The sequence below is a fragment of the Streptomyces sp. CB02959 genome (genome assembly GCF_002803155.1).
In the GTDB taxonomy this organism is placed as follows: domain Bacteria; phylum Actinomycetota; class Actinomycetes; order Streptomycetales; family Streptomycetaceae; genus Streptomyces.
Window position 1 is genome coordinate 1 of sequence record NZ_NNBP01000034.1, and the last position, 57,671, is coordinate 57,671.

Consider the following 57,671-nt stretch of genomic DNA (forward strand, 5'->3'; position numbering starts at 1 on the left):
GACCAGCCGAAGTCAGTAACGTCCGCCCGACCGATACCGCTTTCCTCAGAACCTCGCAGGGGGCAAGATTCGCACAGCCGCTATACGGGTCGATTGTTGACACCCTCACCACTGCCTGGGAGGACTTCGAAGTCCCCGCGCACGCCCACGGCGGACAGGTCACCCTGAACCTCTACGACCACTTGGCGTCGTACCTACCGAAGCGACCCGGCGCCTACCTCCCCATCTCCTCCGACCGCTTCGGCCTGGAGGCCGGCGTCGACCGCCAGCTCGAGGACGCCGAAGACAGCCGAACCCGCCTCGGCTGGGGTCCGTTCGCCAAGATCTACCGGGAGAAGGACACCTCCGCGTTCAAGAAGCGCAAGGTCACCAAGCCCCACGGCACCATCGACTGGGTTGTCCTACGGCCCGAGTTCCGTCAGCTCCTCGCCGACCTCGCCCTCGGCGTGATCGACGGAGTCATCTTCTACGACCTCGACCGCCGCCCGCGGATCGACCTCTCCAACCGACGTATCCAGCGCGAGCAACACCCGCGCCCGCCTGATCATCGACGCGCTACGGACTCCCGCCGTGGTCAACCGCACCAACGCCTGACGATCCTCAGCACTCAAGGCAACCGGATACTTCTTCTGTGACGACATGGCACCCCCGCCCGGCCGAAGTGAAGCGACGAGGGGAGACTGCCCGACCGTCAACTCCACGAACCAGAGCCATACTTAGCCGCAACGATCTACTAGGCTGCATGTGCCGTATCACCCGTCCTCTCCCTCTCCCGCTCGGCCTATGTATTGGCGACCGTCAGATCCTGGCTGATCTCCTCAAGGGAGCGCTGTTTGGTCTCCGGGCATCCCCAGGCGAACACCAGCGCCGCCAGCAGCAGGGGAACCGCACCGATCAGCGCGGTGGTGGCGATGGAGGGGACGGTGGCAGCGGCGACGGTGAGGGCAAGGATGACGACGCCGCCTGCTTTGGTCATCGCGGCGGCCAGGCCGGTGCCTCGCGAGCGGAGCAGGGTCGGGTACACCTCGGCCGCGTAACCGGTCACCACGGCCGCCAGCGAACTGACCCCGGCCAGCGGCACCACCAGCAGTAGAGAGAGCAGCAGTTGCCGGTCGGCCAGTGCATCGCCGCCGACCACGAACCCCAGCAGGGGGACCACGGTGACCCCACTCACCGTGACGATGGTCTTGCGGCTTCCCCAGACTCCGTACATCCATGCCGTCAGCACGGTGAACGGCAGGCCCAGCAGGGCGGCATTGCGTACGACGTAGTTTGATTTACCCGTTGAGTAGCCGAGGTGTTGCAGGTTGGTCGGCACCCACTGCTGGAATCCGTAGGTCATCAGCCCGACGCCGATGCCGAGGATGGTGATCCCGACGGTTGATCCCAGCAGCGGACGGCGGAACAGCGTGCGGTAGCCGGCCTGCTTGAGAGGTAGGCGCGCCTCGGCCTCCTCCGGCTCGGTCTCCTGCACCGCGGCGCCATAGCGGGCCATGACGGCCTCGGCCTCCTCGGTCCGCCCACGGGCAAGCAGGAAGCGGGGCGACTCAGGGATCCAACGGTTCAGTGCGATGAAGATCAGCCCGGTCGGCAAGCCGATCAGCCACAGGATGCGCCAGCTGTACGTGGGGATCAGCCATCCTGCCAGCCAGCTCGTGATGACGTACGCCCCGGCGATGTTTCCGCCAATGAGCACCATCAGCCAGCCCCGGTGCCGGGCCGGGATGGTCTCGGCTATCAGAGCAAAGGTGATTGGCAGCATGCCGCCCGCGCCGATGCCCATGAGCAGGCACATCACCAGGTTCCAGGTGAAGCCGGGCATGGCGCCGCAGATGCTGGTGGCGACGAAGATCATCCCGGCGAAGATGAGTGAGGCGCGGCGCCCGATCCGGTCGCCGAGCACGCCCCAGATCCACGAGCCGATGACGGTTCCGGTGATGCCGGCCAGCGGCAACCATGAGACTGGGATGGTTCCTTGCGGATTGGCGGGCGACTTCAGCCCGTATTCCTCGGCGAAGCCCGGAGCCACAAAAGCCAGCGAGGTCGGCTTCATCACGTCGATCGTCACCGCGATCACCAGGACGATGACCAGTGCGATATGCGCGGGCCGAATCGGCGCATCGTCCATCGCCCGGACCTGGATGCGGCCCGATGAGCACTGGAGCTCCCTGCTGCGCCGGGGAACGAGCCCGTACAGCGAGGCGAGCAGCCCGCCGGCGATCAGCACCATGCCGGTGATCATCGCCGGGTCCGCCGGCATCCCGACGAGCTTGTAGCCCATGTCACTCGCGTGCAGGTACATCGGAAAATGCAGCAGCACCCCGGCGGTACAGGCCAGCGCGCCCGCCCAGAAGGCCACCGGATGTTCGAACTCTCGGCCGGTAGGTGCGCGACGCCCGGACTGTCTGCCCGTCGAACCGGCGAACGCCGAGCCCTTCTTCATCGGACCCCTGCCGGCAACATCTCGGCGACTATGGCACGCACCGGCTCGTGGTACTTCTCCGGGTCGGTCCATTTGTTGTACGCATGTTCCGGCAGGTGTGTCACCGAGACCAGCTCGCCCGCGCGGTAGCGGCGCACGACCGGATGCATATAGAGGGACTCATTCGCCGGATCGTCCTCCCACTCCCGGCCGGCTGCGATGTCGAACGGGTCGATCTCCGGGTATCCGGAGCCGTACTCCACATTGAAGATGAGGTAGTCCTGGCCCGCACCGAATTCGGGGCGGTGCGCGAGCTCGACGGGCACCTCTTCCCGCAGACGCGAGGTGCCGTCGTCATGCAGGACAAGGACGTCGCCGAGGAAACCGAACTGATTCCACAGTCCGGAGCTGCGGTTTATCCGCGCGAGCACGGCGTCCGCCACGGCGCTTGCGTCTGCCGGCAGGTCCTGGCCTGGCCAGGTAAGCCCCTCGTAGCGCTGCTCCAGGAAACGGTGCAACGCACGGGTGGAGTAGCGGAAGCCGTGCAGGACACTGCTCGTGTATTTCCTGCGGTCGAGTACTTGGGTGATGGTCCCGGCGAAGAACAGGTCGGGTACGGTTGTCGACTCCCACGCGGGAGTGATCTCCGCGAACCGGTCGTTGAGGGCGAGCCGCGGACGGGCACTGTCGGTGAAGATTGTCGTGTCCATCTTGAAGCCGGTGCACACGATGACCCGGTCGTAGACATGGGTCATAACCTTGGGCCGCCGGAGATAGCGCTGGGTGACATGGAATTCGGCACCATGCCGCTCGATCCGGTCGATCGTCGCGTCCATCACGAGGTTCTGGGACTTGAGTTGGTAGGTGTCGAGGAAGTTGTTGTTCACTGCCCGCAGATCACCCGCGAAGTGGGTGCGCCAGGCGAAGGTCAGCGGCTTGGGGCCGAGGACATGGATGATGGCGGCGTGCGCGATGAGGTTGTCGGCTGTCTCGAAGGCCGAATTTCCCTTGCCGATGATGAGGACGCGCTGGTCGTTGAACTCATGCGGGTCCACCGACACGTCGTTGTAGGACTCCGCCAGTTCGATTCCTGGGATGTCCGGCACATAGGGCAGGGCGAGCCCGGTCGCGACCACGACCCGCCTGGCCTGGAACGTCGTGCCGTCCTGCGTGGACACGTGGAAGTGGCCGTCGCGAGTGATCCCGGTGACGCGGATGCCGTACTGGATCCGGACCCCGGTCTGCGCCGCGAAGTCGGCGAAGTAGTCGACGAGCAGGTCCGCGTTCGGGAAGTATTCCTCGCTGTACCGGGTGAAGCGCAGCTCGGGGTCGTCACTGAGCAGTGAGTTCCAGTCCATACGCAGGTTGAGTTCGGAGTCACTCCAGCCCGTGTGCGGCTTGTTGATGGAGATCAACTGGCGGTGCCGGGGAAACCTCCGGAAGTAGGCTCCGGGCACGTCTTCGGCCTCAAGTACGAGGTAGTCGCGTCCGGTCTTCTCAAGGAAATACCCGAGTTGAAGACCAGCGGGTCCAGCGCCAATCACCAGGTAATCAATGGGTTCCGTCATCATTCGCTCTCCGTCTGCGCTCGTCGGGGAGTCGCCCAAGGCGCGATCCGACCCGAAGGGGGTCTAACGTCACGGCAATTGGGCTGAAGGTGACCACGCGACTACCTAGGGTCAATGACTCTTGATGTCTAGGCCAATTGACCTCTCGGTCACCGCATGGACAGGCGTGATGCCGCCAACAGGTGTTGCTGTTGACTCCGGAATGAATGTACTTGATATGGCGTCATGTGCGCAGAGGGGGGAACTCGGACTCTAAGCAAACCTCTGGACTACCTGCCGCTTTCGAGAGAAGTCCCGTAGGGTGTTTTTCGTGAGCCTCCACTTCCCTCTGGAGCCGGACCGCGCAACCATGGCAGAGATGGGCGGTCTCGTTCTGGATCACGTCATGAAGTTCATAACGGAACTGACGGATCGTCCGACAAGCAATCCCGTCGGGCCGGCGGCGACAGCCGACCTCGTAGCGGACTTTCTCGCAGCACCGCCGGAGCAGGCGGGCAACCTGGAGGAGCTGCTCGGCCGGCTCGGTCTTGCCGCGGATTGCGCGCTGGAGACCGCAGGTCCCGGCTACCTTGCCTATGTTCCAGGCGGTGGTCTCTACACCTCAGCGCTCGCCGAGTTCTACACCTTGGGCGTCAACCGCTACGGCAGCATGGCCTTCACCGCACCAGCGTTGGTTGCGCTGGAAGAGAGCGTGCTGCGGTGGATAGCCCAGGACGTCAGCGGCCTTCCGCCCGGGAGCAGCGGCCTGCTCACCACCGGCGGGTCCATGGCCAACTTCTCCGCCCTGGTGACCGCCCGCCACACCCATCTCGGTGAGGACTTCGGGGCCGGAACGGTCTATGTCACCCCGTTCGCAAATCACTCGCTGACAAAGGCGGCACGGCTGGCCGGAATCCGGGAGCGGAACATCCGCGTCGTGCCGTGCACCGACGACCTCCGGATGGATGTCGAGGCTGCGGCAGCCATGATCCGAAGTGATCGTGCCGCGGGACTGCGCCCCTTCCTGTTGATCGGTTCAGCCGGCACCACCCACACCGGCACCGTCGATCCGCTTTCTGCCATGGCAAGCCTGGCTCAGCAGGAGAGTCTCTGGTTCCACGTGGATGCGGCGTACGGCGGGTTCTTCGGACTCACCGAGCGCGGACGGCGGCGACTTGCGGGAATGGAACAGGCCGACTCGGTGGCCCTGGACCCCCACAAGACGCTGTTCCTGCCATTCGGTACGGGCGCCCTCGTCGTCCGGGATCCGGCCAGGCTCTTCGCTGCACACGAGGGAACGGGTGACTACCTCCAAGACGTTGGCTCTTCCGATGGCCTGCCAAATTACGCGCACCTGGGTCCTGAACTCACTCATGAGGTCCGCGGGCTGCGCGTATGGCTACCTCTGCACCTGCACGGTGTTTCTGCCTTCCGTTGTGCTTTGGACGAGAAGCTCGACCTCGCCGAGCAGGTTTACGACAAGCTGGCCTGCATCCCGTCAGTGGAACTGCCCTGGCGTCCGGATCTCAGTACGGTGGTATTCCGGATCCGGCCACGCGACAGCAGTGCCACCGCCGTGGCCGAGGCGGACGAGGCGACCCGCCGGCTGCTCGACCGCGTCAACGCAACAGGGCGTGTGCTGCTGTCCAGCACCGTGGTGGAGGGCCGCCAGACCATTCGGATGTGCATCGTCATCCACCGCACGCACAGCGACCGGGTGGCCGAGGCTGTTGAGCTGATCATTGCGGAAGCGCTCAAGAACTGACCAGCCGCTCAGCCCGGACCAGCACGCCGATCACGCCGATCACGCCGATCACGCCGATCACGCCGACGAACATGACCAACCGTCCGATCGACTGCAAGACGGATTCGTTGCGCAGCACGTACAGCGTGGACACCTCCATGACGACGGCGAGCGCACCGAGTGCGGCCAGCCAGAAGAAACCTCATTGAGCTCGCTTCAACTTGAAGTTGCAGGTCATGGGGCTGGCGTGTGTCACGGTGCGATCAAGTCCGTCAATGCCCGCATCCGCACGGCCGTTCGGGCTCGCGGCCGCTCCCGCCCGAAGCCGCCGCGTTGAAATGCGTCTACCTCGCGGTGATGAGCCTGGACCCGCCCGGAAAGGGCCGCAAGCGGTGGACCAGCCGATCGTTCGGCTGTCCGGGCAGTACCACGCGACAAGTCGGACAACTGAACGTTGATCAGGATTAGAGATCGAAAGGACCAAAGAGCATGTCGCGTATCGCCAGAACCCTCGTAGTTTCCGCAGCAACTGGGATGGCACTGATCGGCGCGGCCGGTATCGCCTTGGCTGACGCAGGGGCTGGCGGGGCTGCAACCAACTCCCCGGGCTACCTGTCCGGCAATGTACTCCAGGTGCCCATCAACGAGCCGATCACCATCTGTGGAAGCACTCTCAGCGCCCCCGGCCTCCTCAATCCTGCCTCCGGCAACACCTGCGCCAACAGCTAGCGCCCACGGCAACCGTCGGCTGCGCCGTCACCGACAGCGCTGTGGCGGCCGGTGCGTCAGCCCGCAGGGTGCCGGCCTCGACGGCCGCGGTGCTGGCCGTTACCGACAGCCCGTGACCGAGTGGGTGCCGAAGGGTCCACCTCCGCGCTGATTGCCAGGGGGCAAGGTGGCGCCGACGGGCACGACGCCGAGAAGCTGTGAAGCCATTTTGAAGCACTTCGGGACTCTGTCGCCCGATTCGGCCGACCTGCCGAAACCGGCTGGCTGCGGTGGAGAACGTCCAGGTGACGGTGATCGAATCAGAGCTCAACGTGAAATCGGGCGACAGAGTCCTTCGGGGTCCTGAACGACCCCGACGACTCCTACGGAGCAGCGCGTGCCGTTGGGCGGAGAGGAAGCGGGCGGTGGCCGCACCGATGCCGGAACTGGCACCGGTGACGACGATCAGGGGCTTGGACAGGTGATCCCTCGTGAGACGGGTGCAAGGAGTGTGCCGGTCTCCAGAAAACCACCCGGCAAAGGTGCCCAGCACTGGCAGCGGAGGGGGAGGGCGTACCCGGGGTCCGGTAGACCCCGCTTCCCGAGACAGGGACAACCTCGGCCAATCGCCGCGCCATTGCTGCCTGGGGAACGCCCTCTTCGAACCGTTCGGCTGCCTGCAACCGCAGCTTCTGCCGCTGCAGACGTCCCTCCGGAGTCAGTCCCGCCTCCTCCACCGCCACGGGACAGCACCACCGGACGGGCCGTCGACGACGAAAATGAGGCTCAGCAGTGACTATGGGCGGCCGAAGTGAGTGGGGTAGTAGCCGCTGCGCAGCGTGGCCGTCCGGACATTCACGCCCGGCTTTGGGGCCTCGACGTACGTGCCGCCACCCAGGTAGATCGCAACGTGGTTAATGCCTGACGCCCGACCGCTGTTGGACCAGAAGATCAGGTCACCGCGGCGCAGCTGACCCGGGGTGATCCGGGTCGTGGCGGCGTACTGGTCGGCGGCCACGCGGGGCAACTGGATGCCGGCTCGCCGGTACGCCTGCTGCACCAGCCCGGAGCAGTCGAAGCTGTTGGGCCCGTTACCTCCCCAGACGTATGGTTTGCCGACCTGGGCAAGCGCATAGCCAATGGCAGTCTCGTGGCGGCTGTTCCCCGCTGCACGCGGCGGGGCTGGGGCAGTGCCGCGTCCTGTGCCGGTGTCATTGCCGTGCCCCTTGGTACGGGCTTTGTAGATGCTGTGGTGGCTGGTCCATCGCCACTGGCCCTTGGTGTTCTTGAACCAGTATCGCGATCCGTCCCATCCTTGCCGGATCCCGGGGGTACTGCCGGCTTCCTTCGGTGGTGCCTGTTTGCTGGCGCTTCCGGTGCGGGCTTTGTAGATGCTGTAGTGGCTGGTCCATCGCCACTCGCCGCTGTTGTTCTTGAACCAGTATCTCGTACCGTCCCACCCTGACTTGCTGGGTGCGGACCGGGCGTTGGCGACTTCCGCACCAGGGCCAACGCTGACTACGCCAACTCCCGCGAGGCACGTGGCGGCTAGGAACGTCCGCCGTACGACGGGCCGTATCCCGTTGTTGCCGGCCTTGGGCAGCCGGCGAGGCGAGGCACTCGCGACGACGCAGTGAGCGCATCGACAGTCGGCAGTCACCGAGGCTGCCTGCTGGTCACTTCCCCGTCGAGCTTCCTCGAAGCGAATCAACGTCGAGTGGGCGGGTGTGGTCATGCGGATTACCTCTCCTCGTTCTCAGGCCGACCTGCTGAAGCGGGCACCGAACTCGTGGCCGCTTTGGTGGGACCAGCAATCGGGGGATATGACCCCGTCCAGGTGCCGAATGACGCACCCGTCCGGACAGCGGCGGTCGGTGCCAGGAAGGCGACCAGCAGGTGCTCCATCAGAGCGTTGCGGGCGGTGCTGTCCAACTCCTGCGCGGTGGTGTGTTCAAGGCGCTGCACGGCGAGGGTGGCGGTCTCGATGGCGTCGTCGAGGACCACGGTGCGCAAACTCGCTTCCAGATCTGCGAGTTGCCGGCGGCGCATGCTCTCGGCCACCTCGGGTGCGTAGTCGAGAGCCAGTGGCTGGACCGAGAAAACTTCCAGGCCGACCGGGGCGACCTGGGGCGCCAGCCAACGGGTCAGTTCGTCGCCGAACCAGTCGCCGTCGCGCAGCGCCGGACCGGGCACGCCGTTGCTGTCGCACGGCAAGGCGCTGGCAGTTCGGGTGAGGGCAGCGTGGACCTGCTCGCGCAGATAGCTCTCGTGGTCGGCCACGGTGAAGTGGGCGCGAGCGGTGTCCTTGACCCGCCAGACGAGCAGCAACTTCACCACGATGGGCAATCCGGTGCGGTCCACGACGTCGACGTTCTCGCTGCGCCAGTGGCGCAGTCCGACGTCGACCCGACGGCGGCGCAGCAGTGGGTTGACCCACAGCAGCCCGGTGCGTCGCACGGTGCCCCGATAGCGGCCCCACCTGGTGAGAATGCGGGCCTGGCCGCTGGAGTTGATGAGCAGCCCAGTGACGCTGAGGAGCACGAGCAGGCTGGCGACGACGAACACCGCGAGCATGCCCGCGGTAGGAGCGCCCGGACTGCCCGCCCTGACAGCGGGGCTTCGGATGTCCGGCAAGGCGTCCCAGTACGGGATCCTGCCGGTCGACCCGAGAATCGCGACCATGGTGACGGTACCTGCCAGCAGGATCATCAGGGCGACCCAGCCAGGCAGAGCCACGGCACGGTTCTCGTGGAGGGTCGGATCCATCCGCGGAGTACGCCGGCGGACCGGACGGCCCGGGGGCTGGGGACCGGGGATGTCGAAAGCGATGTGAGAGGCGTCAACTCCCGCATCCGCAGCCGGCGATGTCGTCGCGTGCTGCGCTGCGGCGACGGCGGGTGGTGTCGCCTTCCCTGACGGGGCTTTCCACAGGACCTTCGAGGTCACCGTCGGGTGTGCGGGGGCACTGCCCTGTGGAGTGCCGGCCGCTGAGGCTGGCGGAGGCAGGGGCCGGAACCTTGACCACTGTGAAGCATCGCGGTTGACGTCCATCCGGAAATCCTCAAGATCGGGGTGGTCAACGCTGCCCGGTGGGAAGCGGCGACGTGTGCCAGACCAGGCGTGATGCCTCGTCGACGGTTGGATGCCGCTGCTCGCTCGGCGAGGAGCGTGCGCGAGGACGTTTCCTCGTGCTCGGCCCTCACGGCTGAGGCCGTGGTCGCTCGGCCGAGGCGGGCGCATCTTGTGCGGCACGGGGTGGCACCGGCTCACTGCGGCGACGTCGGTCCTCGATGCGGGGTTCGACGGAGGTTGGGGCCGTGCGTTGGCCCAGGCGGTATCCCTTGCCGTTGTCCACGCAGATCACTTCGGGGCAGCCGAGCTTGCGGCGCAGCCTACTGACGGTGGTACGGACGGTGTTGGTGCGCGAGTTCATGTGGGTGTCCCAGATATCGGCCAACAGGTCCTCGTGGGGTACCGGCTGGCCCTTGGCTTCCATGAGAAGTCGCAGCACGGCGAACTCCTTGGGGGTCAGTTTGACCAGTCGCTCGTGGACGCGAACCTCACGGCGTGCTTGGTCCAGGGCGATTCCTTGGTGGCGCAGGATCAGGGGGGCCGCAGTTCGGCGGCGTCGGCTGAGCGCTCGGATGCGGGCGACGAGTTCGACGGAGGCGAAGGGCTTGGACAGGCAGTCGTCGGCGCCTGAGCACAGCCCTCGGACCCTGTCCTCCACCCGGTTGGCGGTCAGCAGCATTATGTGCGGCGGAACTTGTCGTCCAGCGACGCTGCGACACAGTTCGTAGCCCCCGATCGTTGGCAGGTCCTGATCGATGATGACGACGTCGTAGTCGTTGCAGATGCTCAGCCGTTCGGCCTCGTCACTGCGGTGAGCGAAGTCGACGGCCATGGCACTTCGACGCAGTTCGCTGGTGACTGCTTGAGCCGAGACGCTGTCGTTGTGAGCGAACAGAATTCTCATGGTTTTCCTTGCGCCCGCAGTGTCCCGCTCCGGGCGGCTTGTGCGGGGCGGAATCGCGTGGTCGCTCGGGTTGTGGTGTTTTCCGACCGGTGATGGCTTTGTGTGGGGGCTCGGGACCTCGGCGCCTTCCCGGGTCAGATGTCGGAGGCCGGGGAGGGATCCGCGGGGCGGTGCGCTGTTCCGGTGTGTATGTGGACAAGGAAGGAGTTGAGTTCCTTCTTCACGATGGGGGCTAGCAGGTAGAGGCCGGTGATGTTGATGACGGCCAGGAGGAAGAGCACTGCGTCGGCCATGCTGATCAAGGCACTGAGGGAGAGAACGGGTCCGAGGGCGACGAACACGGTGAAGAGCAGTTTGTAGATGGTCTCGGTGGTGCGGTTGCGTCCGACGAGGTATGTCCATGCTTTGAGGCCGTAGTAACCCCAGGTGATGATGGTGGAGAAGGCGAACAGGAGTACCGCGATGGTCAAGAGGTAGGGAAACCAGGGCAGTACGGTGGCGAAGGCGTCGGAGGTGATGGTCACGCCTTCGGGGGCTGTTCCGGTCTGGGTTGCGGTGGCGCGGGCTTGGTTCCAGCTGGGGGTGGAGGCGATGACGATGGTCAACGCGGTCATGGTGCAGACCACGACGGTGTCGATGAACGGCTCCAGTAGGGCGACCAGACCTTCGGTGACGGGGTGGCGGGTTTTGACGGCCGAGTGGGCGATGGGGGCGGAGCCGAGGCCTGCCTCGTTGGAGAATGCGGCTCGTTGGAACCCGATGATCAGTGCGCCGACGAGGCCGCCGGCTACGCCCTCGGGGGAGAACGCCCCGTGGATGATGGTGCCCACGGCGCTGGGCAGGGTCTGGATGTTGACCAGGAGGACGACGGTGCAGGCCGCGATGTAGATCCCGGCCATGACGGGTACGAGGCGGCTGGTGACCTTTGCGATCGAGCGGATACCGCCGAACAGTACGAGCCCGGTCAGCCCGGCCAAGATCATGCCGAATGCCAGAGCTCCTGTCGAGGAGCCCAGCAGGCCGTCGTCGCCGCCGGTGACCGACTGCAGTTGGGCGAAGCTCTGGTTGGCTTGGAAGAGGTTGCCGCCGAACAAGCCGAAGAAGAGCAGGGCCACGGAGGCCAGGACGGCCAACACCTTGCCCAGGCCCGCCATGCCGCGCTCGGCCAGACCGGTGCGCAGGTAGTGCATCGGGCCGCCGGAGACGGTGCCGTCCGCGTGGCACTGGCGGTACTTGACTCCGAGTGTGCACTCCACGAACTTCGTGGCCATCCCCAGTAGGCCGCACAGGATCATCCAGAAAGTTGCGCCGGGGCCGCCGATGGTCACCGCGACGGCGACGCCGGCGATGTTGCCCAGCCCGACTGTGCCGGAGACGGCGGCGGTCAGTGCCTGGAAGTGGGTGACTTCACCCGGGGCGTCGCTCCTGCTGTGCTTGCCGCGTACCAAGTCGACGGCCAGGCGGGCCCGGCGTATCTGCACGCCCTTGAACCAGATGGTGAAAACGGCGCCTGCGACGACGAGCCAGGCGACGATCCAGGGAAAGGAAACCCCGAAGAGGCTGACTTCCGCGAAGACGATGTCGGACAGGCGGGTGGACAGGGGTTCGACAACGCCGTTGACGGCGCTGTCGACGCCCGAGGTGAGCGAATCGAGAAATGACATCAACAACCTCGCTGGCTGGGAGCGTTGGACGCCACGGCGGGACGGCGGATCCGGATGGCGGGTTTGGTCGCTGCGCGGGGGCAGGCGCGGCGGGAGCGTCCGGAACGCGTAAGACGTCAACGTGGTGCGGGGGCTTCGGCGTGTGCCCGGCTACCCGCTGATGATCCGACATTTCTGGCTGTCTCCTCGTCCTCAACGGGCCGCTCAAGGCGACTGGTACAGCACCGCCACGGCACTGTTCGGCGCACTGTCAAGGAAGTGCGGTGCGGTCGCGGAGAGCGTGCTGCATGACTCGTGTGCCGTGTGCCGGGCGCATCCTTCATGGCGAAGGGCGGGGCTCGGCCGGCGGTGATTCGCTGGGTGATCACCACCGTTTCTTGCACAGATAAGCAGTTGCCCGTTCACACGGACGTAAAAGTCGCTTTCGCCGGTGCGGTATCGCTTCGACACTCCCCTCCTGGAATGTGTCGACTGCGCACCGTTTCGCGAGGTTGAGGCCCTGCCACCGCGCACCATGGGGCAGGTCAGGCAGGGGCGCTGACACGGCCCTGTGGGACGGGCAGTTCGCACCACACGTGCTTGTGCCGGTCCTGGTGACGGACCACTCCCCATGCCTGGCTCAACGCAGCGACGATCGAGAGGCCACGACCGCACTCGTGAAACCCGCACAGCGACTGGGTGTTCAGCCCAGGGGCGATGGGTTCCTCCACGCCGGGGTCATGCACGCAAATCAGCAGTACTCCTTCGGCATGGAGGGTGGGGTGGTCGATGTCCAGAGTGAGTGCGGTGGGGTAGCCGCCGTGCTGGACGGCGTTGGCGACCAACTCGGCGACGACGAGCTCGGCTGCCTCGATGACGTGTTCAGCGCACGCGTGACGGGTCAGCCACTGACGGACGAGGTGGCGGGCGGACCGTGCGGGGCGGACGCCGAGGGAGTGTCGCGACCATGTGACAGCACGTGGGTGCTGCGTCGCGACGATGACGGGCAGCATGGCAATCACAGCCCTTCCTACCGGGTCCTTCAAGGGCCCCGGTCTCCTTCTTGAGATCCACCGAGGTGGCCGGTCGACCGTCAGGTGACACGTCCCGCCCGCGCCGTCGATGACGGTACTGCGCTGGGCCGAGCGATCTTCCGCTGCTACGCCTCCGGGGCGGACCTTATTGACCTGGTAAGCAACAGCACCACGTACAGGGGGGTAATGCGACAGCCTTTCGTCAGGACGCCTGGCCGACGAAAGTCGGCTGTCCGCCATGCCCATGAGCGCTCTGAAAGTGACGGGCCCGTCTTGTGTGCCGCGGACGGTCGGCATGGCCGGCGGCCTCGCGACACCGTGGCTGGCCAGTGCCTCTCGACGTACAACGAGTCGGTTCCCTGAGCACCGGTCCAGGGGCCTGTCTCTCGCCCCTGCCCCATCGCGGTGGCCTGCAGCGAAGAGCGAACGCGCGATGTGGCTCCTGGTCGGGAGAAGAAGCGGTGAAACACCACGGGGATACCATGGATGGGTAACTTTTGGTGGTTTCTCATTACTCTCGTGGCTTCGTTCCGATTTTCGAGCAGTGAAACGCGGCGACGTCGGTGGCGCCCGTCCGCCGTGGACGCCGCCGTGGCATTGGCCGCAGTGGCGTACGGCATTGGGGATTCCCTGGTGCTGCCGACGAGCGGACTGTTGACGGGCAAGCCCCACTGGGCGGCTGTCGCGGCCGGATCGACAGGGGCGCTCGTACTGTGGCGGCATCGCTTCCCGCGATCGGTGACGGGCGTGGTCCTCGCCTCGCACGTGCTCTGTTACGCCCCCGGCGCGGTGGTGGTCATGCTCTACACCGTAGGTGGCATGTACCGGTCATGGCTGCGTCTCCTGACGCTCGGACTGGTTGCCCTCGCCGCGCAGACGGCCTCCTCCGAGCTGGGTGGCACCGGCCTGGACCTCATCCACGGGGTGCCCTTTGTGGCGACTCCCCTGCTGATGGGCCTGTATGTGGCCACCCGACATCAACTCATCGCCACCATGCGACAGCAGGCAGTGACCCACGAGCGCCACGAAGCCCTTCTTGAGGAGCGTGCGCGTGGGGAGGAGCGCACCCGCATCGCAAGAGAACTGCATGACGTTGTCGCCCACCGCGTCAGCCACGTCGTCCTCATCGCCGGAGCCCTCCAGATGAGTGCTGACTGCGGCGCCGACTGGGTTCGCCAGGAGGCGGAACGCATCCGCCGCGCCGGCACCCAGGCACTGACCGAACTACGTGACATCCTCGGCGTCCTCACCGGCAACGAGAGTGAGGGAACAGCTCCCCTGCAACCGACCCCGACCGCCGCCGACCTCGACGCGCTCGTCGCCGACTGCCGTCATCTCGGCATGGACATCACCCTGCGGCTGCATGGCGCAGTGAACACGCTACCCTCGGCCACCCAGGTGGCCATCTACCGCGTGGTCCAGGAGGCACTCACCAACGCGCTCAAACACGCGCCCGGCGCCACCGTGACAGCCGACGTGCGCGACCACCACGACGCCGTGCAGATCGTGATCGCCAATGGTCCGCCCACCGCGAGCCCCGGCGACGGGCTGCCCTCGGCTGGATACGGCCTGGTGGGGCTGGCAGAGCGGCTCCGCGTACTGGGCGGCACCTTCGAGACCACCGCGCAGGCCAACGGCGCGTTCCGCGTCCACGCCACCATCCCCCACCGCGCCTACCCACCTGACCCAGAACGCAACGCCCATCCTCAGGAGCCGTCTCGTGATCAAAGTGATGATCGTCGATGACGAGCCGCTCGTACGTCATGGGCTGCGGACCATCTTGGAGGGCGACCCCGGCATCCAAGTCGTCGCCGAGGCCGCCGATGGCCATGCAGCGACCGAACAGGCCCATGCCCACACCTGCGACATCGCCCTCGTGGACATTCGGATGCCGAACGTGGACGGCATCACCGCCACCCGCGCCCTACGCGCCATGGCCCGGCCACCGGCCGTCGTGATCCTCACGACCTTCCAACTCGACGAATACGTGACCGAGGCACTACGCGCCGGAGCGGCCGGCTTCCTCCTCAAGGACACCCCGCCGGTGGAGATCATCCGCGCTGTACACGACGTCGCCGAAGGCCACAGCACGCTCTCGCCTGCCGTTACCCGGCACGTCATCGACACGCTGCTGCAACGGCACCAGACTCTGACCGCCCAAGAGCGGGCACGACTGGACACACTCACCGCACGCGAGCGGCAGGTCCTGCAGCTCGTAGGACAGGGCATGTCCAACGCGGACATCGCCCGCGCCCTGTCCACCAGTGAAGCCACAGTCAAAATGCACGTCAGCCGCGTGCTTGCCAAGCTCCAATTCGACAATCGAGTCCAAGCGGCCCTCCTGATCCGCAACGTTGACCCCGCCCCACCCGGGTCCGACCGCGGCAGCTCCACCTGAGTGGCTCTCCTCAAAACCGTGCTAAATCTGAACAACTAGCCATATAAAACTGCCGGACGTTGGTGACACATGGATCTCCGACTACGACGGAGCTAGCCATGCCCCCTTCACCGCAACAGCAGCAGGATCGCCAGGCCCAGCAACGTCTGGCGGTCCTGAGCCACGCCGAGGAAGTCACTGGGAATGTCTCGCTGACCTGCCGGTACTACGGGATCAGCCGCAACTGCTTCTACAAGTGGCAGCGGCGCTACCAGGAGCAGGGCATCGAAGGCCTGCGCGACCGTTCCAGCGCACCGCACCACAGTCCCAATGCCACCGACGCCGACATCGTGAACAAGATCGTCTACCTGCGGCAGAACTACCACTTCGGCCCGATGAAGATCCGGATGTACCTCCAGCGGTACCACGACATCGACATCGCCTGCTCCGCCGTCTACCGCATCCTCAAGCGGCTGGGTCTCAACCGGCTGCCCGCATCGCAACGCTACAAGCGCCATACCCGCTACGAGAAGCAGCTGCCCGGCAACCGGGTGCCGGCATCCCCGCACCTCAACGGCAAGGTGGACGGCGCAGGTAGGAACGGATCGCGTGGGAGGAGTATGCCCGGTCGGCGATCACGCGAGAGGGCCGGGTGCGCGGGCGTCCGCCGCCGGTCCGGGCGACGCGGATCCGGTCCATGAGGCGGGTGAACTGCGGGGCGTCCCCGCGCTGTCCGCCGGTGACTGTGACGGCCAGGACATGCCCGAGGCGTCCGCCGCCAGGTGGAGCTTGGTGGTCAGGCCCCCGCGCGAGCGGCCCAAAGCATCGTCGTCCGGCTCCGCTGCCAGGTAGTCCGGGCGCGTCCGGCCAGGATCGTGCGCACCTTTTTGCGGGCATCGGCGGCGTGCTGGTGAGCCCGGCAAACCGTCGAGTCGACGGAGACCTCCCACTCGATTACACCGTCCGCATCGGCCTTGACCTGGAGTTTTTCCAGGACGCGGGTCCATGCCCCGTCGATCTGCCAGCGTCGGAAGACCGAGTACGCGGTTTCCCACGGCCCATACCGCTCGGGGATGTCCCGCCATGGCGAGCCGGTCCTGGCCCGCCACCAGATCCCGTCGAAGACCTGCCGCCGGTCCCTCGGCGGCCGCCCCATCTTCGGTATCGGCGGCAGCAGCGGCCTCCAGGCGCTCCCACTGTTCGTCCGTGAGATCCCCACGAGCCATTCCAAGATCGTTCCACGTTGCTGACTCGTCCGAGACGGCGCCCCGGCGCCTGGCAGTGTCAGCAGATCTTGCCGGGCCGGGCCGCGGTGGCCTTGAGCAGATCCCGCAGCAAGTCGAAGTCGATGCTCTCCGGCCTGCGGAACCGCAGACATCCCTTACCCATGTCCTGCCCGGCCAGCCGCTCCTCGAACGCCTCACGGACGTCACTGCGCATGAGATAGAAGGAGATGTACTGCTTCTGGCTGGCAAACGCGATCTCGCAAGCGCCGTCCCGCTCATATGCGGGCATCCCGTACGCCATGACCTCGTCGAAGCCCACCAGCTCCGCCCGGCACAGCTGCCGCACCTCGGTCAGCACGGCCCTGCGTTCCTCAGGAACCTCTGTCAGGTAGCCGTCGACGTCGCTAGCCTCGCTCTGCACCATGCCGTGAGGTTATGCCGGGTTCAAGGCTCATACCAGCATTTCAAACACGGCCTACTACTGATCTTTTCGTAAGTTCGGTGGGTGTGGAGGTCTTGTCGGTGGGAGGGTGTCGGGGTGCCCTATCTGCCTTCGTCCTCTGTGTCTGGTTCTTCTGTTCCTCCTTTGTCGCGGCCGCATCCCTCATGCGGGTGCGTGTCAGGCGAGCGGCAGCCCGAGGGACTGCAACGTGCCCGGCGACACGTCCGCGCCTTCGAGCGCTTCGGCGAGACGCAGTGCGCGATCGGCGACGACGAGGTCGCGGGGCGCCGCGGCGAGAGCGTCGCCCGCGTGTGTCAGGTATGCGGAGATCTTGCGCCAGGAGTAGAACTCCGTCCCCTCGCCTCCGGACTCCGGCTGCGGGAACCCGCCGGTTCCCCGCCGGTTCTTGGCGAGTTCGACGAGTTCGTGGTGGCTGCGCCCGCAGCGTTGTGCGGCTTCTTCCAGGGTCACCATGTCGTCGTAGCGCACGCCCACGGCCCGCAGGCCCGGGATGAGTCGGACGTCGCGTGCCACCTGTGCGACGGCGTCCAGCAGCGTGGGGGCTTCGGTATCGCATGACAGCTGCCTCAACGTCTCGGCACTCGGGCTGTGCGGGTACGCCTCGGGGTTGTCGGGGCCGAGGGTGTAGGAGACCGAGCCGTCGGCGAAGGCGTCGCAGTGGTCGAAGGCGTCGGCCTGCTCGGGGGTTAGGGGCTGATTGATCAGGAGGGTGAAGCTCCATTCGGACACAGCGGCTACCCTTTCAGTGCTGGTGGTCCTTGACGAAGCGGTCAACGCGCTTCGCCTCATTGCCGGGATTCTTCGGAGTACCTGAGACGACGTGGCGTGCTCCGCACGAGCAGCACACCACCCATCCCCACCGGTGCCCGTTCTTGTCCGGCACCACCTGGCAGCCGGCTCTCCTGGCCCGATCAAGGGCCGCCGCAACATCCCCGTCCTGATGCCGTCCCTTAGAAATCACCCGCAGCACCCTACTCACCGCAGCCACAAGTTCGCAGCCAGTAATGCACCGCGAAGAGCAACTCGCCCGAGAACCAGCCACTGCGAAGTGGAGTCGCATGCCCGCCTGGTAGCGCAGTCGCCGCTGCCCTACGCACCCGGCTCCCGCGAGCGGGCGCAACATGGCGTGGGATCGCCGGTTACTGAGCTTGAAAGCGTGATGTCGTTGCGAGGAGGCGGCCCGGTCGGTCCGGGGCCGCCTCCTTGCGTGTTGCGCTACGGCCGGTCGTTGTCGGCTCGGCTTAGGCGTCGAGGGACTTCGCGGCCTCACGGATCACATCGAGGACGAAGTCGGGATGCGAGAGCATGGGAACGTGGCTGCTGTCCACGGGACGGATTTTGGCACCCATGCGCTCGGCGGCGGACCGCTCCAGGTCGGGGTGCACGGTGCGGTCGTTGTTGGCGACGATGTACCAGCTTGGCTTCGTCCGCCAGGCGGTGCCGGGAACCTGCTGGTTGAACAGGTCCGCCACGGGCACAGCGCCCGTCGCCAGGACGAGCTTCTGCTCCGCTTCCGGGAGGTCGCCGCAGAAGTGCGGGACACCTGAGGGCTTGAGCCACACGCGGCCGTCAGCGACGTCGACGTGCTCGAAGATGGGCGTGCGGGGGAATCTGTCCTGCTGTCCCTGCGACGTCTCGTCCTCGTCCGGAGCGAGCGCGGCGATGTACACCAGAGCTCCGACGCGGTCGTGGGTACCCGCTTTGGTGATCAGGGTCCCGCCGTAGGAGTGACCGACCAGCACGATCGGGCCGGGGACATGGTTGAGCGTGAAGTTGACGCACGCGACGTCGCTTTCGAGCGAGTCGAGGCCGTGCTGTGAGGCGAAAACCTCGTGCCCTTCAGCCTGGAGCGTGGGGATGAGCTTGTTGAAGCACGACCCATCCGCCCAGAGCCCGTGAGCGAAGACAATGCTGGGCTTGCCCGCCATGGCATTTCCTCCTACGGTGAGATCAAATATGCCACACTGCACCACATTGCACGTTAAGTGCCTATTTTTGTGTGATGGCCAGGCGTGTCGCTCCATCCCAGTCGTTGGGCCTACGAGGTTGAACGTGTTGTCGTGGTGGTCATGTGTTGATGATCAGGCCCGTTTTCAGTGAGGCAGCCGTCTATGAGGTCGCCGCGGTACTGGATGTGGCGCAGGCCGCGTCGGATGCGCTGAATGTGGTGTTCTGGCGTGCTGAAAGCGACGTTGGAGAGCCAGCCCCGCCGCAGCAGGGACCAGATGCCTTCGACGGGGTTGAGGCCGGGCGCGTAAGGCGGCAAGTAGTAGATGGTCAGCCAATCGCGCGAGGCGGCAAACTCTCGCAGCCCGGCAGCCTTGTGGACGGTGAAGTCGATCCGGGGCGCGGTTCCGGTCTTGTCGACCGGCCCGTTTCCCCAGACCGCTTCCCGCACCCGGCGTGCCCGTTTCCGAGCACCGGGCGCTCCACAAGTCCTGTTCAGAACGCGTGTGTTGTCTTCATTCCAGGCTGGGCCATGGAGTCGGGATGACTGTTCCCCGGTAGCGGTAACGCGTGGTGGTTACCTTCGCGGGGTTGAACAGCGGCCTTTCCTCCGAGGCCGGCCACCATCCGACGTCGCAGTAGCGGCGGCGGACGTCCTTCCAGGTGGACCGGCGGTGTTTGCGGCGCAACCAGCTCCCGACCCGGCGCCACGTGTAGTAGCTCAGGTAGGCAAAGGTTGCGCTGGACACGCCGGGCCGGAAGTAGACGCACCAGCCCTTGAGCGCCGGGTTGAGCTGACGCAGCAGGGCATCGAGCGGCTGGCTCGTGTCTGTTGTCCGGCACATCGTCCTGACCTTGCCGGTCATGGCCTTAACGGCCTTGCCGGACGGATAGGTGTAGATGTAGTGCCGGTTGCTGCCTCGTTTCTGGTGGCGCTGGATGCGCCAGCCGAGGAAGTCGAGGCCCTTGTCGATGTGGGTGATCAGGGTCTTCTCCGGCGACAGGCGCAGGCCCATCCCGGACAGGACTTCTGCGATCTCCTCCCGGAGGGCTTCGGCGTCGTCCTTCGTGCCCGACACCATCAAGCACCAGTCGTCCGCGTAGCTGACGAGCCGGTAGTTGGGCAGGCGATGACGACGGCGCTTGGCCCTTTCCGTCTGGCTGGAAGCGGGGCCGCCGGGTCCTTGGGCGATGTGTTCGTCCAGGACCGTCAGGGCCACATTGCTCAGCAGCGGTGAAAGGATCGAACCCTGCGGGGTTCCGGCGCGGTTCTCTCGCAGCATGCGGTCCTCGCCGAGGATGCCTGCTTTGAGGAACGCCTTCACCAGTGCCAGGACGCGCTTGTCTCCGATTCTTTCCCGCACCAGGTCCGTCAGGGCCGGATGGGAGATCTCGTCGAAGCATGCCGTGATGTCGCCCTCGACGACCCACTCATAGGAGCGGGAAGCGAAGTAGCGGACCTCGGCCACGCCGTCATGAGCGCGACGGTTCGGGCGGAACCCGTAGGAACACGGGTGGAAATCCGCTTCGAAAATCGGCTCCAGCACCAGCTTCAGGGAAGCCTGCACCACTCGGTCGGCAATGGTGGCGATCCCCAGGCGGCGCAATTTGCCACCCGACTTCGGGATCATCCGTTCCCGCACCGGCAGCGGGCAGAAACTGCGGTCCTTGACCTGCGACCGCAGTCCGTCGAGGAAGTCCACGACGCCTTGCCCGGCCTCGATGGAACGGGCCGTGCGCCCGTCCACTCCGGCTGTGCGGGCTCCCTTGTTGCCCCGCACCCGGTCCCACGCGACCAGAAGGAACGCGGGATCGGCGACGAGGTTGAACAGATCATCGAACCTGCGATGAGGGTCATCACGGGCCCAACAGTGCAGCTTGGTCTGGATCTTCAGTACCCTGCGCTCCGCTCCGAACAGAACGGAGTCAAGCTCGTCGGTATTCACCGGCGACAGCCTCCTGACCTTCCAGTACGTCCACTGCTGACTTGCTGGTCTCCTTCGCCATGTACGCGCCTCTCGCGCGCTCGGACTACTACGAGACCTCCGCCCCGCCCGACGGCCGTCAGTCGGCAACGGACCTGCCCGCCGCCGCACTGGCTGTCCGGCGGGAAGGGCGACCGCAGGCGGTTCCCACGTTCACTACAGAATCGATCAAGGAGGGAGGTGTCCGCCTCTACCCCGACAGCTTCGCCATGCCTACGCCGCAGGCTTTCGACATGGCCTCCCCACCGGGCCTCAAAACCGGCTTCGGAGTTGAACGGCACCCAGACGAGTGACGGTTCACGCGCTGCAACCCGGCCCATATCCATCAGGTTTGAGCCGAGCGGGACACTTACGGGGCGTCAGACAGCGGTTCCTCGCATACACCTTCTCCTCGCTGCTTGCCGGACCCGGGCCCTCTGACAGTGCCGACCCGTTCCATCGTTGTCAGGGCTGCTTCCCGCCACCACCTGCGTTCCCAGGCAACGGCTGCCCTCAGATTCACCGGGCGGCTGCGACCGCCCGGCGGTGGGGTCCTTCCACCCCCACTCGATTCCGTAGCGCCTCGTGGCGCACTTGAGGTTGTCCCAGACGAGCACGATCGGGCCACCGAGCTGCTGGTGGGCGGCGATCAGCAGGTCCCGGTAGTCGCGCCAGGACAAGCTCTTACGCCCGTCGCGTCGGTCGTCGTCCCGGCGCGGCCGGCAGATCGGCCGGGGCCGGTGGCCGGGTTTATAGCAGGTTACTGACTTCGGCTGGTCAGGGGGACGTTGGGATGTCGAGGGCGAGGCCGGTGCCCGCTATGAAGCCGTCGAGGGTGTCGGGCCGGTACTGGAGGCGTTTGAGTCGGTTGCGGACGAGGGCTTCGAGTCGCTCCAGGGCCATGACGGCGAGGTTGGCCAGGCTGCAACACCGTCAGCCAGTCACGCTCGGCCACGAGGTCGCGCATCCTGCGGGAGACGTGGGTGTTCAGCCGGTCCCACACGAGCACGATCGGGGCCTTGACCAGCTGGTGGAATCCGTCGATCAGCGCGATGAAGTCCCGCTCGCCCATGCTGCGACGTGCGCTCTTGCCGGCGGGGTGGGTCCGAAGACGGTGACACAGCCGGGTCCGGGAACCCGGCCGCATCGCGATCAGCCCGGCCACCGACAGCCGCCCCGAACGCCGGCCGCTGACGGTGACGACCGGAGTCACTCCGCGCCGGCCCCACGTCCGTCCCCGGGGCGGCCGTCGGGTGAAGCCGGCTTCGTCCTCGAAGCAGACGTAGCCCCGGCAGGCCGCCCGGGTCCTTTTACCTCCGCCCAGGTCACCTCCCGCCACACGCTCACGGCGACTTCGCACTCACCCGAAGCCGCCGTGCGACTTCCGACGGCTTGACCATCTGCTCGAACAGTTCAGCCGCCTGCATCCGTACCGTCTCCCGGCGCTGACGCCCCGCAGGAGTCAGCCCGCCCCCATCCGCATATCTCACAGACCACGAATACAGCCACCCGCCCACACCCATCAGCGACTTCGCAAGGATTCACCCCAACGAGCTGAAGTCAGTAGTTGACGACGAGCGGGTAGCGGCCCGCCTCGATGTCGGCCTGTCTCGCCGCTTCCAGCTGGACTCATTGGTGTTGCCCAGGTGCTTCACCGCTCGTAGGTGATCTACACGGCAAGTGCCCCCAGTTCTGCGGTCATTCGGGAGGCGTGGTCGGGTGGGACTGCTGCAGAGTTGGGTGACACCTGACCTGGCTTGCTGAGAGGCGGCCTGGAAGGATGTCGCAGTGCCCAAGCCGTATCCCAAGGAGTTCCGCGAGGACGTCGTGCGGGTCGCGCGCAACCGCGAGCCCGGCGTCACGCTGGAACAGATCGCCGCCGACTTCGGGGTCCACCTGATCACGTTGTCGAAGTGGCTGCGCCGCGCCGAGACCGATGAGGGCGCCAGGCCCGCGACGACGTCGGGTGAGTCGGCCGAGCTGCGTGAGGCCCGCAAGCGGATCCGGTTGCTGGAGCAGGAGAACGAGGTGCTCAGGAGGGCTGCGGCGTATCTGTCGCAGGCGAACCTGCCGGCAAAATGATGTACCCGCTCGTCCGTGAGCTGGCCGCCGCCGATGCCCCTTACAGGGTGCCGGTGGCGGTGACGTGCCGGGTGCTCGGGCTGGCTCGCCAGCCCTACTACCGGTGGCTGGCCCGGCCTGCCACCGACGCCGAACTGACCGAGGCATACCGGGCGAACGCCCTGTTCGACGCTCACCGCGACGACCCGGAGTTCGGACACCGCTTCCTCCTCGACGAGGCCCACGCCGCCGGTGAGGCGATGGCCGAGCGGACGGCCTGGCGGATCTGCCGGGACAACGGCTGGTGGAGTGCCTTCGGCAAGCGCAGGGGCCGCGGGAAGAACGCCAAAGCCGGGCCACCGGTCCACGATGACCTGGTGCGGCGGAACTTCACCGCGGACGGGCCGAACCGGTTGTGGCTCACGGACATAACCGAGCACGCGACCGGCGAGGGCAAGCTGTATCTGTGCGCGGTCAAGGACGTGTACTCCGGCCGCATCGTGGGCTATTCCATCGATGCCCGGATGAAGTCCCGCCTCGCGGTGGCCGCGCTGGAGTCCGCTGTCGCCCGCCGCGGCCCCGCTGCGGGATGCATCGTGCACTCCGACCGCGGATCGCAATTCCGGTCCCGCAAGGTCGCCGCCGTCCTCACCCGGCACGGCCTGGTCGGCTCAATGGGCCGGGTCGGGGCTGCCGGCGACAACGCCGCAATGGAGAGCTTCTTCGCACTGCTGCAAAAGAACGTCCTCGACCGCCGAGTCTGGGCCACCCGCCAGGAGTTGCGGATCGCGATCGTCACCTGGATCGAACGGACCTACCACCGGCGCCGACGGCAACGGCGCCTGGGCCGATTGACCCCCGTCGAGTACGAGACCATCATGACCCCACCCGCAGCTCTGGCTGCATAAACCCCGCTGTCACCCGATCATGCAGCAGTCCCGGTTGACCGCGGTGCGCTATGGCCCGGGCCGTCGAAGCGGTGAGGCTCACGCCCTTGAGGGCTTCGCGGCGTACTTCCGGCCAGGGTGTCCTCCACGACATTCGCTTATCTGAGCCACTACGTGTGGCAGAAGGTATGGCGCTGGCTGCGTCGCGAGGGCGTCGAGGTCGCCCGCTGCACGGTCGAGCGCCTGATGCGCTCACTCGGCCTGACCTGCTCGGTCCGCGTCAGGACGGTGAAGACCACGGTCCTGGAACCGACCTCCGGGCGCCCGGAGGGCCTGGTCGACCGGGACTTCACCGCGTCCCGTCAGAACCGGCTGTGGGTGACCGACTTCACCTACGTCGCCACCTGGGCCGGCTTCGTCTACGTCGCCTTCGTCCTCGGCATCTCCTCCAGCCGCATCGTCGGCTGGCGGGTGGCCGGCCACAAACGCACCGATCTCGTCCTGGACGCACTCGAGACGGCCATCTGGTGCCAGGACCGCGACGGAACCGCTGACCTGCACGGACTCCTACACCACGGCGACACCGGGAGGCAGTATGTGTCCGTGCACTACACTGACCGGCTCCGCGAAGCCAACGCCGCCTTGAGCGTCGGCACCGTCGGCGACGCCTACGACAACGCGCTCATGGAATCCACGATCGGCCTGTTCAAGACCAAGATCATCAAGCCCGGCGGACTCTGGCGGACCCTCGACGACGTCGAGATCGCCGCCCTGACCTGGGCTGACTGATACAACCGACAGTGCCTCCACAGCAGCGTCGGCAGCCTCCCGCCTCTTGAATACAAGGCGATGTACTACTATTCGCACCAAGTCACACAGAACACCTGAAAACCACACACCACACTCTCCAACGAACCCGGAGCGGTTCACTCGGGAGATCTCTATGGATACTGCTCTGGCAGAGCTGCTTGAGGAGCACCCGGTCGTCGCCAGCGTCTTGGACGAGTCTGGGCTGCGGGCGGTGCTGCGTTCCGACTGCAAGATCGTGTTTTTGCTCTACGGCTCTTTGCTGGATCTCCCCGAGATCGTGCAAACCCTGAAGGACGATGGGCGTGTTGTCCTGGTGAACGTCGACCTGCTCGACGGCTTCGCGGGAAAAGAGATCGTCGTGCGGTTCATCAAGGAGAGAACCGCTGCGGATGGGATCCTCAGCTCGAAGGCGTTCATGGTGCGGGCTGCTCGTGAGCTGGGATTGTTCGCGGTGCACCGCTTCTTTCTCATCGACTCGCTGTCGTACCGCAATCTCGCCCCGCAGGTACGCATGTCGCAGCCAGACTGTGTGGAGATCCTGCCTGGCTGTATCCCTCGGGTCATCTCCTGGGCCGTGACGGACATCGACGTGCCGCTCATCGCCGGCGGGCTCGTCTGTGATCGTGACGACGTCTTCGCGGCACTCAAGGCGGGGGCGTGCGCTATCGCCTCGTCCAATCGGGACGTCTGGGCCATGTGACGTGCCTGGCAGAGGGCAAAGAAGGGGTTGACATCGGGAAACCCTGGCTCGTACGGTACGCGAACGGACCGAGAAGGACCGCACAACTTCATATTGGCTCCGGCCCAGTGCCGGAGCAGTTACTAGAGACCAGAGAACAGTGACTCCTCACCCGTCGAGGAGTGCTGTTCTTTTTTTGTTTCCAGATTTCTCGGATTCTGGGCTTCCACAAAGAGGTGGTTGTACGTTGTCCACGTCACGTAGATGGGTCAGCTTTCTGATCCTTTCCATGTCCTGCGGGATCGTCTTCCAGGTCGCGTACATCCGTTTCGTTTTTCTCGGCCCCACCGCCGAGGCGCTGCGCCTGTCGGCGCAGGACTACGGCAACATCATCTCGGTGTTCGGTGCCGTTGCGGTGGTCATGTACTTCCTTGGCGGTTGGTTCGCTGACCGGTTCGAGCCGCGGGCGTTGATCGTGGCGGCGCTGGCCGGGACCGGTGTGGCCGATCTGTATCTGGCACAGGTGCCTGGGTACTGGGGTGCGATGGCTGCCCATGTGGTGATGGCTGTGATGGGCATGGGTCTTTACTGGCCGGCGTTGGTCAAGGCGATCGGCATGCTCGGGGACTCTTCCGAGCAAGGGCGTCTCTTTGGGTTCCTGGAAGGCACACGTGGAGTCACCTCCACGGTGGTGGGGTTTGTCGGAACCGGTATCGTCGCGGCGGCCGTTGCGCAGTCTGTCGGAGTCATCTGGTTGATCCGACTCTATGGGGTGCTGTGCTTCGCATTCGCCGCCATGGTGTGGTTGTGGGTGAAGAGTGATGCCGAGAGGTTGGCAAACCTTGGTTCGTCGTCGGTGACGTTGCGGCAGTTGTGGCTGGCCGTGCGGAACAAGTACACGTGGCTGATTGGCATCACGGCCATGCTCATGTACTGCTTCTACACGACGCTTGGCTATTTCTCGCCACTTCTTGAGTACCGCTTTGGGATGGCTGCTGGGCTCATCGGCGTCATCGGGGTGATCCGCACCTACGTCTTCCAGTTCGTCGCCGGCCCTGCGGGCGGCGTCGTGGTCGACAAGGTCACCAAGTCGTCGCCGCGTCTTCTGCGGTGGATGTTTGCCGGGAGTGCCGTCGTCGCGGTGATCTTCCTGGTGCTGCCGCAGGAGCCTGCGTATATGTGGGTGGCCCTGGCGTTGATGTTCCTGCTGTGTCTGTTCGTCTTCACCAGCCGGGGCGTGTACTTCGCGACCGTTGGCGAGGTGGAGATCCCTGAGAACGAGCGCGGCGGTGTCATCGGGTTGTCTTCGGGCATTGCCTTCCTGCCAGATGCGTTCTTGCCGTCGCTGTGTGCCTGGTGGATCGGGGACCCCTCGGCGTCCCCGGCGGTGCCTGAGCACGGTGGCGGTTACACGGCGATGTTCGTCTTCCTGCTGGCGATGGCGCTGCTGGGCCTCCTCGTCACGACCCTCACGACCCGCACCCGTGCCCGGGAGTTGGCCTCCCGCGCCGTGCCCTCCCCCGATGCGGCGCTGCCCGTGGCCACCGTGACGGGCTGACTCCCGGCCCGTTCCTCCCCTAAACCGTCCCTTTGAAGGCAGGTTTTGTTATGGACATCACCGCATTCCACCGCGGCTTCTTCTCCCTCGATGGCAAGAACGCCATTGTCACGGGCGGCAACACAGGGTTGGGGCAGGCGTTCTCGCTCGCCCTTGCGAAGGCCGGCGCGAACATCTTCATCCCGTCGGTCGCCGAGGACGACGGCACGACGCGCAGGCTGATCGAGGGCGAGGGACGCCGTATGGAGTTCCTGGAAGCGGACCTGACGGCGCCGGGCGTGCCGCGGCAGATCGTCCAGGGCTGTGTGGAGGCGTTCGGCTCCGTGGATGTCCTGGTGAACTCGGCGGGCATCTGCAACCTCGCCTCCGTTGAGGAGTTCGGCCGTGCGGAGTGGGACCCGATGGTCGCGATCAATCTGACGGCGGCCTTCGAACTCAGCCATGAGGCGGCGAAGTTCATGATTCCGCAACGTTCAGGGAAGATCATCAACATCGCGTCGTTGTTCTCGTTCCTGGGCGGCCAGTACTCCCCCGCCTACGCGGCCACCAAGCATGGCATCGCGGGCTTGACCAAGGCGTACTGTGACGAGCTCGCCCCGTACAACATCCAGGTCAATGCGATCGCGCCCGGCTACTTCGCCACGAAGATCACCGAGGCGACGCGGGCGAACCCGGTGACCAACCAGCGGGTCTTGGACCACATTCCGGCCGGGCGCTGGGGGGATGTGGCCGACCTGATGGGGACGACCGTCTTCCTTGCCTCTCGCGCGTCGGACTATGTCAACGGCCATGTGCTGCCGGTGGACGGAGGCTATCTGGTCCGCTGACCTACCGTCTCCTCCGCACTCCCACCGCACCTGATACCGAAACACCACGAGGTGGAATCACCATGGCCCAGTCGTCCTCGAAGCTCACCCGCGAAGATATCATCGCCCCTCTGAAGGACCTCATCTCTGCCGAGCAGATCGTCACGGACGAAGAGCAGCTCAAGCAGGCGAGCGTCGACCGCTTCAAGAAGTACCAGTCCGTGCACGGCATCTACGACGGTCCGATCCCCGCGGTGATCGTCAATGCCCGCTGCACTCAGGACGTCTCGCGCGTTTTGGCCTTCGCCAACGCCCACGGCATCAATGTGGTCGCCCGCACCGGTCGCACCGGTACCGAGGGCGGGTTGGAGACCGCGGTCGAGGACACGATCGTGCTCGATGGCTCGGGCCTGGATGAGATCGTTGCGATCGATGCCGAGAACATGCAGGTGACCGTCCAGTGCGGTGTGCCGCTGCAGTTCCTGGAGGACCGCCTGCGCGAGCAGGGTCTGACCACCGGGCACTCCCCGCAGTCCAAGCCGCTGGCCCAGTACGGTGGTCTGGTCTCCACCCGTTCGATCGGCCAGTTCTCCACGCTCTATGGCGCGATCGAGGACATGGTGGTTGGTCTGGAGGCGGTCTTCCCTGATGGGACCGTCACGCGGATCAAGAACGTTCCGCGTCGCGCGGCGGGCCCGGACATCCGGCACATCGTCATCGGCAACGAGGGCGCCTTGTGCTACATCACCGAAGTCACCGTGAAGGTTTTCAAGTACCAGCCGGAGAACAACGAGTTCCATGGCTTCCTCGTGGAGGACATGGCGACCGGCATAGCGATGATTCGTGAGGTCATCACCAACGGCTACCACCCCTCCGTGGTGCGGGTCTACTCCCCCGAGGACGCCCGCCAGCACTTCGCGCACTTCTACCAGGGCAAGGTCGTCGTCGTGTTTGTCGCCGAGGGCCCCAAGGGGCTGGTGCGCGCGACAAGCCAGGAGATCGAGCGGGTCGCGGCGCAGCACCCGCACACGAAGGTTGATCCGCAGCTGATCGAGACGTGGTTTGCGAACCTCAACTGGGGTGTTGAGAAGATCGAGGCTGAGAAGCAGCACATGCTCGACGAGGCCGAGCTCGGCTACACCACCGAGGTGTCGGTCGACTGGTCGCGCACTGTCGAGCTTTACGACAACGTCATACGTCGCATCCGAACGCAGTTCCCGGCGGCGGAAGACTTGGTAATGCTGGGTGCCCACTCCTCGCACAGCTACCAGACCGGCACGAACTTGTACTTCGTCTACGACTACAAGATCAATTGTGAGCCGCGGGAAGAGATCCACACCTACCACATCCCGCTGAACGCGATCATCGTCGAAGAGGCCCTGAAGGTCGGTGGCTCGATGGTGCACCACCACGGCATCGGCAAGTACCGGGCACCGTGGACGCGGCAGGAACACGGCAGCGCCTACTACATGCTGGCCAAGCTCAAGGAGGCGTTCGACCCGAACGGAATCATGAACAAGGGCACGATCTTCCCGATCGAGGGCTGATCCGCTCAAAGGGCCGAAGACGTCCGCCGGCTGCCCCGTTGCGTCTCCCACGCGGCGGGGCGGCCTCCTCCACCTCCCCTTGCCGGACAGTGCAGTCCGGCCCGTACCCCGGAGTGGGCATGACCAGCACCCGTCCCCGCTACTTCATCGGCATCGACAACGGCTCCCAGTCATCGAAGGTGACCGTCTTCGATGACCACGGCCGGGCCGTGAGCGAGGGCCGCGCCTCTTTGCGCCCGTATCACACCCCGCGCCCCGGCGTCGTCGAGCATCCCGACGACGACCTGTGGACGACCATCGGCCAGGCGAGCCAGGCAGCACTTGCGGCCTTCCCCGGAGACCCGGCCGACATCGTGGGGGTTGGTCTGTGCACGATCCGTTTTTGCCGCGCGGTGCTGAAGGCGGACGGCACGCTGGCACAGCCTGTCATGAGCTGGATGGATGCGCGCGTCTCACAGCCGCACGCGGCACCGGACGCGGCGTACGTGACCACCTCGTCCGGCTACATCACCCACCGCATGACGGGCGCCTTCCGCGACACCGCCGCCAACTATGCCGGGATGTGGCCCGTTGATCCCACGACCTGGCAATGGTCCGCGGATGCCGAGGAGTTGGCCGCCTTCGGCGTCACGCGCTCCATGCTGTTCGACCTCGTCATGCCTGGCGAGATCCTCGGCGAGGTCACCGAACAGGCGGCCGCGCAGACAGGCATCCCTGCCGGCGTCCCCGTCGTGGCGACCGCCAACGACAAGGCTGTTGAGGCACTGGGGTGCGGGCTGCGCGCCCCCGAGACACTGCTGGTGTCACTGGGCACCTACGTCGCCGGGATGGCGACCGGGCCACGCTACGTGACCGGCGCTCGCGACTTTTGGACCAACTATGCGAGCGAGCCCGGCCGTTACCTGTATGAGTCGACGGGCGTGCGGCGCGGCATGTGGACCGTCAGCTGGTACCGCGACCTGCTCGGCGAGGAGGCCGCGGTCCACGCCCGAGCGGCAGGGCTCTCGACCGAGGACTACCTCAATGCACAGGCTGAGAAGGTCCCGCCGGGCTGCGAGGGCCTGATGACGGTCCTCGACTGGCTCGCCCCGACCGAGGCCCCGTTCCGCAAGGGCACTCTGCTCGGCTTCGACGGCAGGCAAGGGCGCTTCCACATCTACCGCTCGATCCTCGAAGCCCTCGCCCTGACGGTCCACGACACTTCCACGCGCATGGCCGCCGAACTCGGCACGCCGTTCCAGGAGGTAATCGTCTCGGGCGGTGGCTCACACTCGGATGTGATGATGCAGATCCACGCCGACGTCTACGGCGTCCCGGCCCGCCGCGCCGAAGCCTCCAGCGCGGCCGGCCTGGGCGCGGCGATCTGCGCGGCGATCGGCCTGGGCATCTATGCCGACACCGACGAGGCCGTCGCACACATGGTCCGCCCGGGCCCGGTATTCATGCCGAACGCAGCACACCACGCCATCTACCAGCGGCTCGGAGAGGTGTACCGGAGCGTGCGAGAACACACCGACAAGATCTACCAACAGAGTCACGAGATCTTCGGCTGACTCCCCACAACACCCCGTAACTCCTCGTCGTGCTGTTGCCGAGGCAATTCCGTTTGGATCAGCGGGCTGCTCGGTGGGCTCCACGATCCTGCGGGCTCACCAGCACGCGGACCTCGACCTGTCTCTGCTGGGGTGGGAGATCGTGAACGCGATCCTCTACCAGGGGCGGACCGCTTGCCAGTGGACCTGCCTCCCACACGACCTGCCTCAGAAGAGTGCGGAACCAGGTCGTCGAGCACCGTGCCGGCCTGGGCATCGACGTCGAGATGTCGAACGCAGCCCCGGCTGCGGGAGGCCGAGACCAGCAACCCTGCCCCAAGCCTCACCCGGAAGCGGACATCACTCTACGAACCACCCTCTCGATCTCCACCAACCCCGGGACAACCTCGTTTAGCAGTGGGTGTCGTCGCAGTGGGTGTCGTCGGCGGGCGGAGTTCCGGTGAGAAGGTACTTCTCGACCTTGCCGGACATCTTGCCCGACCAGGCGACGATGTGTCCGCCGCCGTCGTAGGTGAGCAGAACGGCTCCGCCCTGGCGGGCGGCGGCCTGACTCCACGCATAGGGAGTTTGTGCGTCGTGGAGCGACTCGACCATGAGGGCTCTGGGGCTGGTGTTCCACTTCGGCAGGTCTTGCTGGGGGTAGGTGGCCTGGCGCGGCCAGCCCATGCAGCCAAGTACGCCAGAGGGGACAAGAGCGTGTTCGGAGATCTTCAGGTTCGGGGACTCGCGGGCGATGTCTGACAGCATGGTCTTCCATGCCCTGTAGTTCTTGACTGGCAGGTTCCAGTCGCTGCAGAAGATCGCCTGATTTGGGCCGTCCATGGTCAGGTCGGCCGAGGGCAGGGTTGTGCTGCTGCTGCGTTTGCCGATTTCGTCGGCGAGTTCGCGCCAACTGTCTTTGTTGACTGCTCCGTTGGACGCGCCGATTGTGGCTTCGTTCACCAGGTCGTAGACGTGGCCGGGGCCGGCCTTGTCCGCTTGTTCAGCCTTCGCGTACACCTCGGAGAACGTTTTCTTTGCTCCCTGGGCGTGGAGGGAACAGTCGGTGTTCGTGTCGCACCAGTCGAAGAAGTAGTTCAGGTTCTTCTCTGCCGCCAGAGTCTCGGTGCCCATGAAGGTGCGTGCGTCCTTGATGCTGTGGTCCATGTTGCCGTCCAGCACCATGCGCCCGGTCCGCCGGGGAAAGAGGGAAGCGTAGGTCTGTCCGCGCAGAGTGCCGTAGGACGCCCCGTAGTAGTTCAGCTTCTCCTCACCCAAAGCGCCACGCAACGCTTCCATGTCGCGTGCGTCACTGACGGCGTCCAAGTGGTCGATCAGTGAGGCAGGGGTGGTGCGGCAGCTTTCGCCGTACCGCTTGTTGGTCTCCAGGAGCGTGTTGAACTCCGCCTCGTTCCGGGGCAACGGGGCCGCTTTGGGAGCGGGAGCGCACTGGGCCTTGGTGTCTCCGGTCCCCCGGGAGTCGTAGCCGATGGCGTCGAAGGAGTTCCTGATGGAATCGGGGAGGTAGCCGTCGGTGACGACCACGGTGCCGCGTTGTCCGGGGCCTCCTGGTCCGGTCATCAACGTCCCCAGGCGCTGCGCTGGGTCGGCCGCCTTCTGCCGCTTGACGTCCAGCCTCACCTGCTGGCCGTCGGGCCGGGCCCAGTCGACGGGCACCGTCAGCTCGGCGCACTCCACCCCGGGCTTGCCCGGATCATCCTTGCAAGGGTGCCACGCCGACAGCCTCCCCGCGCCCACCTGCTCGCCCTGTGCCCAGGCATGGGAGGGTGTCAGTAACGCCAGCATCCCCAGCCCCACGAGCGTGATACGCCCCCATGACGGTTTGCGTATTCCCACGAGTTGGTCCTCTCCTTCTTCCGGCACAGGGGCACTTGGTCCGCTGTTGCGATGATTGACGCGGCAACGTCAGCCCCCGGACCCCCGGGAACAGCCGAACGCGTCGGGCTTGTGGGCCTGTCCGGCTGTTGGACACCGGGTTGTCAAGGCGGCGGAGCACCCCGGCGGTGGTGCACCGCCGGGGTCAGTTGCGATTCAGGAGCATGCCCGGCACCAACCGCTGTTCTGATTACGGGGCCGGACACCAACTGGGAGATCGGCTCCGTCGGTTGTGCGGCGACCATCGCCGGCTGGGCGGGCGTTTTCAGTCCCGTACCAGGCGCCCGCGGCACAGGGTCAGGACCTCGTCCGAGGCGCGGGCGAGGTCCTGGGAGTGGGTGACGACGATGACGCATTTGCCGTCCTCGTGGGCCAGGCGTTGGAAGACCTGGATGATGCCGGCCGCCGTGTCCTGGTCGAGGGCGCCCGTTGGTTCGTCGGCGAAGAGGACGTCGACGTCGCAGGCCAGGGCGCGGGCGATGGCGACCCGCTGCTGTTGGCCGCCGGAGAGTTGCAGCGTCCTGCGGTGCCGGTCGGCCTCCTCGATGCCCAGCAGGTCTAGGAGTTCGGCCGCCCTGCGCCAGCGGCCGCCGCGGCGTACGCCGGTGATCTCCATGGCGGAGGTGATGTTCTGCACCGCCGTCATGTACGTGATCAGGTTCAGGGACTGGAAGACGGTCGCCGCGTGCCGCTGGCGGTAGGCGCCCAGGCCCAGGGCGCCGATGTCCTGGCCGCGGAAGCGGACGTGCCCGGAGGTCGGCGTGTCCAGGCCGGACGCGAGGGAGAGGAGCGTGGTCTTGCCACTGCCGGACGGGCCGACGACCGAGTACATCCGGCCCGCGTCGAAGGCGTAGTCGACCTCCTTGAGGATGGTGCGCGGACGGCTCCGGTTGCCGACGGGGTAGGACTTCACGAGTCGGTCCAGCTGCAGGACCGGTGCGGTGGAGGTCATGGTCATTCGCCCTTCGTCAGGATCTCGCGGGGCTCGAGGCGCAGGGTCCGCAGGCCGGGAATGAGGGTCGCGAGGGTGGCGATGCCGAGGCCGGTGGCGCCGACCTTGGCGATGTCGGAGGCGGTGAGCTTCACGTCGATGCGGTCGATCGGCTCGGCCTCGGGCTTCGGCTCCTTCTCGCCGCCCATGGAGTTCGCGTAGTCGGGTTCGCTGCTGTCGCCGTCGTTCTGGGCGGAGCTGACCTCCCCGGCCAGCAGGCTGTTGCCCGCGGTCTGCGCCAGGGCCTGGCTGGCGGGGACGGCAAGGCCGATGGCGATCAGGGCGCAGGCGACGGTCTCCACCAGGTGCTGGCCGAGCAGCTTGGGCTTCTTCTCGCCGATGGCCAGCAGGATGCCCAGCTCGCGGCGGCGCTCGCGGAGGGCGTTCGCGACGATCAGGCCGAGCACGGCGACACCGGCGATGGACACCAGCCAGACGGTGAGGGTGGCGAAGCCCGCGGTCTTGGAGATGGGGCCGACCAGGGCTTGGTACTGCTTGTCGTTCAGCTTGAGCGGGTAGATCTCCGGGTCCAGTCCGGCGGCCTTGGCGTCCTTCTTGAGCTGCGCCAGGCCCTCCGGGCCGTCCAGGGTGAAGGTGGCCTCGCGAACCGAGGTGCCCACGGCACCAGGCTTCTCGTCGTTCAGCGCGGCGGCCGCGTCGGAGCTGATGTAGAAGCGGTTGCCAGGATCGCTCAGTGCCGGGGTGTAGCGGTCGCGGCTGGAGGGGGTCTCGTCCTCGAAGATCCCGCCCACGGTGAGCTCGACCGCCTTGGAGTCCTGGATGTCGCCCCGGAACGATCCGACCGTGATCTTGTCGCCGACCTTGACTCCGTTCTGCTCGGCCAGTCGCTTCTCCAGCACCGCGACCTTGCCCTCGGTGTCCGGGCCGATGCCCCTACCCGAGATGATCTTGTGGGTGCCGTTGCGGAAGGCGGGCAGCGCCTCGGTGTCCGGCACGCCTTCGGGCTTGAAGAAGTCGCCCTGCTCGGTTTCGGTGCCAGGCGGCGGCGGGGCGGCTCGGTAGAGCTTGAACTTGCCGCGTTCGAGCGCCGCGGCCTCGATCAGATAGCTGTACCTTCGCACCACCGGCGACTTGCCGAGCTTGTCGACCGGTCCGGTGCGCAGCTCGTCGGACGGGTCGACCTTCAGGCCCTGCTGCCCGCCGCCCTCCAGGCCGCGCTTGTCCATCAGCGCGTTGATGTCCATCTGCATGGTCGCCACGGCGCCGACCTTCTTCTTCGCGTCCGCCGCTGCCCGGTCGGCCGCCGACTGGACGAGGAAGCCGGACAGCACCAGGGTGCAGACGACGAAGAACAAGCCGGTCAGCATCAGCGTCTTGCCAAGCTGGGCGGTCAACCGCCACCAGGCCCGTTTGAACAGGTTCATGAGCGTCTCTTCACGTATAGCCGCAATTGCAAACGGCTCCCACCGTAGAAAGGTGGCCTTATCAGCAGCGTTCGCCGCGGAGCCGATGTGGCTCGTCTTCCAAACGCTGCTCAAATGCCATGTTTGATAGGTATGAGACGAGAGGGTCGTGCGAAACCGGACAGCTACGGAAGGGAACACAGAGCCGTGCGTGTGCTGATCGTCGAGGACGAGGAGTTCATGGCTGAGGTGGTGCAGCTCGGGCTGCGCCGCGAGGGCATCCCGTCCGATGTGGCGTATGACGGGCACAGCGCACTGGAGAAGGCTGCCGTCAATGACTACGACCTCGTTGTCCTGGACCGCGATCTGCCGGGGCTGCATGGCGACGAGGTGTGCCGCCGGCTGGTGGCGGAGCGGCCCGGCGTACGGATCCTGATGCTCACCGCGGCCGGCCGGCTCGGTGACAAGGTGGAGGGCCTCGCGCTCGGCGCCGACGACTACCTCCCCAAGCCCTTCGACTTCCCCGAGCTCGTGGCCCGGCTGCGCGCCCTGTACCGGCGCAGTGCGCCCGCCCAGGCGCCCGTGCTGACCGTCGCGGACCTGACCCTGGACACCCACCGCCGCAAGGCCGCCCGGGCCGGCCGGGAGATCCAGCTCACGCCCAAGGAACTGGCCGTACTGGAGCTGCTGCTGCGCGCCGACGGCGGGGTGCTCAGCGCCGAGCAGCTGCTGGAGAAGGCATGGGACGAGGCCGCCGACCCGTTCACCAACGCCGTCCGCCTGGTCATCCACAGCCTGCGCAAGAAACTCGGCGAGCCGCAGCTCGTGCACACCGCGATCGGCGCCGGCTACTACCTCGACCACCCTGCGGCCCCGTGATCCCCCGCCCGCGCGATCTGAGCATCCACACCCGGCTGTTCCTCGGCTTCGCGATCACGCTGGTACTGTCCGGGCTCGTCATGGCGGCGGCGGTCTATCTGGGCATGCGGTACCTGCCGACGTACGGGTTCCAGGCGCCGGGTCACGTCGACATACACCCCGGCCACCAGCTGCCCTTGCCGGAACCCACCTTGGAACCTGCCCCCGAGCCGTCCCCGAATCCGCGGGCCCAGACCACGACCATCGACTCCAAGGAAGACGTCTGGGCAACCGTCCTGCTGATCTCCCTGTCCGCCGCAGCCTTGGTCGCCCTGCTGGGACTGGCCGCCAGCTGGTTCACCACCCGGCGGCTGCTGACCCCTCTGCACACGATCACCTTGGCGGCCGCCAAGGCCGGCACGGGCAATCTGAGCTACCGCATCAACGCAGCCGGCCCGCCGGACGAACTGCGCCGACTGGCCGACACCTTCGACGACAGCCTGGCCCGACTCGAGCGATCCTTCGACGCCCACAGCCGCTTCGCCGCCAACGCCTCGCATGAGCTTCTCACCCCGCTCGCCGCCACCCGCACCGCCCTCCAGGTGGCCGGCCAAGACCCGACCGGCAAGGAGTTGGTTCGCCTCGCCCCCATGCTGGCCCGTACGAACGACCGCTGCATCGAGATCGTCACCGAGCTGCTGCAGCTCGCGGCGGCCGAGCACGCGCAGCCCGACCCGGCCCCGGTCGACGTCGCCGCCCTGGTCGAGGAGGAGTGCACGGAGGCTGCCGCCCGCGCAGAAGCGGCGGACCTGTCCCTGAACTCCGTACTGGAACCGGACAGCACGGTGCCGGGCAACGCGGCACTGCTGCGCCGCTTGGTGCACAACCTGCTCGACAACGCCCTGACCCACAACGAGCCGCAGGGCTGGGTGCGGGTCACTGTCCGGCAGGACCCGCAAGGCGCTCAGGTGCTGCTACGGGTCGAAAACTCCGGCCCGCAGGTCGACCCGACCACCACCGCCCGCCTCTTCGAGCCCTTCTACCGCGCCAACTCCCGTGTCCGCAGCGACCGTTCCGGGCACGGCCTGGGCCTCGCCCTCACCCAGTCGATCGCCCGCGCCCACGGCGGCACGATCACCGCCGCCGCCCGCGCGGCCGGCGGCCTGGCCGTCACGGTCCGGCTGCCCGCGGAGAAACCCGGCTGACCCGGCCTTCCGTCCGCCGGCCGTTCTCAAAAATGACGGCGTTCACGAGAGGGTTCTCTCTCGCCTGCTGCCGAAGTGCCTGTTGCCGTCGGGCGCCGCTTGTCCCCTCAACTGGGACCAAGGGGCCCGAATGTCCGTTCTCAACAGTCAAGACCCGACCTGGAGGACCGGACGGCCATGGACACCGTGGGAAAGCCCACGTCCCGGCGCACGTGCTCACGTTGGGGGCGGCGCTCGCCGCTGCCCTGCCTGTGAGCGGGAGCACATAGGCCGCAACCCCCGACGCCAGCGGTGCGGTCTCGCGCTGAGGCTCCCCCGGTGTGCGGGAGGTGCTGATCGGCTGGTCAGGGCAGGTTGACAGGTCCTGCCCCGGCCCCTCGTGGCACAGGCGCGCCGCAGGTTCATGCCCGCGGCCGACGCGGTCATGCGTCGCGCCCAGGACGCCGGCCGGCTGCGTCCGGACTTGGCGATGACCGACCTGCAACTCATCTTCTCCATGGTGAGCTGCGTGATCCAACACACCCACCTGAGCTTGTTCCGCTTTGACGGACACCGTCGGTGTGGTGGTTAGGGCCTGTCTGATGGGTCGGTGACGAACCGAGACGAGAACTCGTTCCCAGGCATGTGGGACGGGGAGATCTCAGTGACGTGGAGTGGGCCAGGCTGATGCCGTACTTGCCAAGAAACGTTGGGCGGGGCGGGCGTTGGAAGTGTCACCGCAGGTGATCAACGGGATGCTGTTTCGGTTGCGGACCGGTATCCCGTGGCGCGATCTGCCATCCCGGTTTGGTAAGTGGCAGACGATATACGACCGGCATCGCCGCTGGTCGGCGGACGGCACATGGGAAATGCTCCTGCGAGCCGTGCAAGCCGATGCCGATGCGCAGGGGCGAATCGACTGGTCAATGGCGAGCGTGGACTCGACGATCTGCAGGACCCACCAACACGCTGCAGGTGCCCGTCACCGGCCCCCGACGGTACCGGGCAGACGAGCCCGGCCAGCCCGCCACCGGGACGACGAAGGTCTTGGTCGCTCCCGCGGCGGCCTCACCACAAAGATCCACGTGGTGGGTGAGGGCGGCCTGCGGCCCCTGGCCCTACTGATCACACCCGGACAATGGGGCGACGCGCCTCAGATGATTCCGGTCCTGGAGCGCATCCGCGTCCCGCGGCCGAAGGGCGGGCACCCGCGCACCCGCCCGGACCACCTTGTCGGCGATCGTGCCTGCAGCTCTCGGCGCAATCGCCGCTACCTGCGGCGCCGACAAATCAAGCACACCATCCCTGAGCCGAGGAATCAGCAGGCCAATCGCTTGCGCCGTGGGAGCCGAGGCGACCGGCCCACCAGCTTCGAGAAGGCCCGCTACGTTCGCAGGAACGAAGTGGAGCGGCTGATCGGAAAGTTGAAGATCAACCAGGCGGTTGCCACGAGGTTCGACAAGCGGGCCTATGTCTTCTACGGCACTGTGACCGTTGCGGCCATTCGCCTGTGGCTTCGTGCATGACCCGTCAGGCGGAACCTAGCCTGGGCCTCCCTCCCCGGGTGCCCGGGGAGGGAGGCCCAGGGCCGGCTAGGGGGCGATGATCACCTCGTACCACTCCATCTCGAGGATGCGGTCCGCGACGACGGCTCGGCCGAGTTCACCCCCCGCCCCCGTGTTCTCGGGCAGGGGCACATGAGCCCGGATACAGGGCGCGTTATTGCCGTGGGGGCTGTCCCGTACGACATCGACGTGCCACACCCCGGCGGTCTTCCTGGGGATGATCTCCGTGCACTCGGAGCCGTTCGTGCCACCCTGCACGGAGCTGGCGAAGGGAAACTCGTCGCAGGAGTCGTCCGTGACACTGGGGTCCTTCTTGAACGGGTCCGGGGCCGCCGTGCACGACTGCCTGCGCTTCTTGGCCGCCTCCGCCTTCCCACCGGAGTTACGCTGCAGCGGCTTCGTCTCGGTGCCGAAGTTGCCGCCCTTGAGGTTGCTCTGCGCCCACCCGTAGGCGACGGCGGCGGCCCCGTAGGCGGATTCGCGGATGGTCACGTTGGGCATGTGCCCCATCACGATGCAGCCGGGGTACTGGCCGACCTGCGCATCACAGCGGAGATCGTGGCCGTTCCAGGTCACCGGGTTCGCAGGGCCGCCGCCCGCGTCAAGGATCTCCCCGAACGACGTATAAGTAGGGGAGATGAACGAGTAATTGCCCTTGGTGACAGTGGAGGTGAAGGACAGGTTCCCGGTCTTCTCATCGCCCAGCGCCAGCTCGACGGGCGCGCCGCCCCAGGCCGGTGCGTCCACGGTGCACAGGCCGCTGCAGGTGGCGGACAGGTCCATCGACACGGTCTTCGCGTTGCCCCCCATCTCGGTGGCCTTGACGGCGATGTTCTCCGTCCACTTCCCGCTGGAGGAGCTCAGGCGAGCGAAGCTCACGGCCTCGACGACGGAGCGGCCTATCTCCTTGCCGTTGGTGTCGAAGGCCCAGTTCGTGAACTTCTCGCCCCAGCAGTAGTTGTGCCGGTCGGAGTTCCGGCCGTTGGCGCACGCACCATCCGAGACGCCGCGCACGATGCGTTCGGTGACAGTGACAGGGGCGGCGACGGGCACCGCCTTGGCACAGGTCCAGCCGGTGCCAAGGCGGCGCGCCTGGGAGCCCGGGGCTGTGGCCTTGCATGTGCCGTGGCCCTTGGGGGCGGCCTTGGCGGGTGCGGCGGCAGCCGGTGAGGTGACCAGGGCGAGGAGGGTCGCGGTGAGGGCGAGTGCGGCTACGGCCGCGAGCCGGTGTCTGACGCGTTTCAAAGGGTGGTTCCCCTCAATCGGTGGTGTACGGGTCCACCAGGGATCGAACCGGCCCGGCGCCCGCGCGCACAGGGGCGGAATAAGCCCCTCTATGGTCATTTTTGGCCCGTTGCGGGCTCACACCATCACCCCCGTGGCCGCTACGTTCACCCCTTGACCGAACACACACAACCAGGGGGAAAGGGCAACGATGCGCCCCACAAGACCCGTCAGCCGCATCGGCAGAACACTCATGGCCTGTGCTGCCTCGGCCGCTGTAGCCACCGTGGGACTTGCCGTCTCACCTGCCGCCGCCGCACCCGCCGAGCCCGCCACCACCACGCAGGCCGAGCCCGGCGGCGCCTGCACGGCGGCCGACCTCGGCACACGGCACCCGTTCATCAAGACCTCCGAAGTGACCCCGACGATCACCCACTTCAAAGGCTGGTACGTCACCGACGGCTCGACCGGTACCCAGTCCGTCAACACCAGCGTCCAGACGACCATCTCGGTGTCCGTCGGCCTCACCGGCAACGTCGAAGGTAGCTTCGCCGTCGAGACCCTCGGCAAAGTCGGCGCGAGCCTGGGCCTGAACGTGCAGGTGAACTACACCTCCACCAGCAGCACGTCGACGTCCGTCACGTGGAACTTCCGCAATCCCGGCTATTACGGCCTCTACAAGGGCACCAAGAAGGTCACCGGTACGTACGGCAGCCTCAACTGCAACCGCGTCCAACAGGACGACGGCAGTTGGGCGCTGAAGTGGATCGAAGGGGCCGACACCGGCAGCTACACCACCTTCACCACCCTCGAAGAAGGCGCGGTGCGCTGCGAGGACAAGGTCCCCGCCAACAGCATCATGCGCAAGGCGCAGGACCTCCTCGACTGCGGCTCCGCCACCGCCACCGCGAAGCACCCGGCCGGGCCGGTCCCCTCGGCGAAGGCCGCCAAGGCCAGGCACGAAGCCGAGAAAGCCGCCAAGGGTGAGAAGAGCGTGAAGGCCATCGGGAGCCCGGCCCCCGCCACGCGGGCCGCCCTGAACTGCCAACCCGCCGTCTACAAGATCGACGTCCCCGGCAAGCCCCTGAACTGGAGCGCACCGCTCCTGGCCAACGACGGCATCCGCCTGCGTGAATCCACCGTCTTCAGCGCCCACCTGGACAACTGGCGGCTGTGCAACGTGACGGAGCACAACGGGGTCATCGAGGCGTCCCTGTGGAACTGGGGCAACGGCGGATGCGCGACCATCCCGGCGAACATCGCCAACCAGGAACAGGCCTACCTGACGACGGCCACCTGCGGGGAGGACGACCTCCAGCGGTTCTACATCTACCGCGACGTACCCGGCAGCACGAAGATCGGTCTTCAGAACAAGTACACCGGCTCCATGATGGGCCACGACCGGTACGCGGACGGGGAGTTGATCCGCCAGTATTCCAGCGGCAGGCAGGACGGTACGGGTACGTACACCCTGACCGGAGTCTGACAGCCCCCACCCCGTGAGCGCGGCCCCGCACGTGAACCCCCGGCCTCCCGGTTCCGTGCGGGGCCTTCCGCGAGGCGCCGGGTGGTGGGGCGGCCGTCCCAGCGGTAGCGGCTCGTTGCTCGGCGGATCAGCATGCGGAGGGTGACGAGTGCGGCGGCGAGGTAGAGGTAGAAGTCCGCGATGCTGCCGCTCTTCTCGGTGCAGTGCCGCAGCTTGCCGTAGTCGTTCATCCACGCGTGGGTGCGCTCGACCACCCGGCGTTTGCCGGTCTGGATCGGAGCCGGCACACCCTTGCGTGCGATCTCGGCCGTGAATCCCAACTCTGTTATCAGTGCACGGGACTTGGAACTGTCGTAGCCACGGTCGAGGTTGACGTTGACCGTCGCCGGCATCGCCCCGACCTGAGCTTTCGCCGCGTCCAGGGTGGGGCCGAGCAGGACGAGTCGTGCCGGTTGGCCCCGTCGGAGACGATCCCGAGCGGGACACCGCCCCCGGTTCTGATCGCGGTGCTGCGGCACTTGTACTGGCAGCAGCCCGGCATCCATGGCCGTCCCCTGGCCGAGGCTGCCGGCCTCACCCTCAACGACATGCTCGCGGTGATCGACCCGGCACCTCCTGGGATCTTCTGCATGGACTGCGGCACGGAGCTGCTGCGTACCAGTCGCTCGTGGCAGCCCCGGCAGGCGCTGTGCCCGGACTGCGTGACGCTCGCGCGCCAGGCGTCATCCCGGCAGTTCCGCGTGGAGTGCCTGCGGGCCTCGATCGTCTCCGGGGCCGCGGTACAGGCGCCGGCACGGGACTGGCGCGCAGCGTCCGAACTGGTGCCGGCGTATCCGCCGCTGTCCCAGGACGTCATGAGGGGCAGCGAAGCAGACCACCAGGAAGGGGCCTGGCGTGGTTGGGAGAACGCCCGAGTGGTCCGCAACCGGTTGATCGGCGCTGCCGCCACCGACGACGACGTCGTGGGAGTCGCTGTCGGACAAGCTGAGTTGCTGGTGTCCAGCGCGCTGAGAATCGCCGTCTGCGACACGGCCCGCACGCGCGACATCGTCGACCCGATCACGCACGAGCCGGCGCTCGTCCTACTGACCCGTCTGAGCCGCGACGTTCGTGACACGGCCCAGGCCGCCCGCGAGCGAGCAGATGCCGCCTATCCGGAGGACTACGAGCCCTCCGAGGACGACTTGAACGAGCCGTGGAGCGGCACCGGTGTCGCGGGCTGCACGTCGTAAGCGGCCCGCGCTGAGCTGAGCCCGCCCAGCACCTGCGCGCCGCGCTGCGTCGGCGTGTGGGCAACGACATCGACGGTGCAATCTTGATCACTCTGTGTGATCATGGACGAGTGTCGCGTTCTTTGTCGATTCTCATGTCACGTTCGGCCTGGTGGCGTCCCGTTGCCGAGGCGCTGGCGGCGCTCGCGGTGCTGGGTGCCACGGCGGGCGTTCTGGAGTGGTCCCTGGCCTGGGGGTTCCGCGGTGCGGGGGAGTTGCTGGTCGGGCTGGCCGGCGTCGTCCTGGTGGTGCTGCGGCGATGGTTTCCCGCGGTGGCACTGCTGGGTCTTTCGGCGGCGGCGGGCGCCGTTCCCGCGGTGACGCTGCTGACGGCGGTCGCTGCCTGTGAGGCGGGTCGACGGGCGGGAGTACTGCGGTGGCCGGGCGTGGTGCTGGGGGCGGCGTCGCTGCTGCCGCTGGCCACGGCGCCGTACCGGGCCCCCTCACCTGAGCAGATCGTGCCGCTGGGGATGGTCGTGGCCGTGCTGGCCGTGGTCGGACCAGTGCTGGTGGGAGTCGCGGCCGGTCAGCAGGACCGGGCGGTGCGGATCCTGCGTGACAGCGCGCTGGCGGCCGACAGCAGGGCCCGGCTGGCCGAACGCTCCCGCATCGCCGCTGAGATGCACGACCTCCTTGGGCACCGGCTGAGCCTGATCTCTCTCTACTCCGGCGGCCTGGAACTCGCCCTGGCCCAGCGAGAGCCGTCGCTGCGCACGGAAGCGGCACAGATTCACACCACCGCCGCGCTCGCGGTGGTCGAACTGCAGGAAGTACTGGGCGTGCTCGGGCCGGTCGACGACACCAGTCCCACCGAGGCCACCGGCACGCGCGCCGACCTGGCCGCCCTCGCGGCCGCCTCCCGCGCCACCGGAACCACCGTCCTGCTGGAGTGGACCGGCGATGACCTGGCGGGGTCAGCGCCGCGCCTGAGGCTCGCGGTGCACCGCATCGTCCGCGAAGCGCTCAGCAACGCGCATAGCCACGCCCCCGGAGCGGCGCTGGAGATCCGTGTCGTCTCCACGCGCGACGATGTGCGGGTGAGCGTGCACAACGGTCCCTCGCAGGCGGGTGCCGACAGCTCCGGTACGGGGCTGGGCCTGGCCGGACTCAGGGAACGGGTCGCGTTGCTGGGTGGGACGCTGGAGGCTCACTCCACGGGCGGGGGGTTCGCCGTGGATGCCTGTCTGCCCCGGCTGCTTCCCCTGCACCTTCCCGCACCTCCGCAGAGCCCCGCCCCGGCGCTCACCCGCCCGTCTCGTGCGCTGCGTCTGGCGGCCGGGGCGGCGGGACTGCTCGCGGTCGGGGGCCTGCTGCTGCTCGGGCTGCGGCTGGTGGACCGCTACGCCCCGCCGCCGGTACCTCTCACCAAGCCCAGGCCGATCCGGCTCGGCATGTCCCAGGAAACGGTCGAGCACCGGGCGGGCAAGGACGATCCCCTGGCCCGTGCCGCCGCGGCCGGCCGTGAGTCGCGACCGCCCGCCGGCGCGCACTGTATTTACCCGTACGTGAGCCAGGAACGGCCCGGGGTGCCGCTCCACCTGGTGCGTTACTGTTTCCGCGATGATCGGCTGATCGACATCTCCCGGTTCGACATCCCGGCCGGTGGTCGTTAGTCCGCCACCCCGCTCCTGGAGTTCCTCATGATCAGAGTCCTGCTCGTGGACGACGAGACGCTGGTGCGCGCGGGTATCCGGCTGGTGCTGCGGCACGCCGACGACATCGAGGTCGTTGCGGAGGCGGCCGACGGCGATGAAGCCGTTGCCCAAGCGGTCCGGGTCCCCGTGGATGTCGTCCTGCTCGACGTACGGATGCCTGGTGCGGGCGGACTGCCCGCAGTGCGCCGGCTCAAGGACGCCCGGCCCCAGGCAGCAGTGCTGATGCTCACCACCTTCGGCAACGAGGAGTACGTCGCCCAAGCACTGACTACGGGCGCGGACGGCTTCCTGTTGAAGAGCAGCCGCCCCGAAGAACTGATCCGGGCGGTCCGCTCAGCGGCCGCAGGCGAAGCGGTGCTCTCGCCCGAAGTGACCAGCCACGTACTGCGCGCCCTGCGCGCGTCGACGGCCCGGGACAACACCGAGACCGCCACCAGTGCCAGGAACCAGGTAGCCACGCTCACCGACCGGGAGCAAGCAGTACTGGGCCTGCTCGGCAGCGGCCTGACCAACAGCGAGATCGCCGACCGGCTCGGTGTCGAGACCGGCACCGTGAAGGCGCACGTAGGCCGCATCCTGAACAAGCTCGGCGCAGCCAATCGGGTACGCGCGGCGATCATCGCCCACGAGGCCGGACTGACCACATCCCGCTGAGCACAGCCCACCGCGCCCCGGACGACGCGCCAGCACGCCATCAGCGACACCACGCTCAACGCCGCGACGAGCCGGCAAAACCGGCTGCCTCTACCACCCGCCCGGGTCGAACAGGACCGCCAGATCGTCACGGGCACGGTAGTAGCCGAAGAGCATGATCAGTACGGACAACGTGCAGCGGAGGACCACCGAGACCCATGTCCCGGCCGTCACGCCCAACACCGCGACGGGCACGAACCAGGGCCAGACGGGCTCGCTGACCACATGGCTGAGCGTCGGCCGCCGACACGCACCACTGGATGGCCAGACCGACCGCCACGGCGATGCCGGGGTCGAGCAGAAGGCGCCTACCCACGGACAGCCGCCCGCTGCCCGCTCGACCGCAGCCAGCCGTACAGCCGCCACGCCTGCCAGAGCGTCGCGTACGCCAGAATCCCGGTAACACCCCAGGTCACGCCCCGCAGCGAAGCGTCGACGGTCACGGTCCAGAAGTAGTCGAGCCCGGTCGGCATCTGCGCGGGCTGAAACGTGCGGTAGATGTCGATACGGGGATGGGCTACTTCCGTGGCGACGCCCGCCGCCACAGTGCCCAGCAACACTGCCCGAGCGGCGATCCGGGCCGCGCGCGGCAGGGTGGGCAGCAGCCCGTCGGGGTTCGTGGCCTGGGGAGCCGTCCGGTACCACGACCGGAACGCCAGGACCAGGACGACCAGCCCCAGCATCGAGAGCCCTTCCTGGACCAGCTGGGTGCCGCTGTAGCTGCCGACGAGCGGTGTGAGCCCCCAGTCGAAGTACCGGCCATGGGAGATGTCGTCGAACAGCAGGTGAGTGGCCGTTCCCAGGACGGCCGACAGCCATATCCAGCCGAACGTGGCAGGGCCGCGCAACCGGAACCCGGTGGTCGGCCCCGCGAGCCTGGCCCGCAGCCGGGGGCCGGCGAGATCGACCAGCGGGCGTTTGAGCAGCGTGTGGAAGACCGCCAGCATCAGCGCCGCCTGCAGCGGACAGAAGACGAGACCCGGAACCCAGTCGTGCATGCCGAGGTTCGGGAACGGCAACTGGTAGATGTCCGGAACCATCGAGCCGATCACCAGCGCGGACGGCACGAGTCTGCCTCTGAACAACGGGATGACGGCGGCAGGATGCACAAAGGTCGCAGGCATGCGGCACTCCGATCGACGTGAGGGATCTGGGTCCCTCCATCCTCGAAGCCCCCGACGGGCCGCCGTTCGCTCCAGGGGCGGAAACCGGCCCTGCACCTTCGGCATACGCTCCACCACGACGATGTGGCCCCAGGGCCAGTGCGCCACGGAGGGGAGAGAGGCACGGCGGGGAGAGGTTCGATGCGGACCCGGTGTCCAGCGGGGTGGTTCCCGCGGTGTGTCAGACCGGTCGGTGAACGCACCCCACCTCGTCGCCCTCGTTTGCGCCGGAGCCCGCTTCGAGGGTGGTCGCCTTGTCGAACTCCCTGAGATCCTCGCTGCCTGATCGAAGCCGCGAGGAACGGGGCGGCCGGCAAGTGCGGGACTACTTCACGCGGGATGGCGGCGGTACAGCGCTGCCCGAAGGCCAAGAGCGAGAGCCTGCAGTTTCATTTCCTCGCGCCGCTGGGCCGTTGCGGATTCCGGGCGGGATCGCCAGTCGCAGTAGCCGGATCTGGAGACGCCGAGTCGGCCGCACATGAACTCGACGCTGTATGCGTGCTACTCCTCGGTGTCGAGCCGTATCTGGTCGATGAACTCGTACTTGCTTGCTAACGGGGATCCTTCGCGAAGTACGCTGCCTTAGATTCAACCGGTCAAGGCAACACTCTCGGCTGGTGTGCGGAATCCCAGGCACTTGCGTGGACGGTTGTTGAGCTTCGTCGCGATGGCGTCAAGGTCGTCCTGGCTGAACGTCGACAGGTTGGTGCCTTTGGGCAGGTACTGCCGGAGGAGCTTGTTGGTGTTCTCGTTGGTGCCGCGTTGCCAGGGACTACGCGGGGCCGCGAAGAACACGTCGACACCGGTGTCGGCGGTGAGCCGCTTGTGGGCTGCCAGTTCCATGCCGCGATCCCAGGTCAGCGTGCTGCGTAGTCGGGGGTCCATGCGTTCGTAGGTTTCGACGAGAGCGGGAACGACCACGGTGGTGTGGCGGCTGGCGAGTTTCACGACTGTGAGGAACCGTGACTTCCGGTCGACCAGCGTGGCGACCTGACTGTTGTTCGAGCCGATCACCAGATCGCCTTCCAAGTGCCCGGATTCGCTGCGGTCCTCTGCCGCCCGGGGCCGCTCCTCGATCGGTCGGGCATCGGTGATCTGTGAGCGCCACTGGCCTTTCACCGTGTGGCGCTTGTTCTTCCGGATCGGGCGGCCAGTCCGCAGGCGCTTGCACAGCTCACGCGGGATCACTTTCCAGCGGGTGGTGTAGACCGATCGGTAGATCGTCTCGTGGCTGATCCGCATGACGGGTTCGTCACCGTGATGCCGACGCAGGTGGCCGACGATCTGCTCGGGCGACCACTCCTCTTCCAGTAGCCTCACCACCGTCTGCCTCAGGGCGGGTCTGCGGGCGAGGAGGCACTGCTTCGGGCGTCGAGCGCGATCAAGTGCGCGCTCCTGTGCAGCGATTGCCCGGTAAACATCGCGTCCGCCGTTGTTGTTGACTTCACGGCTGATCGTCGACACCGCGCGTCCCAGGAGGCCGGCGATCGTCCGGTAGGACTCACCGGCACAGAGCCGGCGCGAGATCTCCTCCCGTTCGTCCATGGTCAGGCTTCCGGCCCGCGTCTTGCGGGATTCGGGAGCGATCCCTCCGTGGTGCTTGAGGACGGTGAACACCGAGCCCGGCGGCTTGCCGATCTGCCTGGAGATGACGCTGATCGACTCCCCGGCCCTCCACCGTCGCCACAAGTCTGCCTTCATCTCGTCCGACATCCCCGGCCGACCCAGTCTCGCCACGTATACCGCCCTCAACCAGCACTGTTGCTCTGACCGGATGAATCTAAGGCGGCTTTTTTCAGGAAGGTAACTTCCATCTCTAGCCTCGAAGACTGTGTCCGGCCGCATCGGGATGTCCGGCCGAGCGGGGTCGAGGACACCGACGGTTCCTACGGCCTTCATGCCCGCGGCGTCGCCGATGGCCCACACCGCACCGGGGTAGACCTGGTCGCGGACGCCGTCCGCCACCAGCTGCTTGATCGTCTCGGTGCTGTCTGCCACAGAGCATCTCCGATGTCGCGGTGCGGGCCCGGCTTGTCAGCGTAGTGACCGTGCCGGGCCCGGGCGGGGAACTACGGCGGGGTGGTCAGCTGATCCGGTGGCCCAGCTCGGTCAGGGCCTTGGCGGTGGCGCTGAGCGGGTACCGGGCCGCGTTGCTTCGCCCCGGCCTTCCGCAGGGCAGCCAGCAGCCCTGGGGTCGTGCGGAGCCGGTCGATGTCCCGGGCGAGAGCGGCGGGGCGGGTGAAATCGGCTTGACACTTGCCGGATAACGACACGAACAGGTGTCCACTCCTCGGGGCAAGGTCCGGTCACCATCGTCGCCGCATCAGGCGGGCACTAGCCTGCGTTCACGCCGAGGCAGAAGGGCGTCCAGGCCCTGATGGGACTTGGACGCCCTTGCGGGAACCCGGGCGGGGCGTTGACCAGGGCCCTGTCGCGGGCGTCCTCGGCCGGGTCGCGGCCCGGCTCCCGCTCCGCCGTCTGGTCGGCGCTCAACTCTTGTGTCCGGGTGCCGGACTGGCGGTCGGCTACTGGTGATCCAGAACGGCCTTCATGACCGCCTTGGCGATGGGTGCACCCAGTCGGCCACCGGCGATGTCCGAACGGGAGATGTCCATGTCCTCGGGGTCGACGAGAACGGCGACCGCGACCGGGGACGACCCGTCCGGCAGTTTCGCGTAGGAGACGAACCAGGCGTAGGGACGCTCGTCACGGACGTCGGCACCGTGCTGGGCGGTGCCTGGTTTGCCGCCGACTGTGACGCCCTCGATCCGCACCTTGTCGCCTGTGCCGTCGGTCACCGTGTACTCCATCATCTCCTGCACCTTCTTCGCGGTGCCCTCGGAGACAGCCTGGTTCAGCACCTCGGGTTCGGTTTTCTCGACCGTGGAAAGGTCGGCGCCGTGCAGTTCGTCGACCATGTACGGCTTCATCACCTTGCCGTTGTTGGCAAGTCCGGCGGTGACCATGGCCATCTGGAGCGGGGTGCCGGCCAGGCTGCCCTGTCCCATGCCGGTCAGCGCGGTCTGCGGCTTGTCCAACTCGCCGGGGTAGTCGCTCGCGACCGTGCGCACGGGGGCGAAATGCTCCTTGTTGAAGCCGAACTTCTCGGCCGTTTCGCGCATCTTGTCCCTGCCGGTCTTGAGCGCCGCGTCGAGGAAGACGTTGTTGCACGACCACTGCATGGCGGTCTTCATCGAGACCCGGTCGCACTGGGAGTCGGGGACGACGTTGCCGATTTTCGTCGTGCTGAGCGGAAGCTGGTAGGGAGCCGGTGCTCCAGACGAGGCGTAGATGTCGGTGACGGCGCCGCTTTCGAGGGCGGCCGCCGCTGTGAGGATCTTGAAGGTGGATCCGGGCGGGTAGGTCTCGCGGATCGCACGGTTGCTGAGCGGCTTGTCCTTGTCCTTGTCCAGCTTCTGGAACACCTCTCCCTCCTTGCTGGACATACCAGCGAAGACGGAAGGGTCGTAGGACGGCGTACTCGCCATGGCCAGGATCTTGCCGGTGCGCGGGTCCAGAGCGACTACGGCGCCCTTGGCGTTCAAGTCCGTCAGCCCTTTGTAAGCGGCCTTCTGCGCTGCCGGGTCGATCGTGGTGACGACATTGCCGCCCCGGGGCTTCTCGCCGGTCAGCGCGGCCAGGGGCCCGGTGTACAGCCGGCCGTCCTTGCCGCTCAGCAGGTCGTTGTGAACGCCTTCCAGCAAGGTCGCGCCTTGTGCCTGGGAGAAGTAGCCCGTGATCGGCGCGTACATCGGGCCGTCCTTGAAGACGCGCTTGTACTTGAGGTCCGAGTCGGGCGTCGCCTCGGAACCGGTGATGGCTTCTCCTCCGACGATGATGTCGCCACGAGGCTGCGAGAACGCCTCGATCTGCACCCGCCGGTTGTGCGGGTTGTCGGCCAGGGTGTCGCCTTTGAAGAACTGCAACCACGTCGCCCGGAGCAAGACGGCCATGACCAGGAACCCGGAGAAGACGGCTATGTGTCTGATCGGTCGGTTCATCGTTGTCCCGTCGAGGTCGTGGGGTGGGTACGGTCGAGTGGGCCCGTGCGGTCCGGGGCGCGTGTCGTCATGACGGGTCGGCGGGGACGTCGGAGAGAAGGCTGCGGACGACGGGCCCTGCCGAGGCGCCGCCGGTCTTCCCCTGCTCGACGACGCAGGCGATGGCGACGTTGCCGCGGTGGGCCACGATCCAACCGTTGTTGGGGGCGCCCTCGGTGACCTCGGCGGTGCCGGTCTTCGCGCCGATGCCGCCGGGCAGGCCGTCCAGGACCTTCGCCGTGCCGTCGGTGACCGTGGCGCGCATCATCTCCCGCAGTTGTTCGACCACGTTCTGCGGAAGCTTGGAAGTCGTCGTCGTGTCCTTGTTCCCCCGCGTGATCGTGGGCTGGTGGAACGTGCCGGAGACCGCGGTCGCGGTGACGGACGCCATGATCAGCGGATTGGCCAGCACCCTGCCCTGCCCGATCATCGAGGCGGCCTTCTCCGTCTCGTCGCGGGGTGCTGGAACCGACCCGTCGAACGACGGGATGCCGGTGTGCCATTCCTGGCCGACGCCGAAGTACTTCCTGGCGACGTCACCGAGTTCCCGGTCACCGAGCTTGTCGCGCAGGCTGATGAAGGCGGTGTTGCACGACTCGGTGAAGTCCTTGAGGAACGTCGCGTTGCGGTGTTCGGACGTCTCGACGTTGTGGAACTCCTTGCCGACGGTGAGGTACTTGGGACAGTCCACGATGTCCTCGGGCTTGACCGCGTCCTTGAGCATCAGCGCACCGGTGGTGACGATCTTCCAGGTGGAGCCGGGTGCGTAGGTGCCGGAGATGGCGCGATTGAACCCGGAGGGGGAGTTCGCCACGGCCAGGATCTCGCCGTTGTCGACCCGTAGGGCGACGAGCGCGGCGTTCTTGCCGCCGGACTTGGCGGCGAGCGCCTTCTCGGCAGCGGTCTGCCAGGTGGAGTCGACCGTGGTCCCGATCGGTCGGTCGCCGGGCTGGGAGGGCTTCTTGCCGAAGGTGGCCTCGGTGTCCTTGACCTCTCCGGTGGCGCGGTCGACGCGCTGGATCGCACCCCGTGGGCCGGCTCCGGCGGCGCGGGCGACCTGTGAGAGCACGGGCCCCAGGGAGGGGTGTGTGTCCTTGGACAGCGCACGGCCCGCACGGTCGGTGACCTTGGGCCCGTCGGTGCCCTCGCGGTCCAGCCGGAACTTCTCCGTGTCGCTCAGGTGAGGGTGGACGAGGGAGAGCGTCCAGGCCACTTTCCAGGAGCCGTCGTCCTGCTTGCGCAGGGGAAGGGTCGCGTCGTAGGTCCACGTACCGAGGTCGGCGACGGGCATGTCGGCCGTGAACGGAACGCGGACGGTGCCATCCTCGGTGACGGTGGCCGCATGTGCGGTCAGGGCCGGTTTGTCGATGCGGAGTCCGGTGGTGAAGTTGCGCAGCACTTCCTGGGCCTTGCCGGGGCTGGTGGTGCGCTCGCCCGCGTTCGACAGCCGCCCCTCGGCCCAGTCGACCAGGAAGGCCCGCGCCTGGGCCGTGGCGTCGGGGTCTGGAACGGGTGAGCCCGGGGCGAAGGGGCCCCATTCGGCGAGGTAGGCACCGCCGGTGGCAATGGCGAGTGCCAGGGTCGTCGCGCCGGCCGTCCGGATCATCGGGGCGGCCCTACGGCGCGTTGGGGCGGGGGGTTCGGCTTCGGCCATCAGCGGACCGTCGTTTGTGCTCACACGGCGAGGAGAGCAGCAGCCCACACCGTTTGTCCAAGTTTCTTATCAATGTCAGATTGATTAAAAAACGCTATACTTGCTGGTCATGGACCTGATTCGGCACCTGGAATGCTTTGTGACTGTTGCAGAAGAGTCACATTTCGGCCGTGCCGCAGCGCGCCTGGGCATCGCCCAGCCACCGCTCTCGCAGCGCATCCAGCGTCTGGAGCGCGAACTGGGGTTGCGCCTGTTCGAGCGCACGAGCCGGCAGGTGACGATCACCAAGGCCGGAACGCTGCTACTGGACGAGGCACGCGAACTGCTCACCCGGTCCGAGGCCCTCATTGCCACCGCCCGCCGCATCCGGGACGGGGAGGCCGGGCTGCTGCGCGCCGCGCTGCCGCCGGACATCGCCGGCGAGACCGTCGCCGCGATCCTGGCGGGCTTCCGGCAGCGCCACGCCGGTGTCGAACTGGAGCTGCACGAGCTGCCCACCGCCCAGCAGCTCACCCGGCTCGCCTCGCACGATCTGGACGTCGGGCTCATCCATCACCCCTGCGACATCTCCGGCCTCGAGCTGGGGCCGGTCCTGCGCCGCGAGGTCGGCGTGCTGCTCCCGCGCCATGCGCCCGCTGCGGCACTGGACACGGTCACGCTCGCCGCCCTGGACGGGCACGACCTGGTCATCTTCCCCCGCTCCGGTGCTCCGGCGCTCTACGACGACATACTGACCACCTGCGCACGCAACGGCTACACGCCCACCGTCGTCCGGCAGGGCCAGGGCGCCAGCTTCGTTCGCGGTCTGATCCTCTCGGCGGGCGCCGTCGCCTTCAGCCCGACGGACGCCCACAGCACGCACGCCGCCGAAGGGGACCCGGACGTCATCTGGCGCCCCCTTGCGGGCGCTCCCCTGACGTGGCGACACTCCGTCGCCTGGCCCCGAGGGCGTAGCGACGCCGCCATCACGTCCTTCACCGAAGCGACCACACGCGCCCTACTGGACGCGGCCGCAGGTGGCGCGGAGGAACCCGCGCGGCCGCTCTACATGCGCCCAGCATCGGAGTACTGGCTGTGACGACTGCGACCACCACCCGCCGCCGCATCCGCGCGGCCTTCGCCGGAGCCGGCGTCACCGGCCGGCTGCACGCGCTCGACATCGACTCCGGCGCGGAGGTCGACGCGGGCGCGGACGACGCGGTCGTCACCGCCAGCGTGCACAAGCTCTGCCTGCTCGTCGCCCTCCACCAACAGGCCGCGGCGGGCCGCGTGGACCTCACCGAGCAGATCGAATGCCCGCCGGACAGCCGCACCGCCGGCCCCACCGGGCTTGCGGCCATGCTCGACCCGGTCCGCATGTCCCTGCGCGACGCCGCCTACCTGATGATGGCCGTCAGCGACAACACAGCCGCCGGCCTTCTCCTGAATCGGGTCGGCCTCGAAGCCGTGAACTCCACCACGGCTGGTCTGGGGCTGCCCCGGACGCGCGCCGTCCACACGTTCCACGAGATGCTGGCCACCATTCGGGAGGATGCCGGCCCCGATCACGCCCGCGCACTGACCGATCCGCAGGTCGTCGCCCGGCTGTCGGCCCTCGATCCCGCCCGCACCAACCGCAGCACCCCGCGCGAGATGACGCGCCTTCTCGGGGCCGTGTGGCGTGACGAGGCCTGCCCCGCCGAACACGGCGCGGCGATACGCCGCCTCCTCGGTCTCCAGGTCTGGCCGCACCGGCTGGCCTCCGGCTTCCCCTTCGACGACGTCTACGTCGCGGGCAAGACCGGGACCCTGCCCACCGTGCGCAACGAGGTCGGCGTCGTCGAGTACCCGGACGGTGGGCGTTACGCCATCGCCGTCTTCACCCGCGCCGCCAGCACCGCCGCCACACTTCCCGCAGCAGACGCCGTCATCGGCACCGCCGCTCGGATCGCGGTCGACGCGCTGCGCGCCCCCTAGTGTCGTGAGTCGGGGATTCGTTTGCAGTGAGCCGTTTCCAAGCTGGCGTTGCTGACCGCGAGTTGGACAGTCCTGCGCAAGGGTGAAGCTCCTGGTAGACGGGTTCTCGACCAAGATCACCCGTGCCCGCCAGGAGCTTCGTGTGCTTGCCTATCCATCCTCGATCGATCTGTCCAGCCGCACTCTGCGGTTCCTGACGGGGCAACCGGCCGTGAGGAGGCAGGAGATCAGGACGCGGTGGCGACGTCTCTCCGCTGCACGCCAGGCCCTGCTCGCCCTGGCTCATCTGCGGTGCGGTGACACCTATGCCCAGCTCGCCGCCGGGTTCGGCATCGGAATCGCAACCGTCTTCCGCTACATACGAGAAGCCGTCGAGGTCCTGTCCGCCCTCGCCCCGTCCCTGGCCGAGGCGATGAGGACGATCCGGGCGAAGGCGTTCCTCATCCTCGACGGCACCCTGCTGCCGATCGACCGCATCGCCACCGACACCCCGTACTACTCGGGAAAACACAAACGCCACAGAGAGAACGTCCAGGTCCCCACCGATGATCCGTTCGGCCGTCTGCTGCGGGCCTCGCCCGCACTGCCCGGCTCGACCCACGACCTCACCGCCGCCAGGCGGCACGGGATCACCGAAGCCCTTGCCGACGCGGGACTCAAATGCTGGGCCGACAAGGCGTATCAAGACGCCGGCGGGCCCGTCCGGGTTCCGTTCCGAGGCCGCCGTCTCAAGCGATGGAACCGCCGCCACAACACCACCCACGCCAAGAACCGCTGCGTCGGTGAGCAGACCATGGCCACCCTCAAGGACTGGCGTCTCCTTCGGAAGCTTCGCTGCAGCACGAACCGCATCACCGACGTCATGAAAGCCGTCCTGGTCCTTCACCACGCATCAGCCTGAGGTTGGAAAACGCTCAGTGGCTCGGTCCGCGGGGCGGAGCAGGGCGTGCGCCAGGCGCAGGGGCAACGAGTGCTGTGGCGTGGCGGGCTGCGGGCGCGGCAGTGGGCAGTGGCACCCCCGTCACCGCGCCAGTGCGCTTCCCACCACTGCGTGGTGGCCCCGAAGGTGGCGAAGGCGCCCTCGCTCAGGGTGTGTGTCCAGGTCTCGGTGTCGACCTCTTCCAACAGCACCCGGAACGGCAGGGGTGCCCGCTCGTCCAGCGCGCGCAGCATCACGGTGGTCTGCATCGGCTCACTGTCGTGGGTGTAGCTGGTGAGCAGGGCGAAGTGGCCGCCGTCGCGGCGCAGACGTGCCTCCAGGCCGCGGGTGCCAGCCGGGCAGGCGACGGGCACCGCTCAAGATCGGCGATCAAGCTTGCCACCTGCGTGGATGATGCATCGACACCCACACCGTTATCTGGGCGGGCAACCCCGGGGGCCGCAGGTCGCCCTCTCCTCTCTACTGAATGATTGTTCAGTTAGTGGACCCATTGACAGGTCCGTCGAGGGCTCCTAATACTGAACCGCGATTCAGTTGGAAGCGTTCCTGTCACGCCTGGAGGCACCATGACCGAGCTCCCCGTCGAGCTGTGCCCGCTTACTCCTGAGCAGAACGACATCGTCGAGCTCACTCGGGCCTTCGCCCGGGAAGAGATCCGTCCACGGGCCCGCGCGGTGGACGAAGCGGACACCGAGACCCCCTGGGACCTGTGGAGGGCCGCCGCGAAGGTCGGGATCACTGGGTTCATGCTCCCCGAGGAGTACGGCGGGGGCGGTTTCACCGATGTGTTCACGCAGGTCTTGGTGCAGGAGGAACTGTGCGTCGGAGACCTGGGGATCGGCAATTTGCTCTGTTCCAACGGGTTCTTCGCCGACCCCGTGCTAGAGCTCGGTACGGAGGAGCAGAAGCGCACTTGGCTCGCCCCGCTCGCGGGTCCCGACTCCCCGATGACCTCGCTGGCCACCACCGAGCCCGGTTCCGGCTCCGACGCTGCGTCCATCACGACCTCCGCCACTCGTACCACCGGGGGCTATCTGCTCAGCGGGCAGAAGGCGTGGATCTCCAACGCGGGCGAAGCCGAGTTCTACGTGGTCTTCGCCAAGACCGACCCTGCTCAGCGGTCGGGCGGCGTCAGCGCCTTCCTGCTGCGCAAGAACACCGACGGGATGACCTTCGGCGAGCCGATGCGCAAGATGGGCCAGCGCGCCATCGTCTGCCGTGAGGTCTTCTTCGACGGCGCCTTCGTTCCCGAGGGGAACCGTCTCGGGAACGAAGGCCAGGGATTCCGGGGCCTGATGCGGACCTTCGACATCTCCCGCGCGGTGCTCGGTGCCGCGGCCACAGGCGTGGCACGCGCCGCGTATGAGTACGCCCGCGATTACGCCAAGACGCGTGTCCAGTTCGGCAAGCCGATCATCGAGCACCAGGCAGTCGCGTTCCGTTTGGCCGACATGCGTACCCGGGTCGAACAGGCCCGGCTGATGACCTGGCGCGCCGCGAAGCGCCTCGACGCCGGCCTCGATGCGACGACCGAGGCCGCCATGGCGAAGCTCATCGCCTCGGAGACCGCCGCGTACTGCACCTGGGCCGCCGTACAAACCCTCGGCGGCTGGGGCTACTCGCGCGAGTACCCGGTCGAGCAGTGGATGCGCGACGCCAAGCTGGAAGAGATCGAAGAGGGCACCTCCGACATCATGCGTCTGCTCATCTCGCGGAGCATGTAATGACGCCCCTGACGGGCGGGGAGGCAGTCGTCCGGGCACTGTCCGCGCACGGCACGGACCTCGCCTTCGGCATCCCCGGCACCCACAACCTGGAGATCTACCGGCACCTCGGCCGGTACGGGATCCGGCACGTCACCCCGCGCCATGAGCAGGGCGCGGGCTACGCCGCTGACGGCTACGCCCGTACGACCGGCCGCCCCGGCGTCGCGATCACCACGACCGGCCCGGCACTGCTCAACATCGCCGCCGCAGTCGGACAGGCATATTCCGACAGTGTGCCGCTGCTGGTGGTCTCCCCTGGCATGCCGCTGCGCCACCCCCGGCAGCCCATCGGTCTGCTGCATGAAATGCCCAGCCAGACAGAGGCGTTCCGGCACATCGCCGCGGTCAGCCACCGGGTCTCCTCGGTGGCGGAGATCGGACCGGCCGTGGCCCGCGCCTTCACACTCTTCCGCACCGAGCGGCCCCGCCCCGTACATATCGAGATCCCGCTGGACCTGCTGGAGACGCCCGAACCCGTGGGCGAGGTGCGCCTCGCCCCGCCAACTGTGTCCGCCGGCCCCGCGCCCGACGCCCTACGGGAGGCGGCAGCCGCCCTGAGCTCCGCTCGCCGCCCGGCACTGGTCTTGGGCGGCGGCGCGCGCACCGGCGGCGCCGCCTGCCTTTCGCTCGCCGAGCGGTTGGGAGCACCGGTTGTGACCACCGCCAACGGCAAGGCCGTCGTGCCCGAATCCCACCCCCTGTCGCTCGGCGTGGCGCTGCACAGCCCGTCCGTCCAGAAGTGGCTGGCGGACTGCGACGTGCTGCTCGCTGTCGGAACCGAACTGGCCGAGTCCGACCTGTGGTCCGGCCCGCCGCGTCTGAACGGGACACTGATCCGGGTGGACCTCGACCCGGCGCAGATGTATGCGGGTGTGCCGGCGGACATCGCCCTCGTCGGTGACGCGGGTGTCGTGCTCGGCCTGCTGCTGCCGGCCGTCGGACAACGCCAGGGCGGTTTCCCGCCCGCTTCCGAGGACGACACGGCATCAACCGCTGCGGAGCTCCGCGGGGAGCGTGACGCGGAAACCGCGGAA

47 protein-coding genes and 9 pseudogenes (1 of these 56 running past the window's edge) are annotated in these 57,671 nt (G+C 67.2%); 28 read left to right on the forward strand and 28 right to left on the reverse strand.

Translation table 11 applies throughout. From position 1 onward, the window contains the following. Positions 1-635 (forward strand): annotated as a pseudogene (locus CG747_RS46975) (hypothetical protein); the annotation flags it as partial. 146 nt (positions 636-781) lie between these two features. Here CG747_RS46975 and CG747_RS38620 read toward each other — a convergent pair. Both CG747_RS38620 and CG747_RS38625 read right to left on the reverse strand, forming a co-directional pair. Continuing rightward, positions 782-2,443 carry an MFS transporter gene (locus CG747_RS38620; RefSeq protein WP_180985891.1) on the reverse strand — a complete coding sequence of 554 codons (1,662 nt, stop codon included), beginning with the start codon at positions 2,441-2,443 and terminating at the stop codon, positions 782-784. Then, the gene (locus CG747_RS38625) at positions 2,440-3,993 is read right to left on the reverse strand and encodes an NAD(P)-binding domain-containing protein (RefSeq protein WP_257981015.1); all 1,554 of its coding nucleotides are present in this window, start codon (positions 3,991-3,993) and stop codon (positions 2,440-2,442) included. The genes CG747_RS38620 and CG747_RS38625 overlap by 4 nt, the downstream gene beginning before the upstream one ends. 307 nt (positions 3,994-4,300) lie before the next feature. Between CG747_RS38625 and CG747_RS38630 the strand changes: the two genes are divergently transcribed. Then, positions 4,301-5,734 carry an aminotransferase class V-fold PLP-dependent enzyme gene (locus tag CG747_RS38630; protein WP_257981016.1) on the forward strand — a complete coding sequence of 478 codons (1,434 nt, stop codon included), beginning with the start codon at positions 4,301-4,303 and terminating at the stop codon, positions 5,732-5,734. On the opposite strand, the gene CG747_RS48480 is transcribed toward CG747_RS38630, so the two are convergent. After that, a complete protein-coding gene (locus tag CG747_RS48480; RefSeq protein WP_180985907.1) occupies positions 5,724-5,867 on the reverse strand; it encodes a hypothetical protein in 144 nt (47 codons plus the stop codon). The two genes, CG747_RS38630 and CG747_RS48480, sit on opposite strands and share 11 nt — an antisense overlap. A 105-nt stretch (positions 5,868-5,972) precedes the next feature. Between CG747_RS48480 and CG747_RS50175 the strand changes: the two are divergent. Further along, positions 5,973-6,118, forward strand: a pseudogene (locus CG747_RS50175) (IS256 family transposase); the annotation flags it as partial. Between the two features lie 84 nt (positions 6,119-6,202). After that, a complete protein-coding gene (locus CG747_RS38640; protein WP_100606568.1) occupies positions 6,203-6,442 on the forward strand; it encodes a chaplin in 240 nt (79 codons plus the stop codon). 775 nt (positions 6,443-7,217) lie between these two features. On the opposite strand, the gene CG747_RS38655 is transcribed toward CG747_RS38640, so the two are convergent. The 5 genes from CG747_RS38655 to CG747_RS48485 form a co-directional block, all read right to left on the reverse strand. Further along, a complete protein-coding gene (locus tag CG747_RS38655; RefSeq protein ID WP_100606569.1) occupies positions 7,218-8,156 on the reverse strand; it encodes a C40 family peptidase in 939 nt (312 codons plus the stop codon). A gap of 5 nt (positions 8,157-8,161) precedes the next feature. Next, positions 8,162-9,187: an SPFH domain-containing protein gene (locus CG747_RS38660; protein ID WP_180985892.1), complete on the reverse strand. Its 1,026-nt coding sequence runs from the start codon at positions 9,185-9,187 to the stop codon at positions 8,162-8,164. Positions 9,188-9,620: 433 nt separating this feature from the next. Next, entirely contained in the window at positions 9,621-10,397 is a 777-nt protein-coding gene (locus CG747_RS38665; RefSeq protein WP_100606571.1) for a response regulator transcription factor, read from the reverse strand. Between the two features lie 134 nt (positions 10,398-10,531). Beyond that, entirely contained in the window at positions 10,532-12,061 is a 1,530-nt protein-coding gene (locus tag CG747_RS38670) for a sodium:alanine symporter family protein (protein WP_100606572.1), read from the reverse strand. Positions 12,062-12,585: 524 nt separating this feature from the next. Beyond that, entirely contained in the window at positions 12,586-13,053 is a 468-nt protein-coding gene (locus CG747_RS48485; protein ID WP_257981023.1) for an ATP-binding protein, read from the reverse strand. A 612-nt stretch (positions 13,054-13,665) separates the two neighbouring features. On the opposite strand from CG747_RS48485, the gene CG747_RS38680 reads away from it, so the two are divergent. The 3 genes from CG747_RS38680 (at position 13,666) to CG747_RS38690 (ending at position 16,152) form a co-directional block, all read left to right on the forward strand. Next, positions 13,666-14,820, forward strand: coding sequence for a sensor histidine kinase (locus CG747_RS38680; RefSeq protein ID WP_180985894.1), 1,155 nt, complete (start codon positions 13,666-13,668; stop codon positions 14,818-14,820). Next, on the forward strand, positions 14,795-15,472 hold the full coding sequence (locus tag CG747_RS38685) for a response regulator transcription factor (protein ID WP_219621605.1): 678 nt from the start codon (positions 14,795-14,797) through the stop codon (positions 15,470-15,472). The genes CG747_RS38680 and CG747_RS38685 overlap by 26 nt, the downstream gene beginning before the upstream one ends. A 98-nt stretch (positions 15,473-15,570) precedes the next feature. Further along, complete coding sequence (locus CG747_RS38690; RefSeq protein WP_100606575.1) at positions 15,571-16,152, forward strand: helix-turn-helix domain-containing protein; 582 nt, start codon at positions 15,571-15,573, stop codon at positions 16,150-16,152. Here CG747_RS38690 and CG747_RS38695 read toward each other — a convergent pair. The 6 genes and pseudogenes from CG747_RS38695 to ltrA all read right to left on the reverse strand — a co-directional run. Continuing rightward, a pseudogene (locus tag CG747_RS38695) lies at positions 16,037-16,677 on the reverse strand (IS5 family transposase); the annotation flags it as partial. The gene CG747_RS38690 and the pseudogene CG747_RS38695 sit on opposite strands and share 116 nt — an antisense overlap. 58 nt (positions 16,678-16,735) lie before the next feature. Beyond that, positions 16,736-17,101 carry an iron chaperone gene (locus CG747_RS38700; protein WP_100606577.1) on the reverse strand — a complete coding sequence of 122 codons (366 nt, stop codon included), beginning with the start codon at positions 17,099-17,101 and terminating at the stop codon, positions 16,736-16,738. Between the two features lie 195 nt (positions 17,102-17,296). After that, positions 17,297-17,869, reverse strand: coding sequence for a hypothetical protein (locus CG747_RS38705; protein ID WP_100606578.1), 573 nt, complete (start codon positions 17,867-17,869; stop codon positions 17,297-17,299). Positions 17,870-18,381: 512 nt separating this feature from the next. Then, entirely contained in the window at positions 18,382-19,068 is a 687-nt protein-coding gene (locus CG747_RS38715; RefSeq protein ID WP_100606579.1) for an alpha/beta hydrolase, read from the reverse strand. A 110-nt stretch (positions 19,069-19,178) separates the two neighbouring features. Then, positions 19,179-19,478: pseudogene (locus CG747_RS38720) on the reverse strand (transposase); the annotation flags it as partial. 124 nt (positions 19,479-19,602) lie between these two features. Then, entirely contained in the window at positions 19,603-21,033 is a 1,431-nt protein-coding gene (ltrA, locus tag CG747_RS38725) for a group II intron reverse transcriptase/maturase (protein WP_100606580.1), read from the reverse strand. Between the two features lie 41 nt (positions 21,034-21,074). Between ltrA and CG747_RS38730 the strand changes: the two genes are divergently transcribed. Continuing rightward, on the forward strand, positions 21,075-21,365 hold the full coding sequence (locus CG747_RS38730) for a hypothetical protein (protein ID WP_100606581.1): 291 nt from the start codon (positions 21,075-21,077) through the stop codon (positions 21,363-21,365). Between the two features lie 282 nt (positions 21,366-21,647). On the opposite strand, the pseudogene CG747_RS50180 reads toward CG747_RS38730, so the two are convergent. Beyond that, positions 21,648-21,818: pseudogene (locus CG747_RS50180) on the reverse strand (IS630 family transposase); the annotation flags it as partial. A 10-nt stretch (positions 21,819-21,828) separates the two neighbouring features. Then, positions 21,829-22,411, reverse strand: a pseudogene (locus tag CG747_RS38740) (transposase). 428 nt (positions 22,412-22,839) lie between these two features. Between CG747_RS38740 and CG747_RS38750 the strand changes: the two are divergent. The 8 genes and pseudogenes from CG747_RS38750 to CG747_RS50820 all read left to right on the forward strand — a co-directional run. Beyond that, positions 22,840-24,020, forward strand: a protein-coding gene (locus CG747_RS38750) for an IS3 family transposase (RefSeq protein ID WP_100606582.1) whose coding sequence is annotated in 2 segments (ribosomal slippage) — positions 22,840-23,124 and positions 23,127-24,020 — 1,179 coding nt in all. Because the reading frame shifts where the segments join, the coding sequence is not laid out codon by codon here. 117 nt (positions 24,021-24,137) lie between these two features. Next, positions 24,138-24,788 (forward strand): IS3 family transposase, encoded by a 651-nt coding sequence (locus CG747_RS38755; RefSeq protein ID WP_100606583.1) that lies wholly within the window; start codon positions 24,138-24,140, stop codon positions 24,786-24,788. 154 nt (positions 24,789-24,942) lie between these two features. Next, positions 24,943-25,509: a glycerol-3-phosphate responsive antiterminator gene (locus CG747_RS38760; RefSeq protein ID WP_100606584.1), complete on the forward strand. Its 567-nt coding sequence runs from the start codon at positions 24,943-24,945 to the stop codon at positions 25,507-25,509. A gap of 268 nt (positions 25,510-25,777) precedes the next feature. Continuing rightward, positions 25,778-27,046, forward strand: coding sequence for a nitrate/nitrite transporter (locus CG747_RS38765; protein WP_100606585.1), 1,269 nt, complete (start codon positions 25,778-25,780; stop codon positions 27,044-27,046). A gap of 50 nt (positions 27,047-27,096) precedes the next feature. Then, the gene (locus CG747_RS38770; protein WP_100606586.1) at positions 27,097-27,873 is read left to right on the forward strand and encodes an SDR family oxidoreductase; all 777 of its coding nucleotides are present in this window, start codon (positions 27,097-27,099) and stop codon (positions 27,871-27,873) included. A gap of 62 nt (positions 27,874-27,935) precedes the next feature. Further along, positions 27,936-29,399: an FAD-binding oxidoreductase gene (locus CG747_RS38775; protein WP_100606587.1), complete on the forward strand. Its 1,464-nt coding sequence runs from the start codon at positions 27,936-27,938 to the stop codon at positions 29,397-29,399. Between the two features lie 119 nt (positions 29,400-29,518). Next, positions 29,519-30,952 carry an FGGY-family carbohydrate kinase gene (locus CG747_RS38780; RefSeq protein ID WP_100606588.1) on the forward strand — a complete coding sequence of 478 codons (1,434 nt, stop codon included), beginning with the start codon at positions 29,519-29,521 and terminating at the stop codon, positions 30,950-30,952. A gap of 136 nt (positions 30,953-31,088) precedes the next feature. Further along, positions 31,089-31,172: pseudogene (locus tag CG747_RS50820) on the forward strand (transposase); the annotation flags it as partial. Positions 31,173-31,342: 170 nt separating this feature from the next. On the opposite strand, the gene CG747_RS38790 reads toward CG747_RS50820, so the two are convergent. The 3 genes from CG747_RS38790 to CG747_RS38800 form a co-directional block, all read right to left on the reverse strand. Beyond that, entirely contained in the window at positions 31,343-32,788 is a 1,446-nt protein-coding gene (locus CG747_RS38790; protein WP_146022232.1) for an alpha/beta hydrolase, read from the reverse strand. A gap of 304 nt (positions 32,789-33,092) precedes the next feature. Beyond that, entirely contained in the window at positions 33,093-33,785 is a 693-nt protein-coding gene (locus CG747_RS38795) for an ABC transporter ATP-binding protein (protein WP_100606590.1), read from the reverse strand. Further along, positions 33,782-35,203, reverse strand: coding sequence for an ABC transporter permease (locus CG747_RS38800; RefSeq protein WP_100606591.1), 1,422 nt, complete (start codon positions 35,201-35,203; stop codon positions 33,782-33,784). The genes CG747_RS38795 and CG747_RS38800 overlap by 4 nt, the downstream gene beginning before the upstream one ends. Before the next feature lie 186 nt (positions 35,204-35,389). Here CG747_RS38800 and CG747_RS38805 point away from each other — a divergent pair, with 186 nt between their 5' ends. The 3 genes from CG747_RS38805 (at position 35,390) to CG747_RS38820 (ending at position 38,750) form a co-directional block, all read left to right on the forward strand. Next, entirely contained in the window at positions 35,390-36,061 is a 672-nt protein-coding gene (locus tag CG747_RS38805) for a response regulator transcription factor (protein ID WP_100606592.1), read from the forward strand. Continuing rightward, complete coding sequence (locus CG747_RS38810; RefSeq protein ID WP_100606593.1) at positions 36,058-37,245, forward strand: HAMP domain-containing sensor histidine kinase; 1,188 nt, start codon at positions 36,058-36,060, stop codon at positions 37,243-37,245. Before CG747_RS38805 ends, CG747_RS38810 begins: the two co-directional genes overlap by 4 nt. Before the next feature lie 624 nt (positions 37,246-37,869). Then, a protein-coding gene (locus tag CG747_RS38820) for an IS5 family transposase (protein WP_180985896.1) occupies positions 37,870-38,750 on the forward strand; the annotation gives its coding sequence in 2 pieces (ribosomal slippage) (positions 37,870-37,969 and positions 37,969-38,750; 882 coding nt in all). Positions 38,751-38,816: 66 nt separating this feature from the next. Here the strand turns inward: CG747_RS38820 and CG747_RS38825 are convergent. After that, complete coding sequence (locus tag CG747_RS38825; RefSeq protein ID WP_100606595.1) at positions 38,817-40,034, reverse strand: hypothetical protein; 1,218 nt, start codon at positions 40,032-40,034, stop codon at positions 38,817-38,819. Between the two features lie 190 nt (positions 40,035-40,224). Between CG747_RS38825 and CG747_RS38830 the strand changes: the two genes are divergently transcribed. Next, the gene (locus tag CG747_RS38830) at positions 40,225-41,499 is read left to right on the forward strand and encodes a hypothetical protein (RefSeq protein WP_219621606.1); all 1,275 of its coding nucleotides are present in this window, start codon (positions 40,225-40,227) and stop codon (positions 41,497-41,499) included. 71 nt (positions 41,500-41,570) lie between these two features. On the opposite strand, the pseudogene CG747_RS38835 reads toward CG747_RS38830, so the two are convergent. Further along, positions 41,571-41,992: pseudogene (locus tag CG747_RS38835) on the reverse strand (transposase); the annotation flags it as partial. 25 nt (positions 41,993-42,017) lie between these two features. On the opposite strand from CG747_RS38835, the gene CG747_RS38840 reads away from it, so the two are divergent. The 3 genes from CG747_RS38840 (at position 42,018) to CG747_RS38850 (ending at position 45,079) form a co-directional block, all read left to right on the forward strand. After that, positions 42,018-42,731, forward strand: coding sequence for a hypothetical protein (locus tag CG747_RS38840; protein ID WP_180985898.1), 714 nt, complete (start codon positions 42,018-42,020; stop codon positions 42,729-42,731). Between the two features lie 134 nt (positions 42,732-42,865). Further along, positions 42,866-44,383 (forward strand): sensor histidine kinase, encoded by a 1,518-nt coding sequence (locus tag CG747_RS38845; protein ID WP_100606597.1) that lies wholly within the window; start codon positions 42,866-42,868, stop codon positions 44,381-44,383. 27 nt (positions 44,384-44,410) lie between these two features. Continuing rightward, complete coding sequence (locus CG747_RS38850; protein WP_100606598.1) at positions 44,411-45,079, forward strand: response regulator transcription factor; 669 nt, start codon at positions 44,411-44,413, stop codon at positions 45,077-45,079. Between the two features lie 90 nt (positions 45,080-45,169). On the opposite strand, the gene CG747_RS48490 is transcribed toward CG747_RS38850, so the two are convergent. The 6 genes and pseudogenes from CG747_RS48490 to CG747_RS38880 all read right to left on the reverse strand — a co-directional run bounded on the left by CG747_RS48490 (position 45,170) and on the right by CG747_RS38880 (position 51,975). Then, complete coding sequence (locus CG747_RS48490) at positions 45,170-45,343, reverse strand: hypothetical protein (RefSeq protein ID WP_180985899.1); 174 nt, start codon at positions 45,341-45,343, stop codon at positions 45,170-45,172. A gap of 83 nt (positions 45,344-45,426) precedes the next feature. Beyond that, positions 45,427-46,242 carry a DUF4184 family protein gene (locus CG747_RS38855; protein WP_180985900.1) on the reverse strand — a complete coding sequence of 272 codons (816 nt, stop codon included), beginning with the start codon at positions 46,240-46,242 and terminating at the stop codon, positions 45,427-45,429. Positions 46,243-46,869: 627 nt separating this feature from the next. After that, the gene (locus tag CG747_RS38865) at positions 46,870-48,279 is read right to left on the reverse strand and encodes an IS30 family transposase (protein ID WP_257981017.1); all 1,410 of its coding nucleotides are present in this window, start codon (positions 48,277-48,279) and stop codon (positions 46,870-46,872) included. 85 nt (positions 48,280-48,364) lie between these two features. After that, positions 48,365-48,527, reverse strand: a pseudogene (locus CG747_RS50185) (glycosyltransferase); the annotation flags it as partial. Between the two features lie 279 nt (positions 48,528-48,806). Next, entirely contained in the window at positions 48,807-50,282 is a 1,476-nt protein-coding gene (locus tag CG747_RS38875; RefSeq protein WP_100606602.1) for a penicillin-binding protein 2, read from the reverse strand. Positions 50,283-50,349: 67 nt separating this feature from the next. Beyond that, entirely contained in the window at positions 50,350-51,975 is a 1,626-nt protein-coding gene (locus CG747_RS38880) for a penicillin-binding transpeptidase domain-containing protein (RefSeq protein WP_100606603.1), read from the reverse strand. 109 nt (positions 51,976-52,084) lie between these two features. On the opposite strand from CG747_RS38880, the gene CG747_RS38885 reads away from it, so the two are divergent. The 3 genes from CG747_RS38885 (at position 52,085) to CG747_RS38895 (ending at position 54,832) form a co-directional block, all read left to right on the forward strand. Next, the gene (locus CG747_RS38885) at positions 52,085-53,053 is read left to right on the forward strand and encodes a LysR family transcriptional regulator (protein ID WP_100606604.1); all 969 of its coding nucleotides are present in this window, start codon (positions 52,085-52,087) and stop codon (positions 53,051-53,053) included. After that, positions 53,050-53,931 (forward strand): serine hydrolase, encoded by an 882-nt coding sequence (locus tag CG747_RS38890; RefSeq protein ID WP_100606605.1) that lies wholly within the window; start codon positions 53,050-53,052, stop codon positions 53,929-53,931. The genes CG747_RS38885 and CG747_RS38890 overlap by 4 nt, the downstream gene beginning before the upstream one ends. Before the next feature lie 142 nt (positions 53,932-54,073). Then, entirely contained in the window at positions 54,074-54,832 is a 759-nt protein-coding gene (locus CG747_RS38895) for a transposase family protein (protein WP_100606606.1), read from the forward strand. On the opposite strand, the gene CG747_RS38900 is transcribed toward CG747_RS38895, so the two are convergent. Beyond that, on the reverse strand, positions 54,814-55,224 hold the full coding sequence (locus tag CG747_RS38900) for a hypothetical protein (RefSeq protein ID WP_257981018.1): 411 nt from the start codon (positions 55,222-55,224) through the stop codon (positions 54,814-54,816). The two genes, CG747_RS38895 and CG747_RS38900, sit on opposite strands and share 19 nt — an antisense overlap. Positions 55,225-55,437: 213 nt before the next feature. On the opposite strand from CG747_RS38900, the gene CG747_RS38905 reads away from it, so the two are divergent. Together CG747_RS38905 and CG747_RS38910 are read left to right on the forward strand one after the other, a co-directional pair. Further along, a complete protein-coding gene (locus tag CG747_RS38905) occupies positions 55,438-56,595 on the forward strand; it encodes an acyl-CoA dehydrogenase family protein (protein ID WP_100606607.1) in 1,158 nt (385 codons plus the stop codon). Continuing rightward, positions 56,595-57,671, forward strand: partial view of a thiamine pyrophosphate-binding protein gene (locus CG747_RS38910; RefSeq protein ID WP_100606608.1) — the 5' portion only. The gene runs 537 nt beyond the window's last position; the window shows 1,077 of its 1,614 coding nt (coding positions 1-1,077); its start codon is at positions 56,595-56,597; the stop codon falls past the right edge of the window. Before CG747_RS38905 ends, CG747_RS38910 begins: the two co-directional genes overlap by 1 nt.

What these genes read in the sequence shown, in the direction of transcription:
- CG747_RS38620 (WP_180985891.1), bottom strand. Translation starts at nt 2,443, where the DNA reads ATGAAGAAGGGCTCGGCGTTCGCCGGTTCGACGGGCAGACAGTCCGGG.
- CG747_RS38625 (WP_257981015.1), bottom strand. Translation starts at nt 3,993, where the DNA reads ATGATGACGGAACCCATTGATTACCTGGTGATTGGCGCTGGACCCGCT.
- CG747_RS38640 (WP_100606568.1), top strand. Translation starts at nt 6,203, where the DNA reads ATGTCGCGTATCGCCAGAACCCTCGTAGTTTCCGCAGCAACTGGGATG.
- CG747_RS38655 (WP_100606569.1), bottom strand. Translation starts at nt 8,156, where the DNA reads ATGACCACACCCGCCCACTCGACGTTGATTCGCTTCGAGGAAGCTCGA.
- CG747_RS38660 (WP_180985892.1), bottom strand. Translation starts at nt 9,187, where the DNA reads ATGGATCCGACCCTCCACGAGAACCGTGCCGTGGCTCTGCCTGGCTGG.
- CG747_RS38665 (WP_100606571.1), bottom strand. Translation starts at nt 10,397, where the DNA reads ATGAGAATTCTGTTCGCTCACAACGACAGCGTCTCGGCTCAAGCAGTC.
- CG747_RS38670 (WP_100606572.1), bottom strand. Translation starts at nt 12,061, where the DNA reads ATGTCATTTCTCGATTCGCTCACCTCGGGCGTCGACAGCGCCGTCAAC.
- CG747_RS48485 (WP_257981023.1), bottom strand. Translation starts at nt 13,053, where the DNA reads ATGCTGCCCGTCATCGTCGCGACGCAGCACCCACGTGCTGTCACATGG.
- CG747_RS38690 (WP_100606575.1), top strand. Translation starts at nt 15,571, where the DNA reads ATGCCCCCTTCACCGCAACAGCAGCAGGATCGCCAGGCCCAGCAACGT.
- CG747_RS38700 (WP_100606577.1), bottom strand. Translation starts at nt 17,101, where the DNA reads ATGGTGCAGAGCGAGGCTAGCGACGTCGACGGCTACCTGACAGAGGTT.
- CG747_RS38715 (WP_100606579.1), bottom strand. Translation starts at nt 19,068, where the DNA reads ATGGCGGGCAAGCCCAGCATTGTCTTCGCTCACGGGCTCTGGGCGGAT.
- CG747_RS38760 (WP_100606584.1), top strand. Translation starts at nt 24,943, where the DNA reads ATGGATACTGCTCTGGCAGAGCTGCTTGAGGAGCACCCGGTCGTCGCC.
- CG747_RS38765 (WP_100606585.1), top strand. Translation starts at nt 25,778, where the DNA reads ATGTCCTGCGGGATCGTCTTCCAGGTCGCGTACATCCGTTTCGTTTTT.
- CG747_RS38770 (WP_100606586.1), top strand. Translation starts at nt 27,097, where the DNA reads ATGGACATCACCGCATTCCACCGCGGCTTCTTCTCCCTCGATGGCAAG.
- CG747_RS38775 (WP_100606587.1), top strand. Translation starts at nt 27,936, where the DNA reads ATGGCCCAGTCGTCCTCGAAGCTCACCCGCGAAGATATCATCGCCCCT.
- CG747_RS38780 (WP_100606588.1), top strand. Translation starts at nt 29,519, where the DNA reads ATGACCAGCACCCGTCCCCGCTACTTCATCGGCATCGACAACGGCTCC.
- CG747_RS38795 (WP_100606590.1), bottom strand. Translation starts at nt 33,785, where the DNA reads ATGACCATGACCTCCACCGCACCGGTCCTGCAGCTGGACCGACTCGTG.
- CG747_RS38800 (WP_100606591.1), bottom strand. Translation starts at nt 35,203, where the DNA reads ATGAACCTGTTCAAACGGGCCTGGTGGCGGTTGACCGCCCAGCTTGGC.
- CG747_RS38830 (WP_219621606.1), top strand. Translation starts at nt 40,225, where the DNA reads ATGCGCCCCACAAGACCCGTCAGCCGCATCGGCAGAACACTCATGGCC.
- CG747_RS38845 (WP_100606597.1), top strand. Translation starts at nt 42,866, where the DNA reads ATGTCACGTTCGGCCTGGTGGCGTCCCGTTGCCGAGGCGCTGGCGGCG.
- CG747_RS38850 (WP_100606598.1), top strand. Translation starts at nt 44,411, where the DNA reads ATGATCAGAGTCCTGCTCGTGGACGACGAGACGCTGGTGCGCGCGGGT.
- CG747_RS38855 (WP_180985900.1), bottom strand. Translation starts at nt 46,242, where the DNA reads ATGCCTGCGACCTTTGTGCATCCTGCCGCCGTCATCCCGTTGTTCAGA.
- CG747_RS38875 (WP_100606602.1), bottom strand. Translation starts at nt 50,282, where the DNA reads ATGAACCGACCGATCAGACACATAGCCGTCTTCTCCGGGTTCCTGGTC.
- CG747_RS38880 (WP_100606603.1), bottom strand. Translation starts at nt 51,975, where the DNA reads ATGGCCGAAGCCGAACCCCCCGCCCCAACGCGCCGTAGGGCCGCCCCG.
- CG747_RS38885 (WP_100606604.1), top strand. Translation starts at nt 52,085, where the DNA reads ATGGACCTGATTCGGCACCTGGAATGCTTTGTGACTGTTGCAGAAGAG.
- CG747_RS38905 (WP_100606607.1), top strand. Translation starts at nt 55,438, where the DNA reads ATGACCGAGCTCCCCGTCGAGCTGTGCCCGCTTACTCCTGAGCAGAAC.